The following is a 57671-nucleotide window of genomic DNA, read 5'->3' on the forward strand; positions in this document are numbered from 1 at the left end:
CTTAAAATTTTAGGGAAAATATTTAGTTGTCAAAAAACAAACTTAACAAACGGAGGTGATAGGAGTCGAACCTATACGAGTTCATTGCTCGACAGTTTAGTAGACTGCTGCCATACCATTAGGCAACACCTCCAAACCTTCAAAACTATCAAAAAACTATCAAGGGACTTTTCAAGATGCAGAAGAAAGGAGTTGAACCTTCAAACTTCACTTAAGAAGAACGGTTTTACAGACCGCTTACCTTGCCACGTGGATACTTCTGCGTAATATTTTTTCAAAAACCAAAAGCGGATTACCCTGCTGCTTTTTTGCTACAGGGTAATCCGCTCCAAAAATGTTCTAAAATCTATATATTTAACTGATTTCAGGATTTCAGGAGCGAGAGACCCCGCTCCCGCTAGTTTATAATTTTGTATAATTGTAAAAATAACCTAATGTATTTACTATATTTGCTTCAAAACTAATGCTATCTAATTGATTTATAGTAAGATAGCTATTTCTTTTTTGACTAGTTTGTCTATCTTTTCTATTTTGTTTATCTTTGCCTGCGACTGTTCCTAACATTTCTACTTTAGCTGCTCTAAAGGATTTGGCTTCGGATGTTAGGCTACGCCCATCAACATCAACTGAAAAACACGGCAGATTATTAAGTTGTTCAACTAGTAAACCGTTTATCCTTTCTGCTGCGTGTTGATTTGGTCGCATGACTTTTCTCCTAAAGTTATTTTTGATAAAATATTGTATTGATTTAATTTACTGCTTTTTATTTTTGCTTGTCTGTTTGACTTGCGCCTTTTCTAATAGCACCTGCTGTGCCAAACGAGGGAAAACTTGCAAAATTTTTAGCAGAAAAGTTTAAGTCTTAGAAAACAAAGGATCTTAATTTTTGCAGCAGTTTTAGCTTGTTTATCTTGTAGGCTAAAAATTATATATATAAATCTAGTAGTTTAGAAAATTATCTAGGCTTATAATTTGTTAGTGTTTTGAAAGTTTTGTTTTGGCAAAAATAAATTGCAAAAAACTGCAAAAAGTTGCAAAAACAGGAAAAAGTTTTAGCTATGTTGAGTAACTAATTAGTAGTTTGGTAGCATCTAATTGGGCAGTGTCTAAGCTATTGAGAGCCAAAAATCCATAAAAACTAATAAACTTAAAATTTCATATTTTTAATCGAGGTGTAATTGTGATTAAAAAAGAAGATATTCGTCCGCTTATTCTCTCAAGAAGAGAAATAATTAAATCTATTGGCGCAGTAGCACTTAGCACATTAATTAGTCCTTCATTTAGTCCTTCTTCATTAATTAGTGCAAGTCCTGTTAAAAATGAATTTCGCTTTATTGTTTTGGGTGACTGGGGCTGTGGTAGTGATGAGCAGTTGAGAGTTGCTAAACAAATGTTGCTAGCTCATCAAAATAAACCTATAGACTTTGTGTTAACGGTTGGAGATAACATTTATAGAACTGGTAAGAAAAAACATTATCCTGAATACTTTGAAAAAACTTACGATGGATTGCTTAAGGATGAAGTAAAGTTTTTTGCTACTTTAGGAAATCATGATGTTATTGATGGTCGATATGATCAAATCAATTACCCAATGTTTAATATGGGTGGAAAAGGTTTTTATACATTAAAAAGAGGCCAAGGTTTAGTTGAATTTTTTATGCTGGATGCAACTAGCATAGATAATGAACAACTAGCCTGGTTTGAAAATGCACTTAAAAATAGCAGTGCGTTATGGAAAATAGCTTTATTTCACTTTCCAATTTACTCATCAGGTTCTCATCATGGTTCAGACGAAAAGCTAAGAAAAATACTTGAACCTTTGCTTATAAAATACAATGTTAAGACTGCATTTACTGGACATGAACATATTTATGAACGGGTTAAGCCACAAAATGGAATTCAGCATTTTGTTACTGGTGGTGGAGGAGCAAAACTTTATGGAATAGAGTCAAAAAGTTCTCTTACGGCTGCTAGTTATGTTGGATGGCATTTTATGTTGGTAGAAATTAACGATAAAGGCATATCCTTTCAAACAATTAGCGATATGGGAAATTTAGTTGATAGCGGAATAATAAAATAAAAATTAAAGATTAGTTAGGTGATTTATCTTATTTCGTAAAACAGAAACAAATTTTTTGGCCTCCTCTGGCTTATAATCAGCAGAACGGAAAGCTTCCATAAGTTGCTTATCAGAAAGTTTAGACAGTAGGCTACCTATCCATTTAACAGACCCGACAGGAACATTTTTAGCAATGTTTCCTGCTTTAGTTCGCTCAAAATAATAAGTTGGGTGGAAGATAAAAATAAATAATGGGCGTATGTTAAACGCAAAATCTACGCCTTGTTTATCTACATTTTCAATAAATTTGCTTTTGCTAAAGTCCTTAATATTATTTTTTGAACGACCAAACATTTCAACGCCTGCTTTTCCAAATGACGCACCTAAATCACTTACATAATATTTTAGATGTCCATCACTTTTTAATGCAACATTGTTAACTTGTTTAAGATCCCAATTATTAATCAAAATCATCATCACTTTTAAGCCGTCAAATTCTTTAGTACCAATAAAAGGATTGTCATGCCATTTCCAACGGCCTAAGCGTTTATCTTTTCTAACAAGTTCCATTCTTGCGCCATAAATGGTTTTAGAAATGCGCTTTTTAGGATTTTCTGTAGGATAATTATCAACCTGAATTTTGGGTAAATAATATGTTAGGTCAGTGTAATAGCCTGCTGCCCAAAGCAAGCGGACAGCAACGGTTTCTGGTTGTGCTTCCTCGCCGATTTTTGCTTTCCATTTTATTCCTTTAGCATCTTCAACAGTAAATTTTTCTTGTGTTCCGCTAGTGTCTTTTTTTAGATATTTGAAAGGGCCTACAGGCATATTTTCAATTCCACCTTCGCCCAAATAAAGGTCTAGTGATGAAATATCATTTGGTTCTTTCCATAGAGCATCAATTGTAGGCTTAGTTTTTTTAAGCTCTTCATTATTTGCAAAACTGTAAGTTGGTTGTGCAAGCAAAGTGCTTACCAACATAAATATTAAAAGCATCAAAGAAAGAATTTTTTCTAGAAAATCATTATTAAACATATGTCACCTCTTTTTCCTTGCTGCTAGAAGAATAGGTAGTGCTATAGGTTTTTTCTATTTCTGTTTCTTTGTTTTGTATTTCATAGAGTTGAGCATATAGTTTGTTTTGTGCTAAAAGTTCGTCATGTGTGCCAGACTCGACTATCTCGCCTTGTTTTACAACAAAAATATTATCAGCATGTTTTATGGTAGAAAGACGATGTGCAATAACAATTGTTGTCCTACCTGCCATAAGGCGTTCTAAAGCTTCTAAGACAAGTTGTTCTGATGCTGCATCAAGTCCTGATGTCGGCTCGTCAAGAATCAATATTGGAGCATCTCTTATAATGGCACGAGCTATTGCAATTCTTTGGCGTTGACCAAAAGATAAAGTTACTCCACGCTCACCTATTAGAGTATCAAAGCCTTTTGGCAGTTTTTCTATAAATTCAGTAGCGTTAGCAAGTTTTGCTGCACGACGAATTTCTTCACAATTTGCATCTGCTTTTCCATAAGCAATGTTTTCCCATATAGTTGCACGGAAAAGATAAGGATCTTGAAGTACAAAACTAACTTGTTGACGTAAAGAGTCAATTGTATAGCTACGAACATCTTTTCCATCAACAAGAACTTTCCCACATAACACATCATAAAAACGAGGTATAAGGCTTGTAATTGTAGATTTACCGCTACCCGTAGGCCCAACAAATGCAGCAAATTGCCCAGGTTTGATATTAAAATTTATTCCTTTTAGATTAAGCTGATTTTGATCATAACTAAAATGAACATCATTAAAACTTACTTCACCTTTTAATCTTTCAGCTACAGTTGCATTTGGAAGTTCTGGAACTTGGTTTTCAGTTTTCATTATCTCAAGAATACGTTCAAGCCCAATTTGTGCTTTTGAAGTTGTATCAATCATTTTAGAAAGATCTTTCATAGGCTTGTACATCATCTTTAAGTAAAGTAGAAAAACAATTAAATCGCCTGCTGATAATTGATTGTTAAGAACTAAACGCGCACCATACCAAAGTACAATGGAAGTTCTAAATGCAGTAAGTACATCTACAATAGGCGAAAGTCTTGCTTTAAGGCTACGTGCAAGAAGTGTTAGACGAATGCTTTCTTCTGTTTCTTTTTTTAATCTTTCTACTTCATAGTTTTCTTTAGTAAAAGCTTTAACAATACGAATTGAAGAAAGAACTTCTTGTATTAAAGAAACAATGTCGCCTTCTTTTTTTCTAACATCACGAGTAGCATTTTTGATGCTACGGGTTAGACGATAAACTTGGTAAAAAAGAAGCGGTGTTATTGAAAGAGCAATTAAAGTAAATTGCCAATTAACATAAAACATTACTCCAACCATTCCTAGCATCATAAAAACATTGATTACCATTCCAAGAAAAGCTGTAGAGACAAAACTTTGTATTGCATCAATATCGCTTGTTACTCTGCTAAGAAGATCACCAGTTTTTGCACGGTCAAAATATGAAAGGGAAAGTTTTTGCAAGTGATCATAAACTTTTTGTCTAAGATCTAGCATTACCCATTGACCAGCGTTTATTGTTAAGGATTTTTCAACAAAAGACATAACTCCGCCCAATATTGCTACTAAAAGAGCAGCAACAAGGGCGAAGTTTAAAATATCTAATTTTTCGCTTCCAAAAAAAGCAAAAACATAGTCGTGTATCCAGTTTGGTAGAGGTTTTGAACCTATTACATAATCGATAACAATTTTTATAGGCCAAGGCTCAAGAAGTTGTGCTATGCCTGCAATAATCACCGCAACTAGGGCAACAGATAAAGATTTCCAATGGGGTTTAATTATATGTTTACCTAACAGCGATTTATTCATAGTCTTTCCTTCACTTTCTGCTAAGAAGTTTGGGGCAAGATTACTTTTAACGCCTTAAGAAAAACTTTTTAATATCTGGCCCAAACTCTTTAATAACGACGAAATTTATTACATCAAAAGTAATTCTATTCCTAAATCTCCTAAAAGTTGGATCAAGTCCAACTCTAGTGCTTTCTGGGGTGTTGCGTTCCCATAGATTAGACAATGCAACTGCTGAAAAGTTGCCAAGCGTTCTGGAGTAATTAAATTGCAATTCTCCATTATCTCCATTAGTAACAAAGACTCGGCTTGCAGACAAAAGACGTTTGCCAAAACTTCGATCTTTAGATGGTTGATAATGAGGGTTTTGCTTAAAAATAATTGGATAGACACCTGAAACTAATAAAGCTCTGCTGCTACTGTTACCATAATTAATTGCAAAACGGGAAAATCCATCAACAACTTTGTCTTCTGTGTCTTTACCTGGAAAAGGTTCTTTTGTTTGTTGGCGAATTGTATTTAATGCTGGAAAAACATATCTACCAGGAGCAAGAAAAGCTCTATTTAATCCATAATTAAGTTTTTCCTTCGCGCTAAGTCGCATTTCATATTTTGGAATAAGTTGAGATGGTTTTTGTGGATCTGTTAAATCAGGTGAATTTCCTATGTCAGCTTTAAAATTTGAAGGGGTGATTTCAATTGGAATGCCATAAAACTTTATAGGGTTTTTGACATCTGTTTTGCTATCTTGGGAAAAAGCAACTTGAGAAAAGCAAATACAAATAATGAAAGCAAGAAAGGATTTAAGAAATAAACTTGACTTTTCCATAAGCTTCCTTCCTTTCTATATCTATAAGGCAAAATTAAATGCAAAGATCTGAGAATCTCTCAGTTTGTTGTTTTTAAGAGCAATGACTATGCCAAAGCTTATTGTTTTCTTTATAATTACTTTAATAACTTATCTATAAATAGTTGATAACTAAATGGATATTAGTTTCATTGAAATGTTTTCTACAAACTTACCTAAATATCTAAATTAAGAAGTTGGGAAAATTTTTGGAAAGGTTGGGAAATTTTGCTAAAAGGCATATTATTATTAAATATAATAATAATATACATTATATAAAATTAGAAAATAATGGTAATCATATATTATAATGGAAAGTATTTAATAAAATATAAATAGTCATTTTAGAATTGTTTGTTTGGGATTTGTAAAATGCAATTACAAATGAGTGTCCACTAAGTTTGCAGATCGTCCACAACCAAAATTTTTAATTTACATCTAAAAAGGCAGAAAAATAAAAAAATTAAGCTTTCTTAGGAGAAGAAAAATATGTTGACTTACTTTATTTTTGCATTACCAGCATTGCTTTTAGCAATAATTGCTCAATTTTGGGTAAAAAGAGCTTATTCAAAAGCTTCTGAAATTGAAAGCTATTCAGGTATGACAGGTGCTGAAGTGGCAAAGACAATTTTACATCAAAATGGAATTTATGATGTAAAAGTAGAAGTAACTCATTACAACATAATCAAGGTTATTTACCTATGTATATTCGTAGTGCGTTAGTTCCTGTAGCAAGTTTTGGTACTAATTTTGCTTACTTTATTTTTATTTTTGGGTTGATTTTAGCTAACTTTATTTTTGTTGGTAAAGCGTTGATGATTGCAGGGATTATTCTATTTAGTGCAGCGTTTCTTTTTACCTTAATTACATTGCCAGTTGAGTTTGATGCTTCTAGCAGGGCAGTTGCGGTTTTATCAAAAAACGGATTTTTATCTAATCAAGAATTAGTTCCTGTAAAAAAAGTTTTAACAGCCGCTGCTTTAACCTATGTTGCCGCCGCTGCACAAGCCTTATCTTTACTACTTTGGGCTGTTAGTGAATATAGCAGAACAGACGATTAGAATTATAAAAAAGTAATATCCTTAAAATATGGTGGTTCAAAAATAGCCTAGTGATTAGTTGCTAGGCTATAAGTTTTTTAAACCATTGAGTAAATTTTAATCTATAAGTTGGTCGGAAAAATTTTTCTAAAAATTGCTAATTGCCTATTGACAAAAGGAGTTCGATTTATATAATTAGCACTCAGTTGAATTGAGTGCTAATTATATAAATAAATTTTAGCAATAATTTTCTAATTTAATTCAAATTAATCTTAAGAAAAGGAGTAAGTAAAGTTAATTATGGGAATGACTTTAAGACCCTTACATGATCGTATTTTAGTTAAACGTGTTGAAGAAAAAGAACAAATTCGTGGTGGAATTATTATTCCAGACACAGCAAAAGAAAAACCTCAAGAAGGTGAAGTAATTGCAGTTGGTCAAGGTAAAGTTTTAGACAATGGTACAAAAGTTGAAATGGCAGTAAAAGCAGGTGATCGCGTCCTATTTGGCAAATATTCTGGTTCAGAAGTAAAACTAGACGGCCAAGAATACCTAATTATGCGTGAAGATGAGATCTTAGGCGTAATTGAAGGCGTTAGCAAAACTCAAGGCGCGTAAGAGTGACTCTTAAAAACTACTAAATAAACAATTAATTCTAAAAATTTAAAAAATCTTAAGGAGAAAGTATTATCCATGGCAAAGCAAATCATTCATGGTGAAGACTCAAGACAAGCAATTTTACGTGGCGTTAACAAACTCGCCGATGCAGTTAAAGTTACTTTAGGTCCAAAAGGACGCAATGTTGTAATAGAAAAGAAATTTGGTGCTCCTACAATTACTAAAGACGGTGTCACCGTAGCAAAAGAAATCGACTTAAAAGACCCACTAGAAAATATGGGAGCGCAAATGGTGCGCGAAGTTGCTTCTAAGACTTCCGATGTTGCCGGTGATGGTACTACTACCGCAACCGTACTTGCTCAAGCAATTTTTAGAGAAGGTGTAAAATCTGTTGCTGCTGGTGCTAATCCAATGGCACTTAAGCGCGGAATTGAAAAAGCTGTAGAAGCTGTTGTAAAAGAAATCGAAAAAATGTCTAAACCAGTTAGCGGGGATGCAGTTGCTCAAGTAGGAACAATTTCTGCTAATGGTGATGTTAAAATCGGCAAAATCATTGCTGAAGCAATGGATAAAGTTGGAAAAGATGGTGTTATCACAGTTGAAGAATCAAAATCCTTAGACACAGTTTTAGAAGTTGTTGAAGGTATGCAATTTGATCGTGGTTATCTTTCACCCTACTTTGTAACAGACCCAGACCGCATGGAATCTGTACTTGAAAATGCTTTCTTGCTTTTAAGCGAAAAGAAAATCTCTTCAATGAAAGATTTACTCCCACTTTTAGAACAAGTAGCTCGTCAAGGCCGACCTCTATTAATCGTTGCTGAAGATGTTGAAGGCGAAGCTTTAGCTACTTTAGTAGTCAACAAACTTCGTGGAACTTTACAAGTTTGTGCTGTAAAAGCTCCTGGTTTTGGCGATCGTCGTAAAGCAATGTTAGAAGATATTGCTGTATTAACCGGTGGTAGAGTAATTAGCGAAGACTTAGGTATCAAATTAGAAAACGTTAAGATTGAAGATTTAGGACATGCTAAGAAAGTAACCGTTGACAAAGACAATACAACCATTGTTGAAGGTGCTGGTAAAGCTGCTGATATTCAAGCTCGCGTTAATGTAATTCGCAATCAAATAGAAAACACAACTTCTGATTATGATCGTGAAAAATTACAAGAAAGATTAGCTAAATTAGTTGGTGGTGTAGCAGTAATCAAAGTTGGTGCAGCTACAGAAACCGAACTAAAAGAAAAGAAAGCTCGTGTGGAAGATGCAATGCATGCTACCCGCGCTGCTGTTGAAGAAGGTATTGTCCCAGGCGGTGGTGTCACCTTTATTCGCGCACAAAAAGCTTTAGAAAGCTTTAAATTAGAAGAGCAAGATGAACAAACAGGTGTTAGCATCATTCGTCGAGCATTAGAAGAGCCATTACGTCAAATTGTTAACAATGCTGGCCGTGAAGGTGCTGTTATTATTGAACACATTAAAGCAGAAACAAATGTTGCTATAGGATTTAATGCACAAACAGAAAGATATGAAGATTTAGTTGCTGTTGGTGTTATTGACCCAACTAAAGTTTCCCGTACAGCATTGCAAAATGCTTCTTCTATTGCTGGTTTAATGTTAACCACAGAAGCTTTAGTTTCTGAAATTCCTGAAGAAGAAAAAGCTCCTGCTATGCCAAATCCTGGTGCTGGTATGGGTGGTTTCTAAAAAATTTTTACAGCAAAGTAAAAATTTATTCTCGTCAAAACTTAAAGGCCGTCTGCAAAGGCGGCCTTTAACATTTTTATAACTTAAAATATGATTTTATTTTATATATTTGCCATTTTGCTAATTATTCAGAGTTTAATTTCCTTAAAACAAGGCTTTGATTATTTAAGTTATTTTCAAAAATTTAGTTATAAAAAAGATTTTATACCTCGTGTTGCTATTATTGCTCCTTGTAAAGGCTTGGATGCTTCAATGGCTGAATATTTTAAGTCTTTATTTGAGCAAGATTATCCAAACTATCAAATTACATTTGTTGTAGAAAATTCTTTAGACCCAGCACTTAGAGAGATTAATAAATGGCAAGCTCTTTATCCAAAAATTCAAACAAATTGTGCGATTGCTGGAACAAGTGATAAATGTGGTCAAAAAGTACATAACCTAAAAGTAGCAATTAATTCACTTGATCAAAATGTTGAAGCATTTGCTTTTGTAGATTCAGATGTTTGTTTACCTAAAACTTGGTTAATGGCTTTAATTGCTCCTTTAGCAGATAAAACGGTTGCTGCTACAACGGGTTATCGTTGGTTTGTTCCTACAGATAACAGACTAGCTTCTTTGCTGCGCTCTATTTGGAATGGCTCAATAGCTACTAGTTTGGGGGATCATCAAAATAATTTTGCTTGGGGTGGCTCAATGGCAATTTTGCGCTCAACTTTTTACAAAATTGATGTAGAAAGGTATTGGCAAGGAACTGTTAGTGATGATTACGGTCTGACACAAGCCGTTAAAGCTTCAAAACAAGCAATAAAGTTTGTTCCTAGTTGTTTAGTTCCTTCTTTAGGAGGTTGTAGCTTTTCAGAATTACTAGAATTTACTACCCGCCAAATTATTATTACAAAAGTTTATTCAAAGGCTCTTTGGTTGTTATTATTTATTTCTAATAGTATGTTTAACCTAGTTTTTTTTGTAGGTTTAGTATTAGGAATAATTTTGTTTATAAAAGATTTTAATTTCTGGCCGCTTTTGTTGGTGTTAATTATTTATTTTTTAGGTATTTGGAAAAGTGTTTTAAGAATAAAAGCTATAAAATTAGTTTTAACAGACTATGAAAAAATTATTTCTCAAAAACTATTTAGCTATTATTTTTTCTCTCCATTGGTTGCACTAATTTTTGGTTATAACCTAATAATGTCTCTTGGCAGAAATCAAATAACTTGGCGAGGAATTACCTATAAACTTATTTCAAATAGCGAAACAATAGTGATTCGTTAGGCTGCAATTCTTTAATTGCAGCCTCTTTAATCTAAAAACTTTATTTAAGACTATCAAAAAGAATTTCACCATTAACTATAGTCATAAGGCATTTAGTTTTAAGAATTTCTGGTTCAGAAATGGTCATAATGTCAGCAGATAAAATTGTTAGATCAGCTAGTTTTCCAACTTCAATAGATCCTTTGATTTGTTCTTCAAAAGCCGCTTGTGCGGGCCAAATGGTTAGCATTTTTAATGCTTGTTGGCGTGAAACTTTTTGTTCAAGGTGCCAACCCTCACCACTAAAGCCTTTTTGGTCTTTACGAGCTACAGAAGCATAAAATTCAATCATTGGTTCGCCACGCTCTACAGGTGCATCAGAACCAGCAGCAATTATTACTCCTGTTTTCAACAAATCTTGCCAAGCATATGCTCCAGAGAGTCTTTCTTGCCCTAGTCTTTTAGGAGCAAAATGCAGGTCACTAATTGCATGAGATGGTTGCATAGAAGCAATTATCCCAAGTTTAGAAAATCGATTAAGATCTGATGAGTTAAGCACTTGAGCATGTTCTATTCTCCAACGAGGGTCGGATAATTTTCTGTCTTTTTCTGGCACTGTTGCAAAAGCTTTTTCATAAAGGTCTAAGATTGTTCTATTTGCACGATCTCCTATTGCATGTGTTTGTACTTGAATACCTGACTTTAACGCTTTTACCAACATAGGGAACAGAACTTCTTCTTTATGAATTAAAAAACCGCTAGTATCAAAATCAGAATAAGGGGCAAGTAGTGCTGCACCCCTTGAACCAAGCGCACCATCAAACACAACTTTTATAGTCCGAAAGTTAAATAAGCCGTCAAAGCTTCCAGCCGTCGCGCCTTCTTTCATTAAGCGTTCAGCATCAAAGCTTGGGCCGTGAATAGCTTTATGAATACGTAGCTTTATTTTCCCTTCTTTATAAAGTCGTCTAAATAATTCAACTTCTGCATAAGTTCCACCTGCATCATGAAGCTGACACCAGCCAAGCTCAATACTACGTTTAACACCCACTAAAACAGCCTTTTCTATATATTCCGGTGTTAGGGCTGGGATGTGTTTAATTACTAGGTCATGAGCTTTATCCAAAATCATTCCTGTAGGTTCTTTAGTTTCTTTATCTTTAAGAATTTCTCCCCCAAAAGGGTTAGCTGTATCTTTATTAATACGAGCAATTTTTAATGCCAAACTATTAACCACAGCACCATGTCCGTCGGCACGTTCCAAATAAACTGGATTGTTAGGAGAAATTTTATCTAAATCATACCTGGTAGGAAATACAGCAGGCTGCCAGAATGTCTCAATCCAACCTAAACCTGTAACCCATTCACCTGGTTTAACTTGCTCAACTCTAGCTTTAACTTTTGCTAAAAAATCATTTAAGCTAGTAGTTCCTTCTAAGTTAAGCGTAAGTTCTCTAATTCCAATTTCCCTAAGATGACAATGGGAATCTGTAAAACCTGGAACAACAGTATTTCCTTTCAAATCAATAACTTTTGTTATTTTAGATTCATATTTTGATACTTCAGAATTTTCACCAACAAAAATTATTTTATTACCTTTAATGGCAATGGATTCAGCTTTTGACTGGCGATCATTAACCGTGTAAATATTACCATTTTTAAAAATTATATCGGCAGTTTCAGCCTTTTTAGCTGGTAAAACAGGAGTTGTTAAAAAGAAACAAGTAAAAATTAAAATTAAACTTAGAATTTTCATGATTTTGTACCAATAGAATATAGTTTTTAGATTGTTTTAGATTATCTAAAAATCTATTAAGGTCAAGGTTTAAGAGCTATTTTGTATAAATAGTAAAAGAAAACCATACTTAAAAATAAATGGCAAAAATTAGTAATTCTTAGGGAACCAAACAGGGGGTAAAGCGTGTCTAATAAGTAAAAGAATTTACCTTTTTGTTTCTGATAAATTATCTCAAAATAAGATTTACTTAATATTTTTAGAAAAATAGTTGTCAAAAATGGCATTTTTGATCTGTTAAAATTTGGCAAAATGCCAAAAATGGCGACAAAAAATTACCAAATTTAAGACAAACATTTTGAACCATTAAAAATAACTTGGGTTATATCTTATTGATAAAATGTAAGATACAGGATTAAAAAAAGGCTCTTAGGCTAAAAAATAATAAATTTTAGGTTTGGCATAATAATTGAAGAGAAGCAAAACATACAAACCTAAAAATAAAATAATTCGGGAGATACCATAATGAACAAAAAGCCATTAAAAGTCTTAGTGTTAGAAGATGAAGCTTATCGTCGTGAAATGATAGAACCTCTTTTAGAAGAACAAAAGATCTATTGGGCTAAAGATTCAACAGAAGCCCTTGAAATGCTTGATATAGTTAAATTTGATTTGATTTTACTTGACCATGACCTTGCTAATCATAGTTGTGGATGTGCTGTAGCCACAAGATTAGCTAATAAAAGTTGCTTAAATTATGGTACTAAAATAGTTGTTCATTCAATTAACACAAGTGGAATTAAAAGAATGATGAGACTATTAAAAAATATTCCTATTCGTATACCTGTTTTTAGTTTACCTGAAAGTTTACCAGAAGTTATTTCATCTTTAACTTTGTCTCCTAGTGCATAAATGCTGGGCAATTACCTTAATTGCCCACGGCTAGCTTGCAGAGAAATTCTAGCTAAAGGTTGAATAGATAATTCTGGTGCTAATTCTTGATAAGAAAGTACAGCTAAATTACGAAATTCTAGTTCTGCAATACGTCGAACAAAGCGACGAATTTCTTGGTCAGTTACAATAACAGGTTGTTGGGCAGTAGGGGGTAAATTCCCAATCTCCCGTCGAAATGCTGCCAATATATCTTGGGTAATTGCTGGATCAAGCGCGATATAAGTTCCAGAGGAAGTACGGCGAATTGCTCCACGAATAGCATCTTCAATTTCTGGATCAAGAACATAAACAAACAATATAGGATTCCCACCAGTGTAACGAAAACTAATATAACGCTTTAAGCTAGAGCGCACATATTCAGTTAACATAATGGTATCTTTTTCTACACGTCCCCATTCACTAAGGGATTGAAGGATACTTTTCATATCCCGCACAGAAATTTCTTCTTGAACCAACCGTTGTAATACTTCAGTTAATTGATAAATAGAAATAACTTTAGGCACAGTTTCTTGGACTAGGTTGGGAATTGCTCGACTTAAGACGCTTAAAGTGTTTTGTGTTTCTTGAATTCCAATAAATTCATTAGCATAGCGTTTAAGAAAACCTGTTAAATGTAGCAAAATAACTTCTTGAGGTTCCCAAACAACTAAACCAGCATTTTTAGCTAAATCCCTTTGTTCCATTGGCACCCAAGCAGCCGGCTTACCTGTAGCAGGATTTTTAATGTCAATACCTTTAAGCCCATAAACTCTAATATTTTCTGAACCATCATTGACTAAAATATGACCTGGAACAATTTTTCCTATTTCAACAGGCACTTCTTTTAATCTAAATAAATAGCTATTTTCTGCAACAGGAGCATTTCCTGTTACTTGTACACCAGGAAAAATAACACCTAATTCTTGATAAAGCAGTTGGCGCATTTTAGGAACAAGGTCACTTAAGAATTTACCTTCTTGGTTAAGGTCAATTAATGGTGTAAGGTCTTTGCTAACCTCAACGGAAATAGGAACAGTTAAAGAAATTTGAGGATCACGAGAACCTTTTTGCTTATTTTCGTCTTTGTCCTTTCCTTCGGCTGCTTCACCAACTACAGGAACACCAGTTTTAAGTGTGCTATAGGCAATACCACCAGCAATAAAAGCCATAATAAAAAAGGGAATAGAAGTAGAAGGGTGGACAAAAAAGAATGTTAGACCAAAAATTCCTAAAATTGCTGCTGCAATACTTATTGCTTTAGGTTGGGCAAGGATTTGTTGGCTTATGTCTTTACCTATGTTAGATGTGCTATCTTCTGTTGCTACACGAGTTGTAACAATACCAGCAGACACAGCAATTAGCAATGAAGGGACTTGAGCAACTAATCCATCACCAATAGTTAAAATTGTATAAACTTTAACTGCACGTGACATTTCCATTCCACGCATTAAAACGCCAATAGTTAAACCACCAATGATGTTAATTAGAGTAATGATAATGCCTGCAATAGCATCACCTTTAACAAACTTCATTGCACCATCCATTGAGCCGTGAAGTTGAGATTCACGAGCTAAAGCATTACGACGACGGCGAGCCTCAGTCATATCAAAAGCACCTGCACGTAAATCAGCATCGATACTCATTTGTTTTCCTGGCATTGCATCAAGGGTAAAACGAGCAGCTACTTCAGATACACGCTCCGAACCTTTCGTTATTACCAGAAAGTTAACAATTGTAATAATTAAGAAGACCACGCCACCTACTACAATATTACCCCCTACAACAAACTTACCAAAGGTTTCAATTACTGCTCCTGCATCACCTTGTAACAAAATAAGACGAGTAGCTGCAATAGAAAGACCTAAGCGAAATAATGTGGTTAGAAGTAAAATAGTAGGATAAGAAGCTAATTGTGTAGGTTCAGAGATATAAATAGAAACCATTAAAATAGCAAAAGCTAAAGTTAGATTACAAACCAATAAAAAGCTTAATATAAATGTTGGTACTGGTAAAATCATTAAGGTTAAAATCATTAATACCAGTATAGCCATAACAATATCGCTATATTGAGTAATTACTCCAGCGACATTGCCAGCCATTAATTCAGTTTTAATCTCTTTAAAAGACTTGAGCATATCTTCAAACACGACTTTAGCTCCTTATTTTAAGTAGTTAAATTAATAGGTTGGGTTTGTTGTAGAGCAATTTTAGCGATTTACTTTGGAGATTGCTATCAAAAATTTAGCTAAATAATTTGGCTAAAACAACAAAGCTTAATTTTTAACAAAAAAGGTGGGAAAATAAGGTAGCTTCCAAAACTACCTTATTTTTAGCATTTATAATACAGGTTCTTGACCTTGATCAATTTGGTGTTGTAACTCTTTAATTAGTTCATTCATTCCAATAATGATTGCTCTTGCACGATTAGCAGCAGGGTCATTTTGGTTAGGATCAAGTTCAATTGCGCGTTTTAAGTCATCGCTTGCTGCCTTAAATTCTGCACGTTTTAGAAAGATTTCTGCACGGTTAACATGAGCAGAGATATCTGTATCATTAAGGCGAATAGCTTCATTAAGTTCTATCAACGCTTCATCATGTTTTCCTTCAGCAGTTAATACAGTTCCAAGAGCAGAACGAGCTAAGGCATTATTCTTATTTAATAATACTGCTCCGCGAAAAAGATCTTCAGCCTCAGAACGTCGGCCTTGTTGATACATTAATGCACCAACTGTTAGTATGGCATTAATATCATCATCTTTTATTCCAGAAATTTCTTGTAGTGTAACTTTTCCTTCTACTACGTTGGATAAATAGTTTAACCCTTCACGAATTTTGTCTTCTGTGCTTAGGTCTAAATTTTCCAATATATTTTCTGTCCCTGACATTTATTGCCTCCAGTAGTTTTATAATTTCTTATTTCCCAACAAAATAGGACACTCCTCTTAATTAACTAAAAATTTGTTATTAAGAATTTTTCTAAAAATTAATACTATTAATGGAAAGTACAAATATTATTAATTGCTTATTATTAAATGGAGTTTATTTTGTACGAGAAGCAGATATTTTAAGCTATCAGTACCCTGCAAGCAAGCAAGATTTTTGATAGCTTGCCGTTTTAATTCTTAAATAAACCATAAAATCAATAAATTAAGCTGTATAGTAGAACTCATGTTGCTTTTTTACTATACAGCTTGTTAATTTTCGGGTGTATTATGAGATTACAATTGACTTAAGTAAAAATTTTAGGCTTGTTGGGATAAACCAATAGGAGTGAAATAGTAATTTTGTACTCCAATGGGTAGTAATGAGCCGTTAAGAGTATCAAGAACTCCTCTTTGACGTTGGTTAAATCCTTGTTGTTGAGATAATTTATCAAGGTTATCGCCAAGTTGTTGATATAGTCCTAATACATCAGGAAGTCCACCATTAGCAATTTGTTGCTGTGCATTTTGCAATTTGCTAATAGAGTTTTGGACAACATTTTTAGCATCATCTTTAAGATTACCTAGTTGGTTAAGTTGTTGGAAAGCTGAAGTTAAATTTTGCAAGTTTACATTATAGTTATTTCGTCTTGCAGCATTAGCAGGATCAGCATAAAAGGCTGTTAAGCGTTGTTGTGTTTGTTGAGAATTTTTAGCTACATCTAGATATTGTCTTACACCTGTTGTTCCACTAAAAGTTGCTTGTGGTGCAGTATTAGCAGGAACAGGGAAACCACCGTTGAAAAATACTGTTTGGCTACGACCATCACCTAGAGGGACATTGATAAATTGTAGTTTGTCAGCAGAATTTACTTGGTAATTTATTTTATTGGTATCAATATTATTTAAACCAATAGTTTTTAAGTATTTAGTTACATCTGCACCAAAAACTTGTGCAGGGTTGGCTTGAGCTTGGGAAAGAGGATTTTTGCGAACAGTATCAAAAGCTGGTAGTGGGAATCCTGCTGCTGCGGCTTGATCAGGTGTTGGGCGCATTGCTGGTGCTGGAGTGATAGGAGTTCCTGCTACTGGTACTCGGTTAGTATCATAATTAGAAGCACCAATGGCTAAAATGTTAACACCGGTTTTGACTAAATTCTTTTGATTTTGGTTTAAGTCACAACTGCTATCAAGTGCGCGATAAGCATTTGCTACTTGTGCATAAATTTGACGTGGGCTAGGTGCTGGAGCATTGACATCAGAAAGTGCGTTGTAAGCAGTTTTTAAGTTATTGATTGCAGAATCAATTTTACCTTTTAATTTATCATCTAAATTTCCAGAATTTCTTAATGTTGTTAAATTACTTGCTAAATTAGCTAAATTGACTGAATAATTTTTTCTTGATGTTAAATCGCCTGCATAAAGGTTTTGTACACTTTGAAGTTGTGTATCAGAAAGAGGTTGAGCAGATTTATAAAATGATAAAGTTCCTGCTTTGTCAAATGCCATTCTAGGTAGAGTTGCTACGCTAGTTGCTGGAAAACCTGCTGTATAAAAACTTGTTGCTGTACCACCGCCCTTAAATGAAATTTGAGAACTTTGTAAAACATTAGCAGAATTAACTGTTGCTACTGTTTTATTATCTCTAAATCTATCAGTTGGGAGTGAAATAGTATTTTTTAAGAAAGTGTTAACTTGTGGGTTAAAAACTTCTCTTGGTTTTAGAGAAGGGCTTGGAGGTGGTTGAGTGTTGCTGTTGTTGCTGCTAAGAAGGCTAGTTGCACTTTGTTGTAGTTGCATTCTTAGTAAGGATGCACCAAGAAAACTAGTGTCTTCCCGACGAACTAATTCACCAGTATTTGCAGGTGTTTGGGATGTTTCTAAATTGGTGTTAATACTTTGTTGATTTTGGTTGATTGAATCGATATTGCGTAAGTTAATACTAGAGTTAATACTATTGATAGACATGTTTTCTCCTGTAAAATAATAAAATAATTTTTACGCTATAATGGATTTAGCGTAAGTTTAAGATACCAAAATAAATGAGGATTTCCAGTTGATAAGCACAAACAAATAAATAAGTTAGAACAAAGTTGGAACACTTGTAGAGGAAAGTGATACGAGAAAATAATAAATTAAATAATTAATAAAAAACTTGTTCTTTAATGAAAAACTACTTTATAAATTAAAAAAAAGAAAAATGTAAAAAAAGATAAATTTGTTTAGGGCTTAAATTGTAGGGGCAGCAAAATTTTACCAATTAAATTACTAAAGATTTATAGATTAAAAGATTTATAGATTAAAAGATTTATAAGTTGATTTAATTGATTTATTTATTAATATTTAATTAACTGGTAGGCAACCTGTGTGCCACAGAGCAATAATTTTTCCTGAAATCGACATATCTATTGTATTTTTTATATTTTAGTTAAAACTATCAAAATTCATAAAGTAAAAATAAGATAGCATATTTCAGGCTAAATTATGTAAAAAAATACATGGTAAATATTTATTGCTATGTAAAAAATACCTGGTAGGTCAATGGTTTGTGGTTTTTGATATTTTCTTGTAGGATTTAGCGAAGTTACTTATTTAATAACATTTTAGGAGCAATTTATAATGACAAGGTCTTTAATACTTTTAGCCATACTCTTTATTACTGCTGGAATAATGCACTTTGTAAACCCACAATTTTACTTAAATATGATGCCTCCATATTTACCTTATCATTTAGAGTTGGTTTATATTAGTGGGGTATTTGAAATTTTAGGAGGTGTTGAGTATTAGTTCCTTTTGCACGTAAATTTTCTGGTTATGGTTTAATTGCGCTACTTGTAGCAGTATTTCCTGCCAATATTCAAATGTTAATAAATCATCTGAATGCTGGAGGGTCAACAGGCGCAACAATAGCTTTAATAATTCGGCTTCCAGTGCAAATTTTACTAATTTATTGGGTTTACCGCTGTTGCAAGCTTAGTTTAAAAACAAAACAAGGACAGTAGTTTTTATGTCAACAAACACAGAAAAAACTTTAACCCCAGGGCAAACCTTTCATGGTTTATTGATTCATAGCCAACTTGGAGAAGGAGCAATGGGAACAGCTTATTTAGCTAGTCACCCAATTTTACAAACACCTTTAGTAGTAAAAACTTTTAAGACAACAAACGACTTAAGTATTTTTAGAGAGGCTCATTTAGCAGCACGAGTTTCTTCACCAAATGTTGTTAGTGTTTTAGATGCAGGCTTTGAACAAGGCATTCCTTTTGTAATCCAACGTTATGTTGATGGTATTGATTTATCAGAATTAATTTCTTACTTAAAAAGAACTTCTTGGAAATTACCAGTTAGCATTGTTTGTCAAATTATTATTGATGTTGCTAAAGGTTTGCACAATATTCATCAAGCAGGAGTTATTCATAGAGATGTAAAACCTGCTAATTTGTTTTTATGTGGAAATGGTATTACTACAGTAGGCGATTTTGGAATTGCAATAGATTTATCAAGAGAAGTTGATAGTGCATCTTATTTAGATTATTTAGCTGGAACTCCTACTTTTATGGCACCTGAACAATGGTTGCAAGAGGGTTTAGATCGTCAAACAGATGTTTATGCTTTAGGAGTAACGGCACATGTTTTAGCTACTAACCAAGTTCCTTTTAAGGGACAACATTGGCAAGAACTACATCTAGCTCATACATCATCACTTTATCAATCTCCAAAAGCAGAAACACCAGCAGAAGCCTATCTTTTTGCTGTAATTGAAAAAGCACTACAGAAAAAAATTACAGATAGATACTCTACGGCTGAAGCTATGGCACAGGTCTTAGAAAGAATTACTGAACCAACTCCACAGTTTACTTTGATTAGTCAAGATTTAGCTCAAATTGGAGCAATAACAGTTGAATTAAAACAAGGAGATTTAACTCAAGAATCAACAGATGTCATAGTTAATGCAGCCAATACACAACTAACTATGAAGTTAGGTGTTGCTAATTCTTTACGAATTGCTGGAGGTGACATCATTGAGCAAGACGCGTGTAAACAAGCTCCCGTAAAAATGGGTGAAGTAATTTGGACTAAAGCTGGTAACTTGCGTGTTAAATATATGGCTCATGCCGTTGCAGCAATGGATGGAGCTATTTGTTTGCAAAGAACAACCTTACGTACTTTAATGGGAGCAGAATTAAGAAATCTTAGCTCAGTTGCTTTTCCTGCCTTAGGTACAGGTATAGGAGATGTTCCAATGGATTTAGCTGCTAAATTAATGTTAGAAGCCATTCAAACTTTTGCATCTCTACGACCGCGAAATGTGCGCTTAATTCGGATAGTTTTATTTGGTGAAACAGCATTTAGTCGTTGGCAATATATATTAAATTCTATGTAATTAAGTAGTTTATCTAGTGACCACTTTTGAAAAAAATAGTCCCAAAATCGAACATAAGAGCATTAGTAATTTTATTATATATATGATTCTAAGCTTTTTATTTACAAGAAATACAAATAGCTGAAATACTGGCATAGTAATTGGTAATTGTTAGGTGTTTTGAGTTCTCACTTAGCTTTGGAGGTGGTTAAATGGAAACACTTTGGCAAGATATCCGATATGGCCTAAGAATGCTTGGAAAAAGTCCTAGTTTTACTATTATTGCTATTGCCGCCCTAGCTTTAGGTATAGGTGCTAATACAGCAATTTTTAGTATTATTTATGGCATTATTCTAAAGCCACTTCCTTATCAAGACCCTGATAGCCTGGTTTTTGTGCAATCTCATAATCCTACTAGCGGAATCGCTCCTTTGGCTGTAACTGTCCCGGCTCGCTATGAAGGTTGGCGAGATCGCAACCATGTTTTTGAAAATTTAGCTGGACGTAGAACAAAAAATTTTAATATCACTATTGATAAAGAACCTGAAAGGGTATTAGGTGATCAAATTACTTATAATTACTTTGATACTCTTGGTGTAAAACCCTTAAAGGGTCGTTTCTTTTTTAAGGAAGAAGACAAAGCTGGTAATGCTCAAGTAGTTATTTTAAGAGAAGGTTATTGGCAGGAACGCTTTGGGGGAAATATTGATGTAATTGGTCAAAAAATTACAGTGAATAACAATAGTTATACAATTGTTGGTATTGCCCCTAATGATCATAGAAATAATAATTTTAATATTTTTGTTCCTTTAGCTTTAGAACCAGAAAAAGAAATTCGAGGTTTTCATAACCTTCAAGTAATTGGACGATTAAAATCAGGTGTAAGTATTAGCCAAGCAGAAGCAGAAATAAAAACTATTGCTGAGGCACAGGTACAAGAAGATCCTAATGTTAATAGTGGTTGGACGGTAGTACTTACACCAATGCACGAACTAATTGTTAAAGATGTGCGACCTGCTCTAATGATTTTACTATCAGCAGTTTTCTTAGTTCTAATGATTGCTTGTGCCAATGTAGCAAACTTAATTTTAGTTAGGGTTACTATTAGAGAAAGAGAAGTTGCTATTCGTGCTGCTTTAGGAGCAGGACGCTTAAGGCTAGCTCAGCAGTTTTTTACTGAAAGTTTATTACTTTCAGTAATGGGGGGCGTATTAGGTATTTTGTTAGCAAACTTATTGGTTACTATTTTTATTAAGTGGAATTTAGTTCTTTTACCAAGAGCAAGCGAAATACAAATTAATCTTCCAGTATTATTTTTTACAGTTTTAGTTTCTATTTTAACAGGGGTTATTTTAGGTCTAGTTCCAGTATTGCAAGCTTCAAAAGCTAATTTAGGTGAAGTGATGAAAGAAAATACTCACACTGCAACGGGTTGGCGTGGTAGAAAAATTAGTAATATTTTAATTGTTAGCGAAGTAGCTTTGTCCTTAGTTTTACTTATTGGAGCAGGGCTTTTAATTAGAAGTTTTATGAAAATTCAACAAGTAGACCCTGGTTTTAATCCTAATAATGTTTTAACTACTCAATTTGCTTTACAAGGCAGCGTTTATCAAGATGGCGACAAACAGCTAAATTTTCATAAACAAGTTATAGAAAAAACTACTAGTTTGCCTGGGATTGAGGTTGTTGCTACCTCTACATCAGTTCCTTTATCAGGACAAAACCCTAAGATTCGCTACAGCGTAGAGGGCCAACAAGTAGATTTTAACAATATTCCTTTTGCTGCGAGTGCTGATATAACACCAGATTATTTTAAGGTGATGGGTATTCCTTTAATTAGAGGAAGGTTTTTTACCGATCAAGATAATATCAGTAGCGATAAGGTAGTAATAGTTAATCAAACTATGGCAGAGAAGATTTTTCCTGGTCAAGATCCTATTGGAAAAAGAATTACTCGCGGTGTTCCTGATGAAAACGAGACTCCAGAATGGAGCCAAATTGTTGGTGTAGTTGGGGATGTAAAAATGGCTCAACTAAGTGAAAAATTTGAAAGCCAAATGTATTTTCCTTTTTATCAATACCCAGAAGATTTTGCTTTAAGAAGTACATTCTTTTTAATAACACGTACAAAAGTTGACCCAAATAGCCTTATTAAAGGTGTTAGAGAACAAATACTTAGTGTAGATAAAGATCTACCTGTATTTAACACAAAAGTCTTATCTCAAATGGTTTCAGATTCTTTAACTTATGCAAGGTTTTTGATGACTCTATTAGGTATTTTTGCTTTTTCAGCTTTAATTTTGGCAGCAGTAGGAATTTATGGGGTTATTTCTTATTCGGTAGCACAAAGAACACATGAAATAGGGATTCGACTAGCTTTAGGTGCGCAAACTTTTGATATACTAAAAATGGTATTAAAAGAAGGTTTAGGTTTAACTCTATTAGGCATTGGTGTAGGATTAGGAGTTTCACTAGCACTTAATCACTTAATGTCAAATTTGTTATATGGAGTAACTACAACAGATCCAACAACATATGTAGCTATTATATTAATTTTAGTAACTATTACTTTAGTAGCTATTTATGTACCAGCAAATCGAGCAACTAGAGTTGACCCAATAATTGCATTAAGACGTGAGTAATTGACTAAGTATTTTTATTGTTTTTTGTTTGACGTTGCACGAAAAATATTTTTATTACATTCATTAAGTGCTGCTCGTAGTTGTGAGAGTGCTGGAACGGCAGACTTTAAGCCTTCAATAGAATGTTGTAATGCAATATCAAGACGGGCTTGCTTTAGTTGCCATTCAGTATATTGATCTAGATCATTAAGTTGTTGTTCTAAAGCTAGTTGTAGGGTTTCAATGTAATCTGCTAAAGCTGTGGCTTGTTCTTCTAACTGTAGGCGATTAGGATAATTACTATCTGAAACTCCGGCTGTATCTTTAACTCTAATAGTAGTTTTAAAATTAGCTGGGCCACGTTGTTCAGAGGATAACTTACGAGTATCTCTTACACCCATATCTGCAACATGATCAAAAACATTAATTACTTTTATATAAGAAATTAGCTCTTCTGGTGCTGGACTAGCTTCTAAACCATCTCCATCAAAATGAGCAACTACTAAAGTAATATTATCTTCTCCACCACGATCTTTAGCTAAATTAACCATTTTATTTGAAGCTATTTCTAAACTTAAGCTTTGTCTTAAAATTGTAAGCATTTCTGGGGCAGAAATTTTTTCTGATAATCCATCACTACATAAAAGTAAAATATCTCCTGCTGCTAGATCTACAGCCGTTAAAGCTACTTTTACTTCTTGTTGACCGCCAAGAGATTGCAAAATCATATTTCTTTGTTTGCTAGATTTAGCCTCTTCGCGCGTCATCAACCCTTGTTCAATCATTAACTCTAGCCAACTTTGGTCTGTAGTAATTTGTTTAATTCTGCCGCCACGTAAAATATAAGCGCGAGAATCTCCTATTTCAGCAATATAAGCACGGTTTCCTTCAATTAAAGCAGCAGTTAAAGTTGTAGCCATTCCACGATATTGAATATGACGGCGGCCCGTGTCCCAAATATGCTGGTTAATTTGCTGAATAGCTCGCATTAATCTTTCTGGAGAGCCTACACCAGGAAAATGCAGAAATTCTTCTTTTAAGCCATTAATTGCTAGTTCTGATGCTACTTCACCGGCTGCCGCGCCTCCCATACCATCAGCAACTGCAAGCAATACCCGATTATCAGTAACTTGACGAGTAAGAGTTTCATTAGGTAGAGGAGTAAAACCATCTACTAAATCAGACATAAAAAAATTATCTTCATTATTTTGTCTGACACAACCAACATCAGTTTTTCCATACATTCTTACTTTAATAAGTTTTTTTCCTGGCAAGATAGTTTCTCCTGCTAATTAAATTAGATATGTTTTGATTAGTGTTAAATCTTAACTTTGATGTGCTGTTATAGTCTAGCTGGAAAATAAAGGAAAATCTATCTTAGAGAAAATTTTTGCAACGAATTTGTATTGGATAGGTTGAAGAATAGGTGTAATTAACATCAGGGCTATAAACCCTGATGTTAACTTTGCTTTATTGCTTTTACTGAGCTTGAGTTGATTCTTTATTTTTATCTTTGTCTTCTTTAGGGATATAAACCATTTTGGTAGCAAATTTTTCTTCCCAACGTATACGACCAGTTAATTGCATTACGACAAATAAAGTTAGAATAGACCCTATAGTAATTGACAGTCCAGTAAAACCTTTGAAAAAGAAAGCATAAGAAAATAAAACTAAGTAAACAAATTGTGCTAAAGCTGCTTCACGAATGGCAAATTGTGTTCCTACAACTAAACGTAAATAACTGATAACTAAGAAAATAGAAACTACCGAACTAATAGCAAATGACATATGAATTGACATATGATCAACTAGATAAGCAAGTAATAAGTGGAAAGCAAAAAAACCTGTTGCAATAAAGAAATAGTTCATTGGATGAATTTCAATATTGCGTAAAGTAGTTATAATAAACATTAAAAAGAAAAAGAAAAATAATGATACTGGGGCAAAAAAGCTAATTTGTCCTGCAAGCGGGCCGGGTTGTAATTTTTCAGGCATTGCCATACCAATTCTAAAACCTGACACTAAGCTTTTATATGACCAAGCCATTTCCCATCCTTTAGCATTTTCTAGTTTTTCTGCTGGGGATAAAGTATTTTCAGGAAAATCAATGTCCTTAAAATTAGTAGTCATTTTTAGTGAAAAATCTTTAACCTGGGTTACTTCACTACCAAAATTGTAATACCAATTATTTAAGCCTTGTGAGCGGTAAGCTATTTTTAACGTAGCCATTTGTCCAGCAGGAACTTGAGCAGTTGCGGTTGCTACATTACTTTGATTAGTTAAATTTACTGCTATATCATTTACTGAAAAAACTAAATCAGCATAAATTGCGTTTGAAGAAGGAAAATAAAAGGAAAAAGTTATTTTCTCACCATCAGTGTTATTAAGAAATTTGTAAGTCCCATCAAAGTTGACTTTATATGTACTATACCAAAGCAGTCCTTTTTGACGATGTTCTAGATCAAAATCTACCTTAATGTCAGTGCTTTCTAAAGGTAGAATACTTGTAATTTTTTCATCTACATTTCTTATAACTACTTTTCCATCTTCTACAGTTTTTACTTCTCTGGTAATAGTTTTTTCAAAAAATGCACTAGGAGGGGTTTGATTATGCTCTGATCCCCAAGTAGAAGCCACTTTGTCATTTAATCTATCATCTAGCGAGTAAGTGCGGGAAAAAATTGTTGCTCCTAAAACCATCCAAGCAACAGTAGTAAACAAGTAAATAATTGCAATAGCAATAATTCTCTTAACCATTTGTTTTGCTCCTTAATTTTTATTAGGCAATTTTATTTCTATTATTAGGTAAGGTTATTTAACAACCAGTATATAAGCTAAAAAATTTATTTTTAGTATTATCCCAAAAAATTATTTCACCACCACAACTTTCATAATAAGAAATTTCAATACCAGGATTTTTCAGTGTCATGGAGCAATCCATCGTTTCTATTTGTTGTGGTTTTTGCAAATTTAACCCAAGATACAGCAAATTTGTGTCTGGAATATGATAAACAGTTGATTGATTGCTATTTTGTGAGAGAAAAATAAAAATGCCAGTTTCATTTGCATCAAACTGATTTTCACTATTTCTTACTAATAAAATAGCTTTATCTATCTTACCATCACCATCAAAATCAGCTTTAATTTCTTTTTTATAATGTTTTTTAATTTCTGAGTAAATTTCAGAAGGGTAATCAGTTTTTTTAGGAAAACGCCAACCTAGACTCTTTAATTCTTCTAAGGAAGTTTCTTGGATTAGTGTAACTATTGTTTCTTCTGGACAGTAAGATTTTGTTTTTTCTTCAATTTCTGTGTTTGCAATATTTGCAACAGTTTCAATAATTTGTGGAGTATTTTCTAAAATGGGTTCAGGATTGTTAATAGTTTGAATTGGAGCTAAGTTTGTTTGTTTTATGTCATTTGCTTGCTTAAAGCCATAGCTCAAGCGAAAAATACAAATTAATGACATAGCAAATAAAGCACAATATCCTAAAAACCTAAGTGTGTTTCTCATAAAATTTATTACTTCCTATATGTAGATTAAAGCTTGACTTGTCGAATGGCAGTTTAGGCTTATGAATGGATTAAAATTAGGTGGAAGTTAACTATTTTGTATGTGAGTTTCCACATAAAGAGCGAGCAGAAAACACCATTTCAATAAAGTGATTAATTGCTACCTAAAAGCTTAATAGGCACAAGTATTGCTTAATTAAGGGTAAAAGTTAGTTTTAGATAAATTTTAGCTAACTAAAGGGAGGTAAATTATGAAAGTCTTATTAGCAATAGATGGTTCAAAATATAGTGATGCTGCTGTTGAGGAAGTTACAAATCGAGTTTGGCCGGAAGGTACAGAAATAATGGTGTTAAGCGTAGTTCATATAATTACAGAATGGCCCGATCCTATATTTTATGGCGTTCGTTTGATGGCTTTTGAAGACCATAGAAGAGAAGCACGAAAAGTTGTTAATAAAGCTACAACAAAATTGATGGAAAAATTTGGAAGTGAAAAAATACGCATCATTGGTGAAATTTTAGAAGGCTCTCCTAAAAAATTGGTTGTAAAAGAAGCTACAAATTGGGGTGCTGATTTAATTATTGTAGGCTCTCATGGACGTGGAGCAATAGGAAAAGCTCTGCTTGGTTCTGTATCTTCATATGTAGGTTCAGATCTTAAATGCTCTGTTGAAGTTATACATCTTAAAGAAGAAATGGTTGCAGTAGCCTAAGCTAAAAATTTTATAAATATAAATAATGGCTATAAATTATTTCCTGTAGAAGGCAAGTCATTAAAAATAATCTAAAAAAGCCCGCTAGCCCAGTTTTTTAACGCTGGGCTTTAATTTTGTCTAAAGTAGCAAGTTATAGAGCTATTGACAATGGCTTGGTCTTTGATATAAATGTCTATGTTTATTAGATTTAGTTAAAATAGCTGGCATAATTTAATGAAAATTCTTTCACAAATACTTTATCTTAAATCCTTAGAAACACTTCGACAAATTAAAGATAACCTGTTTAGTTTCTTAGTGTTAGCTCCAATGGTTTTAGCCGTTGTTTATTTACTTGCAGTCCCTTATCTTAATACTTTAGCTATAGGAGCTTATCCAGAGCTATCATTAAATACTTTACAATTACTTACTACAGTAATAATTTTTTTGCTAATACTTTCAAGTATTTCAAAAGTAATAACTGAACTTTATCCTTTACAATCGGCAGATGCTTATTTAGATGGGCTTCCAATCCCAGTTAATGAAAGATTTTTTTCTATATTAATAATAAGGATGGCTAAAAACTTATTGTTATTAGTTATTCTAGGTGTTATTAATTTTTTAATTTCCAAAATTTCTGGTAAACCTTTACAACTTTTAGTAATAACTTTTTTTTTACTAATACCTATAGGGTTACAACTAACAGTTTTACAACTATTTTTGGTAATTTTTACTGCTCATTTTAAGCAACTAAATCTAGTTAGAATTTTAATTTTCTTTACAACTTTGTTTTTAATTCAATATTTTTTTCCTGCAATAGGCTATTGGCTAAATTGTTACTTATTAGGAATAAGAGAACTACTAATTTTACTTTATTATAAATGGATAGGCAGTGAGACGAGTTATCTAATTACTATAAATAGTTTATTATCAATAGTTGTATCTCTACTAATATCAATAATTACTTTTATAGGCTATAGAAAATGGGCAATACAAGATCGGGAAGTAGTTGAGCAACTGCTTTCTAAAAAGCGTCGTTTTAGTGACTTTATTAGCCAAAACTTTATTTTAGCTAAAGCTTTTGGATTAAAGATTAGTGCATATTTATTAAGAGATTTAATTTTAACTTTTCGTTTTTTTTCTGCTGCTGTTTATTTAAGTTTTTCCTTTGCAATAATTTTTCAAATTAGCTTAATTTTACTAGCAAAAAGAACTGATTACCCAGTAGAAATAATTGCTCAGGTGGTGGTTTCACTCTCAAGTTTTGCTTTAGCTGCGCTGGCTCCAGCATTAGTAAAACATCAACTGCCATTTTTATGGCTAGAGCGTTCCTTACCTGTTGCTGGTCAAGATATGTATTGGTCTAAGGTAATTTATGCTGGGCTAGTTTCTTTGCCTCCTACTTTTATTAGCTTTTTAATTTCACTTACATTAAAAAGCTTTGATCTTGAGGCAGGAGCTTTTTTATTTTTCCAATTAATGTTGCTTTGGTTAACTGTGTCTTCTTTAGTTGGAGTTCTTTGCTTTGAAATGGCTGCTCGTCCTGGTTTAGCTATTCCTTTTATAGCTATTGCTAGTTTGGCAATAGCTATTTTAGTAATACAAGTTTGGTGGATTTGGTTTATTCTCTATCCATATGCAATGGATAAATTACAAGTTCGTGCGCGAGAACGTGCTAGAGTGCTAATTATTGGCTTAGAGGGTGATAATGATTAAGCTAGAATCAGTAGTAAAATGCTATGGTGACTTAAAAGCTCTAAATGAAGTAAATTTAACTATTGGAAAAGAAATTTTTGCTTTGCTTGGTGCAAATGGTGCTGGTAAATCTACTATGATTAAACTTATTCTAGGGATGATTGAACCTGATAATGGCCGTGTTTTAGTTGCAGATAAAGAAGTTAAGTATCATTTAGTAGAAACACGTCAAATAATAGGATATTTACCAGAAAATTTAGTTCTTTATGAGAGATTGACTGGACAAGAATTTCTTCGTTTTGTTGCAGGTGTAAAAGGTTTAGGTAGAGAATCAAATAGAGAAATTGAGCAGGCGTTAATTGATTTTGACTTAAAGACAAAAAAAGATTTATTAATTAGACAATATTCTTTTGGGATGAAAAAACGCATTGGTTTAATTGCAGCAATGCTTGGTAATCCACAAATCTTAATGCTAGATGAACCACTTAATGGTTTAGATGTAGAAACAATTACTACTTTACGTAAAAGATTATCAGAATATTATGAAGAAGGGAAAACAATAATTTTTTCCTCTCATATAATGGATTTTGTTGAGCGTATTGCTAATCGAGTAGTAATTTTGTCACGTGGGCAAATAGCTGTAGATGGAACAGTTAGTGAGCTACGCCAAAAAGCTAATCTACTAAATAGTCATTTTGAAGAAGTATTTTTTCATTTTGCAAAAGCTAATAAGTAAAGCAAATAAAAAACTTTAATAAACTGTTAGGATATAATCATATTAACTTAAGCTTGAAAGGAGAGAAACGCTTGTCTAAAGAAGTTGTTGTTTGTCCAAAATGTACCAGAAATAATAGCACTTTACGGGCAAAATGCCTTTACTGTGGGGAAGAATTGCCTGTTACAGAAGATCTTAAAAAGAATTTAGCCGCACAAGCAGCAAAAATTAGAGAACGTGATCCTAATGCTCAGCTAGATCCTCTTTCACAAATGACAAATCAATTCCAACAATCTTTGGCTGGATTTAATGTAGTTTTAGAGCCTATTTTGGTAGAAGAGCGAACCAAAGCTAGTGAAGAAGTTGCTACATTAGGTTTTTATACTGCCACAGAAGCAAAACAACTCCTTGACTTAAATCGTCCTATTGCTATTGCCCGTTATCAAACAGAAGGAGAAGCAAAAATAGCTGAACAACAACTTTTATCCGCAAAACTTCCTGTAGTTGTTGTTAAAGATGATGATTTATCATTTGAAAATCCTAACCGAAAAATAAAAAAATTAGCTGTTGATGTTGTTGATGGTGTAAAACTAACTGCAACTTTAGATGGGTTTGATGAAGAAGTCAATTTTGCTGCTAGTGATGTTGTATTAATTGTGGAGGGGCGGCTACGTTTTTATCAATCTGAAGCAACAGAAGAGAATATTAGTTTTGGTAAAAGAGCTAGAGAAATAACCGAAGCAACAGAATTTGTTTCTGAACAAACTGTAGTAGATATTTATACTAGTTCTGAAAAGAATAATTTTCGTATTCGTGTAGAGTCATTTGATTATTCTGGGCTTGGTAGCAAAATGAAATTAACCACATTAGAAAATTTTCGGATGCTACAAACAATCCTTAAAGATACCTGTAAAAATGCTATTTATGATACAGATTTTAAGTCAGCTTCAAAATTACTAGAAAATGTTTGGCCCTGTATTCAACGCCAACAAAGCTGGGGACTTAAGCGTACAAAAATGTTGGGTGCAGGAAAAATTGCTACTCGTTCTGTACATTTTAAGGACAATGAAATGACTTTTAATCGCTACTCACGCTTACGTTATTATTTAATTTCTAAATCAGTTGGTGAAAAATAATGGCTTATATTTATGGATTAATTCCTGTTTTAGAAGCATTAAAAGCAAATCGTCGTCCAATAGAAGAAATAATCTTAGCTGAAGGTAATCGCCCAGCACGACTTACAGAATTACTTAATTTTGCACGTCAAAAAAAAGTACTTATTAGTCACCATAAGCGTAGTTACCTAGATAATTTAGTTAATGGTGCTAATCATCAAGGAGTAATTGCTATTGCTCGTTCTGCTGCTAGTTTCACAGATTTAGAAGATGTTTTAGCTAATGCAGGAAAAAATCCTTTATTTGTACTTTTAGATAATGTAGAAGATCCGCATAACCTAGGCGCAATTATCCGCACTTCAGAATGTGCTGGGGCCAATGCTGTTATTATTCCTACACATCATTCAGTTGGCTTAACTGAAACAGTTGTAAAATCTTCGGCAGGAGCTACAGAATATTTACCAGTAGTACAAGTAACTAATCTAGTTCATACGATTGACGAATTAAAATCAAAAAATATTTGGGTAGTTGGTTTAGAAGCAAATACTTCGACAAACTATACTGGTTGGGACTTCCAAACACCTACGGCAATAGTCCTGGGTAGTGAAGGGAAAGGCATCAGACGATTAGTTAAAGAACATTGTGATAGTTTAGTTTCTATTCCGCTATTAGGTAAAGTTACATCACTAAATGTTTCTGTTGCTGCGGCTGTTATACTTTATGAAGCTGTTAGGCAACGTCAATCATTAAGATCTTAAGTTTTTATGTTGGAGCAAAACTTCTATGTCAACAAATCTTATAAAAGATAAAACAATCTATCCTGAAAGTGATGGTAAGCCTATGGCAGAAAATACATTGCAGTATGAATATATTGTAATTATTAAAGAAGGTTTAGATTGTTTTTTAACTAATAGTTTTGTGGCTGCTGACCTTTTTTGGTATCCAGTAAAAGGTAAGCCAAAAATTAATCAATCTCCAGATGTTATGGTAGCTCTAGGTCGTCCAAAAGGTCATCGAGGCTCTTATAAAGAATGGGAAGAAGATAACATTGCTCCACAAGTTGTTTTTGAAATTCTTTCCCCAGGAAATACAGTTGCAGAAATGACTAGAAAATTTAATTTTTATAATACTTATGGGGTAGAAGAGTATTATATTTACGATCCACAGAAAAATGAATTAACAATTTCTCAACGAATTGATGGTCAATTAGTAGAAATAGATTTTGTTGGGGGATGGGTTAGTCCATTGTTAGAAATTCGTTTTCAACTTTCTTCTGATCGTCTACAACTTTTTTATCCAAATGGAGATGCTTTTCTTTCATATCAACAACTAAAAATGATAGCAGATAGGGAACGATTAGAAAAAGAAGAAGCATTGGCAGAAAAAGAAGCAGCATTAGCAGAAAAAGAGATGGCATTAGCAGAAAAAGAAACAGCATTAGCAAAAATAGCTCAAGAAAAATCAGAGAAAGAAATTATATTGGCAGAAAGAGAAAGATTAAAAGAAAAACTACGTAAGTTAGGAATAGATCCTGATAATGATTAAGTTATTGTTGTTATATCCGACAAAATAAATCAGATAGTTTTGCTTGATTATGAAATAGTATTGTTTTCTAATTGTAGATATGTTGTAGGTAAAATCCTTACTTTAAGCATATAGCTTAATTTTGGTAAACAATGGAAAAGAGACAAATTACTGTATCAATAACTGCTGAATACTTAAAAGATCTTCTAGGGGATATCTTACGTGTTTCTAGGCAAGCTGATCTAATAGAAGTAAGGCTTGATTACTTAAAAGATCGGAATGTAGAAGTAAATGGGGAAGAAATCTTAAGAACTACTTTTGCTGTTACTGATAAACCTTTAATTTATACTTTTCGCAGTGGTAAAAAAGAAATTACTCCAAACCAATCTATACAAGAAATTAACAGTTTAATTAATAGTAGAAGTGCAGAATTAGCCAAGGATTATTTTGACTTTGAATTATTAAGTGATAATACTGTAGTTATGCAGTTATATAATATCTATCAACGTGTTTTTAATAGCTCTCCGAAAATAATACTTTCTTATCATAATTTTGAAAGCTGCCAATTAGAAAATTTGCTAAATATTTATACTTGTATGACAAAACAGCAAGCAGATGTTATAAAAATTGCTGCTCAAGCTAGTCAAGTAACAGACCAATTAGCTATTTTTTCTTTGCTTAAAAAAGCAAAAGAAGATAACCAACCTTTGATTGCCTTAGCAATGTGTGAAGCAGGTAGAATTAGCCGGGTTTTAGCTCCTAGTAAAGGTAGTTTTACTACATTTACTGCTCTAAAAAAAGGCTCAGAATCCGCACCAGGACAATTTACACTTTCAGAAATGAGTTCACTTTATAGGCCTAAATCTATAAATGAGGAAACAAAAATTTATGCTTTGTTGGGGTGTCCTGTATCGCATTCTGTTTCTCCCCATATTCATAATATGGCATTAAACACACTTGGACAAATGGCTGTCTATCTGCCGATAAATGTTCCTACTAATGAGCTAGATTTATTTATGGAAAAATTTATTTGTCTAAATAGTAAGGAAATGAATTGGCAATTTATGGGTGCTAGTGTAACTGTGCCTCATAAAATAAATATACAGAAATTTTTAGATGAAATTGACCCAATAGCAAAAGAAATTGGGGCTGTTAACACCATTGTAGTTAAAGAAGGTCGGCTTATTGGCTATAACACTGATGTAATAGGGGCTATAGCTCCACTCTTAAAAATTATGAACTTAAATAAAGCTAAAGTAGCTGTTTTAGGTACAGGTGGGGCTGCTCGTGCTGTTGTTGCAGGACTTAAACACCAAGGCGCAGAAATTATAGTTTATGGTCGTAACCAAGAAGTGCTTAAGCATTTTGCTAGTGTTTTTGACATAGAAATAAAACCTTTTTCAGAGTCAGATAAAGTATCTTGTGACTTATTAATTAACACTACACCAATAGGGATGTTTGATTGGCCTTCAGATATAAATATGCCAATAATGGAAGAAGCCTTAAAAAACTGTGCTAGGGTTTATGATTTAGTCTATAATCCAATTGCTACCCCACTTTTGGATACAGCACATAAATTAGGTATACCAATAATAAGCGGTTTAGAAATGTTGATTGCTCAAGCCGCAGAACAATTAAAACTTTGGACACAATTAGAACCACCTGTTGACTTAATGCGAAGTGCTGCTTATAAAGCCTTATCTCAAAAGCAAAATAACTAAGTAATCTATTCATTAGATTTTGTTAGAAGAAAGCTAGAAAATTGTTTTAGCACTATTTCTACAACTTTTCGTAACTGCTCAGAATTTGCACCATTTGCAGCTTGAATAGACATTCCTTGTGAAATAGTGGCTATATAACGGGCAAAGTCCGTAGGCTCTATGTTTTCAGGAAAATCACCCTCTTTTTTTGCACGCTCAAAACGATTGCAAAGAGCCTTTTCCATAGAAAGACGACGGGAAATTAGCTCTTTTTTTATACAATCAGATTCTTCTCCACATACAAGCGCGCTTTGTACAACAAGACATCCTGGAGGATTATCTGGATTCGTATGCGAATCAGCAAACTCATAAAGTAGCTCTTCTATAACTTTATATGTTGTAGGTTGATTAAGTGCATTGTCTATCACAGATTTTCTAGTGTCAAAATACCTATCTAGTGCTTTACGAAACAGTTCTTCTTTATTTCCATATGTTGCATATAAACTGGGGCGATTAATTCCCATTGCCATAGTTAAATCTTGTAAAGATGCTGCTTCATAACCCTTACGCCAAAATACTGCTAATGCGCTATCTAAGGCTTTTTCTATGTCAAACTCTTTTGGCCTTCCTGCTTTCATTTTTTTCTCCCATTTATTTTATACCTATCAGTATAATATTAAAATATAATTTATGTCTATATAAAATCAATATTATCTATTAGATAACTATATTCTTATTAAAATAAATTTTCTAATCTGTAAAAAATATTTTATACCAAAAAGTACAAAATGATATTGACAGGTTATTTTTGTATTGTTATATTCTTTACCGAATAGTACAAAATTATTTAATAACGGATGTTAGAGAGGAAAAAGTATATGGAATTAATTAAAGCGTTAAATTGGCGTTATGCAACAAAAAGAATGACAGGGGAAAAAATCCCACAAGAAAAATTAGATAGAATATTAGAGGCTATAAGGCTATCTGCTTCTTCTACAGGACTACAACCTTACACAGTACTAGTTTTAGAAAATCAAGAGCTACGCAAAAAACTTCAACCTTTTGCTTATAATCAACCACAAATTGTAGAAGCCTCACATTTACTTATATTTGCAGCATGGTCAAATATTACTATAGAGCAAGTAAGAGAATTTATTAGTAATATTGCTGAAACTAGAGGAGTGACTGTAGATAGCCTAAAAGCTTATCAATCTATGATAGAAAATTTGATTTCTAATAAAACAGCAGAAGAAAATTATGCTTGGGCAGCAAAACAAACTTACATTGCTTTAGGGACAGCGTTGGTAGCTGCTGCGGTTGAAGGCATAGATGCTACACCTATGGAAGGTTTTGATCCTCAAGCTTTTGATGATCTATTACAGCTTCAAGAAAAAGGTTTACGAAGTGTTTCTTTATTAACTTTAGGTTATCGTGATGATAAAAATGACTATTTGGCTAATGCAAAAAAAGTTAGAAGACAAAAAGAAAAACTTTTTATTAGCTTATGAGCATTACATCTAAAACGTTTAGAATAAGTAAATTAGCTAAGATAAGTGGATAAGCATAAATAAACTGATATTTTGGCGCAAGAGAAAAATTAGGCTTAACAGCTATATAAACAATAAGTTAAACTATGCTTTTATTATCTCAGAAAACTTATGCTCACCCACTTATAACTAAACATAAAGGAGAAAAACAATGTCAAAGAAATTAGAAGGAAAAGTAGCGTTAGTAACAGGTGGATCTCGTGGAATAGGAGCAGCAATAGTGCGCTCACTTGCTGATGAGGGCGCAAATGTAGCAATTAGTTACACTTCTTCTGCTAGTAAAGCTCAAGATTTAGTTAATGAGATTGAATCTAAAGGAGTTCGTGCAGTTGCTTTTCAAGCTGACCAAGCGGATTCTAAACAAGTAGAGGATTTAGTTAATAAAGTAGCAGAACATTTTGGAGGTCTTGATATTCTTGTAAACAATGCTGGTGTTGCGGTTACAGCTTTAGTTGGCGATTCTTCAAACAATCTAGTAGAACTTGAACGTCAATTTGCAATAAATGTAGGTGGTGTGGTAACGGCTGTTCGTACAGCGGTTAAATACTTAAAAGAAGGTGGACGAATTATTTCTATTGGTTCTGCACTTGCAAATCATTCACCATTTCCAGGAATGTCAGATTATTCAGCCACAAAAGCTGCAATAGCTGGTTATACTCGTGGTTGGGCGCGTGACCTTGGGCCAAAAGCTATTACTGTAAATATTGTCCAGCCTGGCCCAATTGATACAGATATGAACCCAGCAAATTCAGAACATTCAGCAGGACAAAAAGCCTTAATCGCTCTTGGCCGTTATGGTAAAGCTGAAGAAATTGCTGCTACAGTTGCTTTTTTAGCAAGCCCTGGGGCTGCTTTTATTACAGGTACAACTATTAATGTTGATGGTGGTTTTAGTGGTTGATTTTTTGTCATACCCTATTTTCTTTATATTGAAGTAGTTATAAATCAAACTTTTATTTATAACTACTTTTTATTTGTCCAATAATTTTTATAAAAGGAAAGAAAAAGGTAAGACAATTGCTATTATGTATACTATTATATTAGGTAGTAATCATAGCTGATATTACTACCTAATATATATCTTCCAAATAAAATAATTAGCTATTTTTTACCTAAGAATAGCTAAACACATACCGCAACTACCAGATATAAGTAAAAATACAAAAATAGCTACAAAAATCCACACATTTTTGTAAGGTTTTTTTTGTGGTAAAGGTATTGGTTGGCCTGGTACAAAAGGCCCTTGTCCTGGTTGCATAGGCATAGGAGGCGCGTAAGGGTTATTTGCCATTCCCATTTGTTGACCCATTTGCGTTGGTTGATTAAAACCCATTGGCGGTCTTATTGGTTGATTAGGTGTCATTTGAGGAGGAAAAGCTGTAGGTTGTTGTCCTGGCATCCCACCTTGAAGATTAGGATTTGGGAAAGGTGTAGGATTAGTTGGGCCTGTAGGTATATTAGGATTTGGAAAAGGATTAGGTGTATTAGGTGTAGAAAATGGCCTAGGCGTATTACCCATTGCTGGATTTTGGCTTGGAAAAGTATTTGGAGGAGTGTTTTGTATTGGTTGATAAGGATTTGTTCCAGCAGGTGGAAGATTTGATGGGTTGGGTGTTGAAGGTGGAGGGTTAATAAATGTGCCTTGTGGCCCACTAGGATATTGACCTTGTTGTGGCATAGGATAAGAACTTTGTGGGCTTGTAGGCATTGCTATATTAGGCGATGTTTTACCCTTAAAATTAGTAAGATCTCTTAAGGTTTGCTCAAATTGTTCAACAAACTTTTGTATGGTTGGGGTTCTATTATTACGGTTTCGAGCTAAAGCATTCATAATAGCCCCCTCAACATTAGGTGGAATAAATATTTGAGGGTTAGCTACACTAGGAGGTAAGGGATTTTCTGTAAGTCGTTTTACCATTATTGATTGTGCATTATCTCCAGAAAAAGGTAATTTTCCAGTTAATAATTGATAGGTAATAATAGCAAAACTATAGATATCTGAACGTGGGTCTAATTTTTCTCCTGCTAATTGTTCAGGCGACATATAAAGCGGAGTGCCTATAACCATACCTGTTTGAGTTAAATCATTGTGTTTATCATCTATAGCTAATTTAGCAATACCAAAATCTAGGACTTTTACCCAATCTTTATCATCTTTTTTAGCTATCATAATGTTGTCGGGTTTTAAGTCTCGATGAACCATATTTTTGCTATGTGCTGCTGCTAAAGCTTGACCAGCTTGTTTAACAAGTTCACAAACTCGTTCTACAGGTAAAATTCTTTCTCGCTTTAGTAAATTAGATAAAGTTTCTCCCTCTACATATTCCATTGCTAGGAAATACATTCCGCTAGCAGTTTCACCAAAATCATAGACCATTACTGCATGAGGATCATTAAGTAAAGCAGACATTTGAGCTTCACGGTTAAAACGCTCAATAGCATCTCCATTTTGTGCCATATCTTCAGGTATAACTTTAATAGCACAAATGCGATTCATCTTTATTTGTTCAGCTTTATAAACTGCACCCATTCCACCTTGTCCAAGCTTGGAAATAATCTTATAGCGACCTTCTAAAACAGTTCCAATTAATGAATCAAATAGTTGGGTTTTTTCCTCAGGTAATGCTTCTAGCTTGACTCCATCTTGTGGACAGATATTATCTTGATTTTCATACCTTAAATGGCAACGGGGACAAATTTTCATAAGTTTTTCTCAATAAATTTATAAAGCTTACTGCTCAAGATTAAACAGTTTAATATTGAAAAGTCAACTTTAACAGATGTATTAGCCATTTTTTTTAAGACTAGAATGGTTTTATTTGTTACTTAAGGAAAGAAAAATGTTTTCTAATGCTAACTGTCGATTAACATTACGTATTAAATCGCGTTCTAATGCCATTAAACTACTAGATAAACTTATAAACATTTTTTTAGGTGTTTTAATTGCTAAATCTGATAAAACACTTAGGATATCAAAATTAATTATTGATGAATTATTAGAAATTTGTAAGTGAAGCAGATCCTGTAATAACGCTAGTAAAACAACTAAATATAAATCAAATTCTGTCCGCTCTTTACGGCCAAAATTTTCTGCTAGTTTTAGTAAAGTTACTGTTTTATCCTTGATAGCTAAAGTTATAAGTAGCTCTAAACATTCTTGGCGACGTGTTAAATATTCAGAAATATCTATACTTAATGCCCGGCCAATACTACCTTGAGCTAGTTTAATTAGTAATTTTTGCTCTAGTTCTGGTCTAGGGTAATTAACATTTAAGTAATTACTTAAAGCTTCTTCTGATAAAGGAGCAAATTGTAGTTTAATTGTTCTAGAACGAATGGTTGGAAGTAGTGAATCTAAACTGCTAGTAAGCAGAATAATAATAGAAGTGCTAGGAGGTTCTTCTAGAGTTTTAAGTAATGCGTTGGCGGCTTGTTCTCTTAAACGTTCAGCCATTTCAATTATATAAACTCGATATTTTCCTTCAAAAGGGCGATAGTAAACTTCACCAATAATATTTCTAATTTGATCAACTTTAATAAATTGTCCATCAGGAGTAATTATTTTAGTATCGGGGAATTGATTTGCAGTTATACGCTGACAAAAACTACAACTATCACAACTATTAAAATCTTTATCTAAATAATTACAATTTAATGATTTAGCAAACTCTACTGCAAACTGCTGTTTTCCTACACCTGATTGACCAGCAAAAATTAATGCTCCAGGTATACGTTGTAACCGCATTGCTTTTTGTAACCATTCTTTAATTGATGTATTACCAACTAAGCTATTTAATGACATGATTAGTAATAGGGTAGAGTAGATTAATTTTAGGTAATATTACTTGACAAACTTCTCGGAAAACAGCTTTTTCTTTATCAATTGTATTGATTATAAAAAAACGTTCGGGAAATTCTTTTGCTAAACTTAAATAGCCTTCTCTAACCCTTTGATGAAACTCTTTTTTTTCATTTTCTAAACGGTCTTTGCTACGTTCTGAGCTAGGAGAAAGCATTCTTTCATTTGCTAAAGGGACAGGTAAATCAAAAAGTATAGTGATATCTGGAATAAGTGAATTTGTGGCAATTTTATTTAATTCTTTTATTAATGGCTGTGATAACTTACGCCCAAAACCTTGATAGGCTAGGGTTGCATCTGTATAGCGATCAGAAAGAACTATTTGGTTTTTATCTAATGCTGGTTTTAATGTTTCACTGACATGTTGAGCGCGGTCGGCGGCGTAAAGCAGTAATTCTGTTGTGGCGGATAATTGATGATTTTTATTATCTAATAAAATTTGGCGAATTTGACTACCGATTTTTGTTCCTCCAGGTTCACAAGTTACTAGGTGTGGTATAGAGTTGGCTGCTAGCAGTGCAGCCAACATTTTTATTTGTGTGGTTTTGCCACAACCATCAATACCTTCAAAAGTAATAAATAATCCTGGCATACTTAATTTATATTACTTAGCTGCTCCACTAGGAGTAGCACTATTAGAAGTAGCTGCTTGAGCTTCTTCCTTTGTGCCTTCTTCATCAATAGGAAGCTTTGAAATAACTCCTTTAGGAAGTGCAACTGTTGAAATTGCATGCTTAAAAATTAGTTGTTCCTGACTACCCCCATCCATAATGACAGAATATTTATCAAAACCTCGGATTCTGCCAGTTAGTTTAATCCCACTAAGTAAGTAAATAGTTACCTGTAAGCGATCGCGCCTTGCTTGATTAAGAAAAGCATCTTGCAAATTTTGTAAGTTTGTTTTTTCCATTGCTGTTCCCCTTAGGTTATTTTAATTTTGTTTGGGAAAATTCTTATATGACTAAAAACTACCAATAAAAAAGTTGGTTAAGCCGTTTTTTAGACATACTGCGAAAACTATCATAATATTTGGCAGATAAGCAACTAGTATCAGAATAAGATAGTTAACCCACTCTAGGTTTTATCAGCAAAAAATATTGCTTTAATCCTTAAAAATATAGAAAAACTAAAAAATTATATTTAAGGAAAAAGCATTTGGACTTTTAAGGAATTGTGATGAACACAAAAACTTTTTTATGCTAAAATAACGAAAATCGCTAACTCGTATTTATATCTAAAAATTACTTTAACCACATAGATAAAAATGAGGGAAATATGAGACGCTTTCTTATAGCTCTTTCTTTAGTTATACTACTACCTTTAATTGCTAATGCTTATACTTTAGTCTTAAAAGATGGTCGTCGTATTGAAGTTAAAGAAAAATACCGTATTGTTAATGATGTAGTTATCTTTGTTCTACCAGAAGGAAATCGCTTCTCTATTTCTTTAGATAAAATCAATATTTCTGCAACAGAACTAGCAAATGGGGTTGAATCAGGATCATTTATAAAAAGTTCTACTGAGCCTGAAAAAATAACAGACAAAGAAGCTACTAATAAAACTACTATAGTAGATGAAGATCCAATCCTAGCTTCTCGTCCAACTGCACGTAAAATTACTAATAGCGATTTTGAAAAATACCGTGTGCGCCGTGAAGAAATGGTAAAGGATGCTGCTAATCGAGCTAGTACAAAACCAGAAGCAACTGCACCTGTACCTGATCCAGCAGCCGAAAGAGATGCTGCCTTTCTAGCAGAACGTCGGGAAAAAGAGAAAAATAGAGAAACTTATTGGCGTGGTCGCTCAAAAACCTTATTAACTGAACTAAGAGTGCAAGAAGAACAAATTGCAGCTTTAGAAGGGGAAGTGGAAAATAGTCGGCGAATTCAAACACCACCAAATGTTTCTGTCTACAATGCACCTGCTCCTTATATTTATCCTGGCCCAGGTGTTAGAATTGGCGGAATTCCAATAGGAATTGGGGGGAATGTCAATTCTGGTAGCAGTGTAGTTGTTATTAATCAAGGTCAAAATAATAATGGTCGATCTGTACAAGATCGCTTGATGGAACTTAGACTAAGACGACAAGAAACCATAATTCGCTATCAAGAAATGTGTGAAGAAGCTCGGCGTGATGGTGCTTTGCCAGGGTGGTTACGCTAATTGTCTTAAGTTTCAATATTTAGAATTATTAGCATTTTATTTTTCTTATAAAACTAAAGTAAATCTACTAGCATATAAAACTTGTCCCATAAAATTCTTTAACTCTTAATTATAAAAATACTATTGGAGAAACAACATGCGTATATTTGTAGCTTGTATATTGCTTTTTTGTATTAGTGTATTTGCTAACGCTCAACAACCTAAACAATTAACTAATGATGATTTTGTAACTGTAACTGCTAAAACTACTGATACTAATAGCACAGAAGAAGCAAAATTCTCTTTAATTACACTAGAGCGAAGCGGTTGTTTGGGCCCCTGTCCAGTCTATAAACTAACTGTTTATGGCAATGGAAAAGTGCTTTATAAGGGTGAAAAGAATGTCAAAATAGTTGGCGAACGAACTGCAAATTTAGAAAAAGAACAACTTGCACAGTTAGTAAAAGAGTTTGAAAAAGTAGGCTATTTTAACCTTAATGACAGCTATGAGGGTGGGCCAACAGATGGATCTTCAGCTACAACTTCAATTGCTATTGGAAATAGAAAGAAAACCATTAAACATTATCATCCATCTCCAGATTCTCCAAATGTCTTAAAAGAGTTGGAAAATAAAATTGATGCTATTGTTAATTCTAGTCGTTGGATACAAGAATAATTTTTTATGACAGATCCTATTAGGACAAAAGGTGTTAAACATCAAAGAAAAATAGTAGGTTTTCATACTGACGAAGAAAATCACTGGGTAGCTGAACTAGATTGTGGACATAACCAACATGTTAGGCATAATCCACCATTAAGTTATCGTCCTTGGGTATTAACAGAGCTAGGAAGAAAGGAGAAATTAGGAGAAATATTAAACTGCCTAAAATGCCAAGATTCTTCAAATGATTTTTCTAGTCAAAATTGATAGATATAAAAATAAATTTTAACATTTGCAACATCAATAATTTATGAGTCCAATAACTCATTTTTTAATAGGTTGGTTAGTTGCTACTCCAAAAAAACTTACCTACCGAGAACGCAATATAGTTGCTTTTGCTGGAGTAATTCCAGATTTAGACGGCCTTGGAATAATTGCTGAAGTTTTAACTCAAAATAGTTCTTACCCTTTGCTTTGGTGGTCAGACTACCATCATATTTTAGGGCATAATATCGGCTTTGCCGCGCTAGTAGCTCTACTAGCTTTAATTTTTTCTAAACAACGCTTTTTAGTGGCTTTTCTTACCTTTATTAGCTTTCATTTACATTTATTAGGCGATTTAATTGGCTCACGTGGGCCAGATGGTTATCAATGGCCGATTCCTTATTTATTACCATTTTCTAACACTTGGCAACTTACCTGGTCAGGACAATGGGAACTTAATGCCTGGCCCAATTTTTTAGTTACAATAATTGCTTTACTTTAACTTTTTGGCTAGCGCGTGAGCGAGGTTATTCTCCAGTAGGAATATTTTCTTACTCAGCAGACAAAAAATTTATTGATACTTTAAGAAATCGTTTTCCATTAAATTAAAAATCAACGACCTAGGAGAAAAATAAATATTAATGATAGAAAAACAAATAGCTCAATATGGTTCTTGGCCTTCGCCTATTAGTTCAGATCTTGTTGTTAAAGGTACTGTTAGACTAAAAACACCTGTTTATGATTCTGGAAAAATTTATTGGACAGAAATGCGCCCTAGTGAAGCAGGTCGTAGCGTTATTGTTCAACATTTAGCCGACAATACAACTCAAGATGTTATTCTAGCCCCATTTAATGCTAGAACTAGAGTTCATGAATATGGAGGAGGTGAAAGCTTAATTGTTAATGAAAAAGTATATTTTATTAATTTTTCTGATCAAAAACTCTATTTAGTTGATATAAATAAAGATAAAACTCCTCAAAGTATATCTACAAAAGATAATTGCTATTATTCAGACTTTGCGCTTGATAAAACGCGAAATAGATTAATCTGTATTCAAGAAGATCATACAAGTAGCGATCAAGAAGCCATTAACAGCTTAGTTGCTATTAATTTAACAGGTGACAGCCTGGTTGAAACTATTGCAAGTGGTAATGATTTTTATAGCTCACCCCGTCTTAGCCCTGATGGTACAAAACTAGCATGGCTTACCTGGCAACATCCCAACATGCCTTGGGATGGGACAGAACTTTGGATAGGCGAAATTGACGAACAAGGCAAAATTACCAATCTAGCAAAAGTTGCTGGCGGGAAAACCGAATCTATTTTTCAACCTGAATGGTCAGCTAGTAATACACTGTGTTTTGTGTCTGATAGAAGTAATTGGTGGAATCTTTATTGCTGGAAAAACGGTCAAATAGAAGCCTTATGTGAAAAACAAACTGAATTTGGACTTCCTCAATGGGTTTTTGGAATGAGAACTTATGGTTTTGCGGCAAATAATACGATTATTTGTAGCTATACTGAAAAAGGGATCTGGTATTTAGCTAGCCTCAACATAGAAACAAAAGAATTGAAAAATTTTAATATTCCTTACACAGAAATTTCTGATCTACATGTTGCTGATGGAAAAGCTTTTTTTGTTGGCGGCTCTCCAACTAAATTAAGAGAAATTGTAATGTTGGATTTATTTAGTAATGAAATAAAGATTTTACGTAAAACCAGCGATCTTGTCTTTAGAAGATGAATATTTATCAATTCCAAAAGCAATTGAATTTCCAACAGAGCAAGGTTTAACAGCGCATGCTTTTATTACCCCAAAAAACGCTAAGTATCAAGCCTTAGCAGAAGAAAAACCACCATTGCTAGTAAAAAGTCATAGGCCCAACCGCAGCAACTTCATCTGTTTTAAGCTTGACAATTCAATACTGGACTAGTCGAGGTTTTGCAGTTTTAGATGTTAATTATGGTGGAAGTACAGGCTATGGCCGAGATTATCGCAGTCGGCTTAATAGGAGTTGGGGAATTGTTGATGTTGATGATTGCGTTAATGCTGCTAAATATTTAGTAGAACAAGGGCTGGCTGATGCTAAAAAACTGGCTATTGATGGTGGTAGTGCAGGTGGTTACACTACTTTAAGCTTAGTAACTTTTCAAGATGTCTTTTCTGCTGGTGCTAGTTATTATGGAGTTAGCGATCTAAAAGCCTTAGCAGAAGATACTCATAAATTTGAATCTCGCTATTTGGACAATTTAGTTGGAGCTTATCCACAAGAAAAAGAGCTATATCATCAGCGATCACCAATTAATTTTGTTGAACAACTTTCTTGTCCAGTGATTTTGCTTCAAGGTTTAGAAGATAAAGTAGTACCTCCTAATCAAGCAGAAAAAATGTTAGAGGCTTTAAGAGAAAAGAAAATTCCAGTTGCTTATGTAGCTTTTGAAGGTGAACAACATGGTTTTCGTCAAGCAGCAAACATCAAACGAGCCTTAGAAGCAGAATATTATTTTTATGCCCAAGTTTTTAAATTTGCTGTTGTTGATGATATCGCTCCAGTAACAATAGAAAATGTAGAAAAACTTTAGGTTAATGTATTTCTTTTGAAAGAAAATTGGAGGTTAATATGAGTGTAGTAATAGATGATGAAATATTACAAACAACTAGAATGACTAAAAAAGAGTTGTTGCAAGAAATAGCTATAATGTTGTTTGAGAAAGAGAAATTGACTTTGGGACAAGCTAGCAAATTGGCAGGAATTAACCAATTTAATTTTCAGCATTTGTTAGCTAGCCGTAACATCTCTATACATTATGGAGTAGAAGATTTTGAACAAGATTTAGCAACATTAGAAGGATTAAGAAAATAATGTTGGTAGTTAGCAACAGTTCACCAATAATGAATTTAGCTGCTATAGGACAGTTAAGATTACTTGAACAACTTTATTCAAAATAATAATCGCTCAAGCTGTTTATAAAGAGGTAGCATTAGAAGGGGCAGGATTGCCTGGAGCAGATGAAGTAGATAAATTTACATGGATAGAAACGCAGGTGGTTAAGGACACAGCTAAAGTATTATTGCTAAAATCAGAACTAGATTTAGGAGAATCTGAAACAATAGCTTTGTCTATAGAATTAAAATCAGATTTACTGTTGATGGATGAAAGATTAGGAAGGGCAAAAGCCTTTAGTTTGGGTTTAAATTGTGTTGGAATTTTGGGAATATTGATAGAAGCTAAAAAGCAAAACTTTGTTACAGAAGTTAAGCCATTAATGGATGATTTAATAAACAAAGCAGGTTTTTGGATAGATAAAAAACTCTATACAAGAGTTTTACAAGCAGCTAAAGAGTAAGTTTGATCTTTGTATTAACTTATTGATTTATAATAGTATTAGTGCTAATTGTGGTTAGCCACAGATAGCACTAATAGGAACTCCGCAAGCTTGGACAGAATATTTCCACTTAGTCCATTGTAGCAGCGCACGTATTAGAAAAACTTACCTTAATAGATACTTGCTTTATGAAAAACATAGCTAAGTATCTACAAAAAATTTTCACAACAACAAATAAAAGAATACTGATTTTGTCAGTGTTTTTTTTAGTTTTAGCAATTGCTTTAACAGCAGAGTTTTTTCAAATAAAAAGACAAACTCAACAAGCATTAGTTAAAGCTAAAAATACTTTGTTTGAGCAAAATATTGTCAAACATCGTCAAGAATTTTGTAAACCTATTAGTCAAAATGTTAGCTTACTACAAAATACTAATAAAACTCACACCATTGCTTATTACCGAGATAATTATTTTGTTGCTACTAGTGCGGGTTTAATAAAATATTCTGCTAATGGTCAAAAGCTTCGTTCTTACAATAACTTAACAGAATTATCTGAAGCTGTTTCACTTGCTACTTGGGCAGATAAACTTTATATAGGCACTCGTTCACAAGGTTTATTAGCTTTTGATGGACAAGAATTTAAGAAATATTCGTGGCCTGAGCTAAAAACAAGTGCTATTTCAGCTTTACTTAATGACAACGGACGTTTGTTGATAGGCACTTTTAATGCTGGGCTTTTAGAGTTTGATGGCGACAAGTTTTCAACGATAAAAATTGGTAAACAAACAGTAAAATCCATTACCTCCTTAACAAAAGAGCAGCAACAGCTTTATATTGGTACTTTTAACAGTGGTTTATGGATAGAAAATGCTACTAAATCACAACATTTTACTACTGCTGAAGGGCTAGCTTCTAATCGTGTTGTTGGAGTTGTTCAAGTTGATGATAAGTTAATAGTTGCTACTGATTTTGGTTTATCTATAGCTAATTTAGCTGATTTATCAAATAACGGACAAGTTTTTCAAACTGCTATTACTTTGCCCACTTTATCAGGAATTACTAGCAATGATCAGCAATTGACGCTAGTTCAAGATAATGGTCAGCTTTGGCAAGTATCATTAGAAAATCTAGTCACCAAAAACTTAAAACCAGTAAATAAAATAGATACAGCTAATGCTCATATTGTAAAACTTGGTGATCAAACTTGGTTAGCTAGCGACAACGGACTTTGGCAGTTAAATAAAAATAAGCTTGTTGCTTTTGGTCAAGCTAATGTTAATAGTCTTGCTAGCAATTTAGTTTCTGCTTTAGCCGTTGACCATGTAGGACGCTTATGGATTGGTTATTTTTGTAATGGCATAGATGTTTTCTCTTCATCAGGCAGTAAAATTACTCATTTAGAAAATGAAAACTTAAGAGAAATAAATCATATTGCTGTTAGAGAAAAAAAAGTTGTTGTAGCAACTTCACAAGGATTATTTAGTTTTGATCAAAATTTTCGTAGCAGTCGCCTAAGCAAACAAAATGGACTTGTAAACCACAATGTTACTTGTAGTTATCAAACTTCTGATTCTGAAAATCTGCTGCTAGCCACTGCTAAAGGTTTAGCAATTGGTAAATCAGATAAATTTTCTTTGCTTACAACTGTTCAAGGTCTTCCAAGTAATAGCACTTATAGCATTTCAACTTTAGACAAAAATATTTATGTAGCTACTTTAACTGGGCTAGCAAAAATTTCTAATGACAAAGTAATTCGCACTTACAAAGACGCTAATTCCAACTTAAAGAGTAATTGGATTACAAGCCTACAAATAGCAAACAAACAACTTTTTATTGGTACTTATGGCGGCGGAGTTTATCAGCTAATGCCTAATGGGGAACTCCGTAGCTTTGTTCCTGAAATTGGACGTTTAGCCGTCAATCTTAATGCGATGTTTAGCGACAATGAACGCCTTTATGTAGGCACTCTTAACGGCTTATGGATTTATCAGCTAAACAATCAACGTTGGCATCAAGTAAAAATACATTTAAATAATGTCTTAAGCATTACAGGAAGTAATGACAATATTTATGTTGGAACTACTAACGGTATTGCAAAAATAACAAAAAATTTCTTTCAACAAATAGAAAACTAGAGGACAAGTTTATGAGTCGTAGAACTCTATATTTAGCACTTGTTATTACATTGATTTTAATTGGTTATTGGCCGATGTCTAGAATTTCGGCTCAGTCAGGCGTGTTGCTGCCTACAAATATAACTAATCAACCAGATGTTCTTTCTTTATCTGTGATGAATGTTGATATTTTGATAGATAACCAATATGCAAGAGTTAAAGTATTACAGATTTTTGATAATCATTATGGAACAGTTTTAGAAGGCAAATATACATTTGGGTTGCCCACCACAGGAACAATTTCTGATTTTGCTATTTGGGAAAATAATGTGCGTATTCCTGGGGTAATTATGGAAAAACGCCGAGCAGAAGCCGTTTATGGCGATCTTACAAATGCAAAAGTTGACCCAGGTTTGTTACAGCAAGATGATGAGCATGGCGGTAGTTCTGCTTTTTCTGTAAAAGTTTTTCCTATTCCTGCTTATGGAAGTAAAAGACTAGAGTTAGAGTATACAGAAAACTTAGAAGTGGAAGAATTAACTAGCCGCTTCTCTTTTCCTCTTAAGCCTGAATTTGGTTATAGCCAAGAAGTAGATGAGCTAAACATCCATGTGACTATCTTAAGTAACACTCCAATTACAGAAATTGCTTCGGAAAACTATAAAATGCAGGTGCTAAAGTCTACTGCAAATGAATTTGAAGCGGTTTACAAAGCAAAAAACGTTGAGTTAGAAGAAGATTTAGAATTAAGTTACAAGCTAAATGTTGCAAAAAATCAGCTTAATGCTATTGCTTATCGTGCGCCAGAACATATTTCTGCTTATGACCTTAGAGATCCTGCTTTAGCAAAACCAAATCCCGACGGATATTTTCAAACTTTAGCAGTCTTTAATGAAGAAGCACAAAAATCATCAAGTAATGTGTTAATTTTGCTAGATACTTCTTTGTCAATGTATGGTGATAAATTGGTGCAAGCTGTTTCTGCATTGGAGCTATTTCTAAATAGCTTAACTCCGCAGTCACAATTTAATTTAGTTCTTTTTAATGAAACTGTAACACCTTTATCTAACAACCCTTTACCAGCAACAAAAGAAAATATTGCCAAAGCCATGTCATTTGTTACAGAGTCTTGGCTTTATGGTGGTACAGATTTACATCAAGCTTTATCAACATCACTTAAATTAATAAATGCTTTCCCCACAGGAAATAAGAACATTATTTTAATTTCTGATGCTAACTCAACTATAGGCCAGCTACAAAAATCAAAAATAGTTGAAGAATTTAATAAAACTAATAGTAAATTGCAAGCCAGACTTTTTGCTTTAGGTTTAGGTAGCGATGCAGCTAACAACCTGTTAGAACAATTAGTTAAAGACTGCAATGGTTATGCTCTGTCAATGCGTGAAACAGAAGACATCAATTTTCCAGTAAAAAGCATTATTGATAAAACACAGAAATCAAATATTTCTAATTTAAGTTTTGAAGAAAGCGACAAGAATTTTTATCAAGTTTATGCCACTAGCGATAAAAACACTTTTGATCAAAGCAGTTATAGCTATGTTGGACGTTATCGCAAGCCTCAAGCGCAAGCAACTGTTAGCGTTAAAGCTTTTTTAGGCAATCGTCCAATAAATTTATTTAGTAATTTATTATTGCCAGAGTTTGACGATACACATGCACAATTACCAAGAATTTGGGCCCGTGCTAGAGTTGATGCACTACTTAGAGAAATGGATCTTTATGGGGAGAGAGAAGACTATATTGCTGAGATTATTAGACTTGCCCAAAAATATAAATTTGTTACTCCCTACACTTCTTTTATTGCTGCACCTAGGGCGTTACTTCGTCCTCGTTTAATTCAGCCAGGCGATCCAGTAATTCGAGTTAAAACAGATGAATCTATCAAAGCGGTTTTTGCTGTCTTGCCATTTGGCGAAACTCTCCCGCTAAAATATTTAGCAGAAGAAAATGTTTGGGAAGGACGCTTTTTTGCTCCTGCTGATATGCCTGATGGATCTTATAAGTGCCGATTGTTGCTAACAGATAAACACGGACAAGGATTTCAAGAAGAAAAAAGCTTTGTTATTGATAGCCACGCGCCAAAACTAGAAGTAAAACTTGCTAAAACTACTTTGCAAGCTGGCGATGAGCTAATCATTAAAGCCAATGCAGACAAAGACACAATTAGATTAATTGCTAAACTTTCATCTTTAACATCAATCAATTTACGTTGGTCAAATAAAGAGCAAATTAATATAGGTAAATTACAGATTCCAAATGATTTACCGGCTGGAAATTATACTCTAAGCGTAATTGCTGAAGATGGAGCTTATAACCAATCTAGCCAAGACATTAACCTAGTTATATTACCTAGATAGTAAAGAGAAAATTATGAGCGGAAATAAAAAAAGATTATTGCTAATGATGGGCTTAATAATAGTTATAACTATTCCAGTAACCAAAATGGTTAGCCAAAATACAGCAGAAAATAAAGAGCAAACAAATAATAATAAAGTTGTTAAAGATGAAGTTATTCAAGCTATAGAGTCAGCTATTTATAATCAAGCGGATTTTTTTGCTACTACAGCACTTGTTCCTTATCCTACGGCAACAGCACGTAACCAACTTTTAGCAGTAGCTAAACGCTATCCAAAAGAGCCAAGCGTTTATAAACAACTTTCTCAACTAGAAATAGAATTAGGGAATAAAGATGCAGCAGAAAAAGCATTATTAAACTATGTGTCTTTATCTGAAAATAGCCAAACTACCTTAACTGAACTAGCCAATTTTTATCAAGAACAAGCTGAATTTGTCAATCAAGCAGACACTCTAAATAAAATGCTAGATTTAGCACCAGATGAAGAACGACCTGATATTTTAGATGAACTTGTTGCTTTGGCTGATAAGCATAAAATAGATAAATATCTAGGAGCTAAATTTTATAAAGAAGTAGCTAGTCGTCATCCTGATAATTTAGAAATTTTGGAGAAATATTTAGATAAATTAGTCACAGATAAAGAATATAAAACTGTTCTAAAAATAGTTGATTCTTATAGACAAAATATTGCTGATAAAGATCAATATTTTCTTAAAAAACAAGTTGATATTTTGTTAGAAACAGATGATTGGCAAGCTGCTAAAGAGCTTTATATCAAAAATTTTGACCCATTTTGGCCTGATAATATTAAACAATCTTTTTACTATGAAGTGCTGTCTGATAATGACCAGTTGCGGGCATATGGACAAGAGCTTCGTGCTAAATTCCAAAAAGATCCTTCTAGTTTTGATTTTGCAATAAGGCTAATTGATTATTGTAATTACAACTCTGAGCAAGACCTAAGTTCATATATTTTTTATAAATTAGAAGAGTCACGTAGCCAAAACAACATCACTTGGACAAGTAAAGAGCTAACTATTTTAGCTCGTCTTGCATTAAAAAAAGGAGAAGCCGAACGAGCATCACGCTATGTTTATACACTTTATAATCAAGGGGAGTTAAAACCTGGTAGTGAGCTAAGAGGACAACTTCTTTATCAATTATTTGAAATAGTTATGGATTCTCAAAACCAAAGATTACCTGTAACTACAGGCAATCTAAAGTTTTATCAAGAGGTTGCTAATGCTGATAGAAATCCTGGAGTCATTGGAGGCATTCTTTCTTTAATTTTTTCTGATAGCAAGCCTCAAGAAAAGTTTGCTGAAGCCGAAACAAATGCTATTCACCATTTTAATCAGGCGGCTGCTTATAGAATCTTTTTAACTTATAAAAAAGAATTTCCTACCTCTCCACAACTAGCACAAATGTATTTAGATATTATTCGTTTTTATACTGAAAAAGGCAACACAGATATAGCTGATAAAACTTTACAAGACTTTGAAAATCGTTACAAAAAAGCAGAAAAATTTCCTGAAGTAGCAATGAAACTAGCGGATGTTTATATTCTAAATAAAGATAGGGAAAAAGAATTAGCCGTATACCAACAAATCTTAGATTATTTAGGAAAAAATGCTAGAACAGGAAGATTATTGAAAACTGTAAAACACAAAGAAGTTAATCAAAATAGCTACAACGAAGACGATGAGGAAAAACAGACGACTATTGAACCTCCAATGTCTGAGCCAACAAAGGTTGCGCCAACTACCGAATTTGTAGAACTTAATCCAGGGCTAAAAATTACACAACCAAAGTCTGATAATGCAGAATATTATTACTATGAAGAAGCACAAAGTTTTGAAGATTATTTAGTAGAGCCACAAAAAATTGACTATAGCACAGTGCTAAACCGCTATATTTTTGCTTTAGATAAAGAAAATCGTACTAAAGAAATTATTGAGTTATTTAATAGAGAGATTAAAAAATATCCTAAAGAGTCAGGTCTTTATGAACAGTTACTGCAATGGTTGGGACAAACAAACTTAGTTGAAGACCAATTAGCCGTTTACCAAAAAGCTATAAAGCAATTTCCTACAACACTTTGGCATGACCGGCTAGCACGTTGGTTGATTAGTAAAGAACGTTATCAAGAATTTGCTAGTTATTCTCAAGATTTGGTAAGCAAGTTTGATGATAAAGAAATAGAAGACTACTTAAATAAGTTTGTAACTGATTATAGGCAATATAGCAAGTTTTATGATGGCCTCTATTTTTCACTTTATCAAAAAGCACATAATCGTTTTCCCCAAAATCATCAGTTTGTAAGAGGTTTACTAGATTACTATGTTGTTCATAAACAATGGGATAACTGGCAAGCCTTAATTGGGCGATATTATTTTATTTGGCCTGAAGTTAGAAATGAATATTTGAGTTATTTATCAAAAAATGATCAGCTAAGAAAATATTTAGCTGATGCTCAAAATAAATTAGTTAACAGCACAGATATCAATAATTTATTGCCTTATAAGCTTTTTCGTGCTGATGCAGCAATCTGGCTATGTAATTATGAAGAAGCCATTGACGCTTATAGAGAGCTAAACCGCCTTTACCCAGGTAATCAAGATTTTGCTCAACAACTAGTAGGCTTAACACGCTCATTTGGTCAAGTGCAAAGGAAGTTTTTAACTGAAGCCACAAATGTACAAATTAAGCAAGTTAGTCTTAGACCCGGACTATCAGGAGATCGAGTTATTGCTGGCGAACTTTATGCAGAAACTAATGATTATCAAAAAGCTAAAATAGAATGGTCAAAGCTTTTAGAATTAGGTAAAGATAAACAAACTTATTTAGATACAGCAACAATATTTTGGGATTATTTTCAATATGATGACGCGCTAAAAGTAATAGAAGCATTACGTAAACAAAAACAAGATAATACATTACTTGCTTTTGAAATGGGTGCAATCCTTGAGGCTAAACATCAATCTAACAGCGCAGTTGCAGAGTATATTAAAGGAATTGCTAAAGATAATGAGCAATATAGTAAATGCCGTAAGCGGTTAGCAACACTTTATGGACGTGAAAAACTAACAGCAGAAATAGAAAAAACTTTTTCTCAAGAATTAGCTAGAACTAAAAATTCAGATGAACTTGTTTTAGGTTATGTGGAAGTTTTAGAACTTGCAGAAAAAAAAGATTTAGCTAGCAATTTACTAAAAAAAGCTATTTATCAAACAAAATCAATGGGATTTCTTAAAAAAGCACGAAGCTTTTTTAGAGAGATGGAAGACCAAGACAGCGAAATTGCAACCATAAAGCAATGCCTTAAATATAGCCGTTCATACAAAGAAGATATTTCTTGCCGATTACAATTAATTTCACTTCACCGAGAGCGAGAAGAAAAACAGCAAGTTATTAAAAACTTACAATTTTTAATTGCAAAATACCCTTTTAATTATGGTGTGATTGATGAAGTTGTTAGCAATTATTGGCATTTAGGCTTAACTAAACAAGCTATTAATACATTAAATCAAGCTATAAAAAAGAGTCGCGGACAATTTCGCTACCAACTTACTCAGCGTTTAGCTCAACGTGAGTTAGAGCTTAATAACACAAAAACAGCACAAAATCTTTTAGAAAAACTTTTTGAAGAAGATAAACTTGATAGCCAAGTTTTAGAGACTTTAACAAATCTTTATATAAGAACAGAAAATAAAAAAGCTTTAGAAAAAGCTTTAGCAGAAGGGTTAAAAGCTGTTGAGTCTCAAGATATGCACATCAGAGATTTAAGGCTTGAAATAGCTTATTTTCGTCAACGAATGATTGATAAGTTTACCCAAATTAAAGATTACAATGCAGCAATTAAACAGCACATTGAAATCATTAACCGTAACCCAGAAGATTATTACAAACTAGATCTTGCTATTGAATACACTGAAAAATATGGTGGAGGAGATGAACTAGCTGCTTATTATAAAAAAGTTTTTGAGCAAGCTTATAAAAATTATCGCTGGGCGGTTGTGTTAGCTAGAATTTCCAAATCTAAAGGTGATTTAGAAACTGCTATAAAATATTATCAAGCTGCAATTGATAACCAACCAACCAAAGCAGAGCTTTATAGCTCTTTAGCTGAAATTTACAAGGAAAAAGAGGATTTAACACTTGCAATTAGCACAGTTAATAAGTCTATAGAGCTTTCTAATTATGAAGTTGTTTATGTTAAACAAGCTATTGAATTACTAGATTTAGCAGGCCGCGAGAGTGAATCTTTAGCATTAAAGAGCAAAATACCTATAGAAAAAAATAAAGAAAATATTCAAAACAACCAAAATAAAGTAGCATCAGGATTTGATCAAGCAGAACAATTAAGAAATACCAATGAGAAAGAAGCTATCAACCTTTATAGAAAAGCTTTTGAAGCATTATTAGCAGATCCTTATAAGGCTTCTGAGATCAACAGTTATAAGTTGCAAAATTATATAGAAGTAGTTCATAAGGAAGATTCTTTATCTAAAATTTTACAAAGCTTCTTACAGTTGAGAGATAAATTAATAAAAGAAATACAAAAAGAAAATAGTTATGATGCAGCCAAAGCACGAAGTTTATTAGAAATCATAGACGGCGTTTTACCAAGTTCTATTGCAAACATAGCAGAAAATTCTGCTACAGGAGATGAATTAAATGAGCTATATAAAACTTTGACAAGTTTGATAAGTGCTGAAGTAGTTAAAGCTAATAGTAACAGTAGTTTACAACTGGTAGAAAATATTATTTTGTCCACTAAGTTTTTAGATTTGCAAGAATATATTTTGTTAACGCAGTTAAGAACAGGGTATAACAAAGGTGTCAATTATCAAGATAGGTTTGGAAAAATAATTAATTTTTATGAACTAAGTGGAAATTATCAAAAAGCACTTAAACTTTTAGAAAAAGAAACAGAGCTTCCTAAAGCATTTGATTTAATATATTTACAACAAATAGTGAAGTTTAGCTCATTACTTGAAGATACAAAAACAGAGCTAAAAGCTTTGCATCGTTATTTTCAAGAAAATAAGTCTAACCCAGACGCAGAAAATGACCCTTTGGTAGAGCGTTACTTAACGCTTCTTTACCAAGGTGATAAAAATGATCAACAAAAGCTAGTTGATTTAACAAAAACACACTCTGTTTATCAAAAACAGTTAATTAATTTTTTAATAGCTAAGAATGAAAAAACATTAGTTCATCAAGCTATAAAAGCTACAAAGTCTGATAAGCTTTGGCAAGATAGCTATAACGCAGAAATAAGCCTTCAACTAGAAGATTATAATGAGCAAAATAAACAGTATTTTGACCATAGTTTAAATTTTCAAAAAGTAGGGAATTTAATCAAAATTAAGGCTAATGAAAAAAATCAATTAGTTGGTGATAAGTGGTTTGAAATGGCTAATAAATATGGTCAATGGCTCTATAAAACATCTATAAAAACAATTACAGCAGATAGACTTTTACCGGCAAATATAGAAAGGCGACCACAAGACGCGCTAGAACAACAAAAATTAGGTCATTGGTATTTAGCTCAAAAAAATACAGAAAAAGCTCTTTCTTATTTACTTAATGCTCAAGAAATGGGTGCTAATTCTGCTGAAATTTTAGCTGATATTGGATCAGCTTATTTTCTAAAAGGTGATAAAGAAAAAGCATTAAATTATTGGTTAAAAATCTTAAATAAAGATGAAACAAATGTTAATCAACTATGGCTTAGTACATTAAAAAAACATGGACTAGTAGAAAAAGCACGAGAAGAATTAAAAAATAAGTTAATAGAAAATAAAGATGAAAAAACACCTGAAGAAATTAAATCTTATCTTTATTTACTTGCAAATTCATTTAAGGAAGAAGGTGGAAAACTTAATAGTAACCAAGCTAAAGCACAAGCAGATTTTCTTGTAAATCTATCTAAATTAGAAACTTCCACAACACCAGAAATTATAATTAGAGAACAACTAGTTGCTATTGAATATCTTGCACCATTTTATGAATTGATGATTGAAAATAGCAGCAGGATTTCTAAGATAGATGTTGATTATGAGTATTTCAACAGAGCTAAGCTTGCAAAAGATTTAAGTTTGTTAGAGGAAGAACTAGATCACAATAAAATTTTCCAATCTAAAGAGCCTAATGCAACACAATATCAGTGGCAAAAAGAGTATTTGCATTTGCTACTTTCACAAAATAAAAATGACGCAGCACTTAAACTTACTCAAGAAATAGAAAAGTCTTTAGCTAATAAATATTTGCGTCCAGAGTGGTTAAGAGTAGCTGAAATTCAATTGATGCTACGTAAAGGACAAATCCAGCAAGCTTGGGAAAAATTGCTTCACTATACAAAAATAGAAGTTCAAAAAGACATTAAAACTATAGATGTTCCTAGTCAAACACGCTTGCAACAAGCTCTAAAACTACTAGCTGATAGAGATTTAGAAAAAGATAAACTATTAAAAGCATATTACTCACGTTGTTTAGCTTTAGAACAGTACACTTTGCCTAATTTAATAGGTTTAGCAGATGTTGTTTACCGTAGTGGAGATATAGATTTAGGGAATAAATTACTACAACTAACACTAAATTTTGTAGATTCTTACAAACAAGCAAAAGCAGCAAAAGAGCTTCTAAATCTTGAAATTATTAAAACTTATAGAGTTAGTGAAAAATATATTATTACACCTCCTGTTGTTTATGGAGATGAGACTGGATTTTCAAGTTTTAATGTTGGCGAAGCAATAGCAGAAATAGCTACTAAATATGGTCAATATAATTTAGCTATAGAACAGCGTAAACAACTTAAAATCTATGCTGGTGAAATTAATTCCATAGAATTAGCTCGTTTATTTGCAGCAAATAATCAAGTTAAAGAAGCTATGATTGAGCTAGTAAACTTTATTTCTGATAGAAAAGTCTCGCGCAAAAATCGTTTGTTAGCTGTGTCGCTAATTCCTACGATTGCAAAAACCAATCGTGAACTTTGGGCAGTGACAGAAAAAGTTATTGATAAAGAATTTAAGCTAGCTATTGAAGCAACGCGTTTGGCAAGTGTAGGCGAATTTTCTGCGGCAATTAAATTAATAAATGGACAATTTAACACTGTTGAAATGAAATTCTTTCAAGCAATTTTAGAAAGAAAGAATAACAATTTCAAAACAGCTTTAGCATTAATTAATCAAATTCCTTATGACTGCAAACCTTATGACTTTTTGCACGAAACTTCAGCGTTAAGGCAAAGAATTTATCTTTATTCAATAACTAATGCTCCAGAAGCAGTATTGGAATTAGCTAAAAAAGATAGCCAATTACAACAGTATTTTAGCAATTACTACTCAACAGAAAATCTTCTAGGAATGGGAAAAAATAGTTCTAGCGGCAATTTGCAACTCTTAAAAGCTATTGAGAGAAATCAAGAGTATAAAACAACCCTAGATTTATTAGCTTTGTCGGCTAATGCTGCTGAAA

The 57671-nt window shown here is 33.1% G+C and carries 39 protein-coding genes, 2 tRNA genes and 5 pseudogenes (1 of these 46 only partly in view); 28 read left to right on the top strand and 18 right to left on the bottom strand.

Going from position 1 to position 57671, the window contains the following annotated elements; translation table 11 throughout:
* Positions 1–50: 50 nt before the first annotated feature.
* The 3 genes from IPK14_13515 to IPK14_13525 form a co-directional block, all read right to left on the bottom strand.
* Positions 51–133 (bottom strand) — tRNA-Ser (locus tag IPK14_13515).
* Between the two features lie 44 nt (positions 134–177).
* Positions 178–263, bottom strand: a tRNA-Tyr gene (locus tag IPK14_13520).
* A gap of 139 nt (positions 264–402) precedes the next feature.
* Positions 403–705 carry a hypothetical protein gene (locus IPK14_13525; protein ID MBK7994356.1) on the bottom strand — a complete coding sequence of 101 codons (303 nt, stop codon included), beginning with the start codon at positions 703–705 and terminating at the stop codon, positions 403–405.
* Between the two features lie 475 nt (positions 706–1180).
* Between IPK14_13525 and IPK14_13530 the strand changes: the two genes are divergently transcribed.
* Entirely contained in the window at positions 1181–2080 is a 900-nt protein-coding gene (locus tag IPK14_13530; GenBank protein MBK7994357.1) for a metallophosphoesterase, read from the top strand.
* A gap of 3 nt (positions 2081–2083) precedes the next feature.
* Here IPK14_13530 and IPK14_13535 read toward each other — a convergent pair whose 3' ends face one another.
* Genes IPK14_13535 through IPK14_13545 form a run of 3 tightly spaced genes read right to left on the bottom strand, consistent with a single transcriptional unit; the run spans position 2084 to position 5736 of the window.
* A complete protein-coding gene (locus IPK14_13535) occupies positions 2084–3094 on the bottom strand; it encodes a hypothetical protein (protein MBK7994358.1) in 1011 nt (336 codons plus the stop codon).
* The gene (locus tag IPK14_13540; protein MBK7994359.1) at positions 3087–4928 is read right to left on the bottom strand and encodes an ABC transporter ATP-binding protein; all 1842 of its coding nucleotides are present in this window, start codon (positions 4926–4928) and stop codon (positions 3087–3089) included. The genes IPK14_13535 and IPK14_13540 overlap by 8 nt, the downstream gene beginning before the upstream one ends.
* Before the next feature lie 46 nt (positions 4929–4974).
* On the bottom strand, positions 4975–5736 hold the full coding sequence (locus IPK14_13545) for a hypothetical protein (protein ID MBK7994360.1): 762 nt from the start codon (positions 5734–5736) through the stop codon (positions 4975–4977).
* Positions 5737–6243: 507 nt separating this feature from the next.
* Between IPK14_13545 and IPK14_13550 the strand changes: the two are divergent.
* The 4 genes and pseudogenes from IPK14_13550 (at position 6244) to IPK14_13565 (ending at position 10388) form a co-directional block, all read left to right on the top strand.
* A pseudogene (locus IPK14_13550) lies at positions 6244–6815 on the top strand (zinc metallopeptidase).
* 285 nt (positions 6816–7100) lie between these two features.
* A complete protein-coding gene (groES, locus tag IPK14_13555) occupies positions 7101–7412 on the top strand; it encodes a co-chaperone GroES (protein MBK7994361.1) in 312 nt (103 codons plus the stop codon).
* A gap of 75 nt (positions 7413–7487) precedes the next feature.
* Positions 7488–9116, top strand: coding sequence for a chaperonin GroEL (groL, locus tag IPK14_13560; GenBank protein ID MBK7994362.1), 1629 nt, complete (start codon positions 7488–7490; stop codon positions 9114–9116).
* Positions 9117–9206: 90 nt separating this feature from the next.
* Positions 9207–10388 (top strand): glycosyltransferase family 2 protein, encoded by a 1182-nt coding sequence (locus IPK14_13565; protein MBK7994363.1) that lies wholly within the window; start codon positions 9207–9209, stop codon positions 10386–10388.
* Between the two features lie 40 nt (positions 10389–10428).
* On the opposite strand, the gene IPK14_13570 is transcribed toward IPK14_13565, so the two are convergent.
* The gene (locus IPK14_13570; GenBank protein ID MBK7994364.1) at positions 10429–12123 is read right to left on the bottom strand and encodes an amidohydrolase; all 1695 of its coding nucleotides are present in this window, start codon (positions 12121–12123) and stop codon (positions 10429–10431) included.
* Between the two features lie 504 nt (positions 12124–12627).
* On the opposite strand from IPK14_13570, the gene IPK14_13575 reads away from it, so the two are divergent.
* On the top strand, positions 12628–13014 hold the full coding sequence (locus tag IPK14_13575) for a response regulator (protein MBK7994365.1): 387 nt from the start codon (positions 12628–12630) through the stop codon (positions 13012–13014).
* Positions 13015–13025: 11 nt separating this feature from the next.
* On the opposite strand, the gene sctV is transcribed toward IPK14_13575, so the two are convergent.
* The 3 genes from sctV to IPK14_13590 form a co-directional block, all read right to left on the bottom strand.
* The gene (gene sctV / locus IPK14_13580) at positions 13026–15134 is read right to left on the bottom strand and encodes a type III secretion system export apparatus subunit SctV (protein ID MBK7994366.1); all 2109 of its coding nucleotides are present in this window, start codon (positions 15132–15134) and stop codon (positions 13026–13028) included.
* Between the two features lie 237 nt (positions 15135–15371).
* On the bottom strand, positions 15372–15920 hold the full coding sequence (locus tag IPK14_13585; protein MBK7994367.1) for a hypothetical protein: 549 nt from the start codon (positions 15918–15920) through the stop codon (positions 15372–15374).
* 357 nt (positions 15921–16277) lie between these two features.
* Positions 16278–17924, bottom strand: coding sequence for a hypothetical protein (locus IPK14_13590; GenBank protein MBK7994368.1), 1647 nt, complete (start codon positions 17922–17924; stop codon positions 16278–16280).
* Positions 17925–18575: 651 nt separating this feature from the next.
* Here IPK14_13590 and IPK14_13595 point away from each other — a divergent pair.
* The 3 genes and pseudogenes from IPK14_13595 (at position 18576) to IPK14_13605 (ending at position 22961) form a co-directional block, all read left to right on the top strand.
* Positions 18576–18958: pseudogene (locus IPK14_13595) on the top strand (DoxX family protein).
* 5 nt (positions 18959–18963) lie between these two features.
* Positions 18964–20340 carry a serine/threonine-protein kinase gene (locus tag IPK14_13600; protein ID MBK7994369.1) on the top strand — a complete coding sequence of 459 codons (1377 nt, stop codon included), beginning with the start codon at positions 18964–18966 and terminating at the stop codon, positions 20338–20340.
* 191 nt (positions 20341–20531) lie between these two features.
* On the top strand, positions 20532–22961 hold the full coding sequence (locus tag IPK14_13605; GenBank protein ID MBK7994370.1) for an ABC transporter permease: 2430 nt from the start codon (positions 20532–20534) through the stop codon (positions 22959–22961).
* Positions 22962–22975: 14 nt separating this feature from the next.
* On the opposite strand, the gene IPK14_13610 is transcribed toward IPK14_13605, so the two are convergent.
* From IPK14_13610 to IPK14_13620, 3 genes are all read right to left on the bottom strand, one after another.
* On the bottom strand, positions 22976–24214 hold the full coding sequence (locus tag IPK14_13610; protein MBK7994371.1) for a Stp1/IreP family PP2C-type Ser/Thr phosphatase: 1239 nt from the start codon (positions 24212–24214) through the stop codon (positions 22976–22978).
* Positions 24215–24419: 205 nt separating this feature from the next.
* Positions 24420–25697 carry an inner membrane CreD family protein gene (locus tag IPK14_13615; GenBank protein ID MBK7994372.1) on the bottom strand — a complete coding sequence of 426 codons (1278 nt, stop codon included), beginning with the start codon at positions 25695–25697 and terminating at the stop codon, positions 24420–24422.
* Positions 25698–25755: 58 nt separating this feature from the next.
* Positions 25756–26454 carry a hypothetical protein gene (locus tag IPK14_13620; protein MBK7994373.1) on the bottom strand — a complete coding sequence of 233 codons (699 nt, stop codon included), beginning with the start codon at positions 26452–26454 and terminating at the stop codon, positions 25756–25758.
* Positions 26455–26704: 250 nt separating this feature from the next.
* Between IPK14_13620 and IPK14_13625 the strand changes: the two genes are divergently transcribed.
* The 7 genes from IPK14_13625 to aroE all read left to right on the top strand — a co-directional run bounded on the left by IPK14_13625 (position 26705) and on the right by aroE (position 33915).
* Positions 26705–27166 carry a universal stress protein gene (locus IPK14_13625; GenBank protein ID MBK7994374.1) on the top strand — a complete coding sequence of 154 codons (462 nt, stop codon included), beginning with the start codon at positions 26705–26707 and terminating at the stop codon, positions 27164–27166.
* Between the two features lie 216 nt (positions 27167–27382).
* A complete protein-coding gene (locus IPK14_13630) occupies positions 27383–28861 on the top strand; it encodes a hypothetical protein (protein ID MBK7994375.1) in 1479 nt (492 codons plus the stop codon).
* Positions 28854–29576: an ABC transporter ATP-binding protein gene (locus IPK14_13635; protein ID MBK7994376.1), complete on the top strand. Its 723-nt coding sequence runs from the start codon at positions 28854–28856 to the stop codon at positions 29574–29576. The genes IPK14_13630 and IPK14_13635 overlap by 8 nt, the downstream gene beginning before the upstream one ends.
* A gap of 71 nt (positions 29577–29647) precedes the next feature.
* Complete coding sequence (locus IPK14_13640) at positions 29648–30691, top strand: hypothetical protein (GenBank protein ID MBK7994377.1); 1044 nt, start codon at positions 29648–29650, stop codon at positions 30689–30691.
* Entirely contained in the window at positions 30691–31428 is a 738-nt protein-coding gene (gene rlmB, locus IPK14_13645) for a 23S rRNA (guanosine(2251)-2'-O)-methyltransferase RlmB (protein MBK7994378.1), read from the top strand. Before IPK14_13640 ends, rlmB begins: the two co-directional genes overlap by 1 nt.
* Positions 31429–31453: 25 nt before the next feature.
* Positions 31454–32215: a Uma2 family endonuclease gene (locus IPK14_13650; protein MBK7994379.1), complete on the top strand. Its 762-nt coding sequence runs from the start codon at positions 31454–31456 to the stop codon at positions 32213–32215.
* Between the two features lie 131 nt (positions 32216–32346).
* On the top strand, positions 32347–33915 hold the full coding sequence (aroE, locus tag IPK14_13655) for a shikimate dehydrogenase (GenBank protein MBK7994380.1): 1569 nt from the start codon (positions 32347–32349) through the stop codon (positions 33913–33915).
* Positions 33916–33920: 5 nt separating this feature from the next.
* On the opposite strand, the gene IPK14_13660 is transcribed toward aroE, so the two are convergent.
* Complete coding sequence (locus IPK14_13660; GenBank protein ID MBK7994381.1) at positions 33921–34532, bottom strand: TetR/AcrR family transcriptional regulator; 612 nt, start codon at positions 34530–34532, stop codon at positions 33921–33923.
* Between the two features lie 240 nt (positions 34533–34772).
* On the opposite strand from IPK14_13660, the gene IPK14_13665 reads away from it, so the two are divergent.
* Positions 34773–35402, top strand: coding sequence for an NAD(P)H-dependent oxidoreductase (locus IPK14_13665; GenBank protein MBK7994382.1), 630 nt, complete (start codon positions 34773–34775; stop codon positions 35400–35402).
* A 190-nt stretch (positions 35403–35592) separates the two neighbouring features.
* The gene (locus IPK14_13670) at positions 35593–36342 is read left to right on the top strand and encodes a 3-oxoacyl-ACP reductase FabG (protein MBK7994383.1); all 750 of its coding nucleotides are present in this window, start codon (positions 35593–35595) and stop codon (positions 36340–36342) included.
* A 207-nt stretch (positions 36343–36549) separates the two neighbouring features.
* Here IPK14_13670 and IPK14_13675 read toward each other — a convergent pair whose 3' ends face one another.
* The 4 genes from IPK14_13675 to hfq form a co-directional block, all read right to left on the bottom strand.
* On the bottom strand, positions 36550–38145 hold the full coding sequence (locus tag IPK14_13675) for a protein kinase (GenBank protein ID MBK7994384.1): 1596 nt from the start codon (positions 38143–38145) through the stop codon (positions 36550–36552).
* Between the two features lie 111 nt (positions 38146–38256).
* Positions 38257–39243 carry a DNA polymerase III subunit delta' gene (holB, locus tag IPK14_13680; protein ID MBK7994385.1) on the bottom strand — a complete coding sequence of 329 codons (987 nt, stop codon included), beginning with the start codon at positions 39241–39243 and terminating at the stop codon, positions 38257–38259.
* Positions 39230–39892: a dTMP kinase gene (locus tag IPK14_13685; GenBank protein ID MBK7994386.1), complete on the bottom strand. Its 663-nt coding sequence runs from the start codon at positions 39890–39892 to the stop codon at positions 39230–39232. Before IPK14_13685 ends, holB begins: the two co-directional genes overlap by 14 nt.
* 12 nt (positions 39893–39904) lie before the next feature.
* Positions 39905–40210 carry an RNA chaperone Hfq gene (hfq, locus tag IPK14_13690; protein MBK7994387.1) on the bottom strand — a complete coding sequence of 102 codons (306 nt, stop codon included), beginning with the start codon at positions 40208–40210 and terminating at the stop codon, positions 39905–39907.
* Positions 40211–40575: 365 nt separating this feature from the next.
* Here hfq and IPK14_13695 point away from each other — a divergent pair, with 365 nt between their 5' ends.
* The 10 genes and pseudogenes from IPK14_13695 to IPK14_13740 all read left to right on the top strand — a co-directional run.
* Positions 40576–41463 (top strand): hypothetical protein, encoded by an 888-nt coding sequence (locus tag IPK14_13695; protein MBK7994388.1) that lies wholly within the window; start codon positions 40576–40578, stop codon positions 41461–41463.
* Between the two features lie 136 nt (positions 41464–41599).
* Complete coding sequence (locus IPK14_13700) at positions 41600–42118, top strand: hypothetical protein (GenBank protein ID MBK7994389.1); 519 nt, start codon at positions 41600–41602, stop codon at positions 42116–42118.
* Positions 42119–42124: 6 nt separating this feature from the next.
* A complete protein-coding gene (locus IPK14_13705; protein ID MBK7994390.1) occupies positions 42125–42370 on the top strand; it encodes a DUF3565 domain-containing protein in 246 nt (81 codons plus the stop codon).
* A gap of 43 nt (positions 42371–42413) precedes the next feature.
* Positions 42414–42976: pseudogene (locus tag IPK14_13710) on the top strand (metal-dependent hydrolase).
* A gap of 32 nt (positions 42977–43008) precedes the next feature.
* Positions 43009–44951, top strand: a pseudogene (locus IPK14_13715) (S9 family peptidase).
* A 38-nt stretch (positions 44952–44989) separates the two neighbouring features.
* Positions 44990–45232, top strand: coding sequence for a UPF0175 family protein (locus IPK14_13720; GenBank protein MBK7994391.1), 243 nt, complete (start codon positions 44990–44992; stop codon positions 45230–45232).
* A pseudogene (locus IPK14_13725) lies at positions 45232–45716 on the top strand (DUF3368 domain-containing protein). Before IPK14_13720 ends, IPK14_13725 begins: the two are co-directional and overlap by 1 nt.
* A gap of 230 nt (positions 45717–45946) precedes the next feature.
* On the top strand, positions 45947–47830 hold the full coding sequence (locus tag IPK14_13730) for a hypothetical protein (GenBank protein ID MBK7994392.1): 1884 nt from the start codon (positions 45947–45949) through the stop codon (positions 47828–47830).
* A gap of 11 nt (positions 47831–47841) precedes the next feature.
* Entirely contained in the window at positions 47842–50187 is a 2346-nt protein-coding gene (locus tag IPK14_13735) for a VWA domain-containing protein (protein MBK7994393.1), read from the top strand.
* Between the two features lie 13 nt (positions 50188–50200).
* A protein-coding gene (locus IPK14_13740) for a tetratricopeptide repeat protein (protein ID MBK7994394.1) crosses the window boundary here: on the top strand, positions 50201–57671 show its 5' portion. Its footprint extends 167 nt past the window's final position; only the first 7471 of its 7638 coding nucleotides appear in the window; the start codon lies at positions 50201–50203; its stop codon lies beyond the right edge, outside the window.

Source organism: Blastocatellia bacterium, assembly GCA_016713405.1.
GTDB lineage: Bacteria > Acidobacteriota > Blastocatellia > Chloracidobacteriales > JADJPF01 > JADJPF01.

Coding starts and splice junctions, on each gene's coding strand:
- IPK14_13525 (MBK7994356.1), bottom strand. CDS start 705: ATGCGACCAAATCAACACGCAGCAGAAAGGATAAACGGTTTACTAGTT.
- IPK14_13535 (MBK7994358.1), bottom strand. CDS start 3,094: ATGTTTAATAATGATTTTCTAGAAAAAATTCTTTCTTTGATGCTTTTA.
- IPK14_13540 (MBK7994359.1), bottom strand. CDS start 4,928: ATGAATAAATCGCTGTTAGGTAAACATATAATTAAACCCCATTGGAAA.
- IPK14_13545 (MBK7994360.1), bottom strand. CDS start 5,736: ATGGAAAAGTCAAGTTTATTTCTTAAATCCTTTCTTGCTTTCATTATT.
- groES (MBK7994361.1), top strand. CDS start 7,101: ATGACTTTAAGACCCTTACATGATCGTATTTTAGTTAAACGTGTTGAA.
- groL (MBK7994362.1), top strand. CDS start 7,488: ATGGCAAAGCAAATCATTCATGGTGAAGACTCAAGACAAGCAATTTTA.
- IPK14_13565 (MBK7994363.1), top strand. CDS start 9,207: ATGATTTTATTTTATATATTTGCCATTTTGCTAATTATTCAGAGTTTA.
- IPK14_13570 (MBK7994364.1), bottom strand. CDS start 12,123: ATGAAAATTCTAAGTTTAATTTTAATTTTTACTTGTTTCTTTTTAACA.
- IPK14_13575 (MBK7994365.1), top strand. CDS start 12,628: ATGAACAAAAAGCCATTAAAAGTCTTAGTGTTAGAAGATGAAGCTTAT.
- sctV (MBK7994366.1), bottom strand. CDS start 15,134: ATGGCTGGCAATGTCGCTGGAGTAATTACTCAATATAGCGATATTGTT.
- IPK14_13585 (MBK7994367.1), bottom strand. CDS start 15,920: ATGTCAGGGACAGAAAATATATTGGAAAATTTAGACCTAAGCACAGAA.
- IPK14_13590 (MBK7994368.1), bottom strand. CDS start 17,924: ATGTCTATCAATAGTATTAACTCTAGTATTAACTTACGCAATATCGAT.
- IPK14_13600 (MBK7994369.1), top strand. CDS start 18,964: ATGTCAACAAACACAGAAAAAACTTTAACCCCAGGGCAAACCTTTCAT.
- IPK14_13605 (MBK7994370.1), top strand. CDS start 20,532: ATGGAAACACTTTGGCAAGATATCCGATATGGCCTAAGAATGCTTGGA.
- IPK14_13615 (MBK7994372.1), bottom strand. CDS start 25,697: ATGGTTAAGAGAATTATTGCTATTGCAATTATTTACTTGTTTACTACT.
- IPK14_13620 (MBK7994373.1), bottom strand. CDS start 26,454: ATGAGAAACACACTTAGGTTTTTAGGATATTGTGCTTTATTTGCTATG.
- IPK14_13625 (MBK7994374.1), top strand. CDS start 26,705: ATGAAAGTCTTATTAGCAATAGATGGTTCAAAATATAGTGATGCTGCT.
- IPK14_13630 (MBK7994375.1), top strand. CDS start 27,383: ATGAAAATTCTTTCACAAATACTTTATCTTAAATCCTTAGAAACACTT.
- IPK14_13635 (MBK7994376.1), top strand. CDS start 28,854: ATGATTAAGCTAGAATCAGTAGTAAAATGCTATGGTGACTTAAAAGCT.
- rlmB (MBK7994378.1), top strand. CDS start 30,691: ATGGCTTATATTTATGGATTAATTCCTGTTTTAGAAGCATTAAAAGCA.
- IPK14_13650 (MBK7994379.1), top strand. CDS start 31,454: ATGTCAACAAATCTTATAAAAGATAAAACAATCTATCCTGAAAGTGAT.
- aroE (MBK7994380.1), top strand. CDS start 32,347: ATGGAAAAGAGACAAATTACTGTATCAATAACTGCTGAATACTTAAAA.
- IPK14_13660 (MBK7994381.1), bottom strand. CDS start 34,532: ATGAAAGCAGGAAGGCCAAAAGAGTTTGACATAGAAAAAGCCTTAGAT.
- IPK14_13665 (MBK7994382.1), top strand. CDS start 34,773: ATGGAATTAATTAAAGCGTTAAATTGGCGTTATGCAACAAAAAGAATG.
- IPK14_13670 (MBK7994383.1), top strand. CDS start 35,593: ATGTCAAAGAAATTAGAAGGAAAAGTAGCGTTAGTAACAGGTGGATCT.
- IPK14_13675 (MBK7994384.1), bottom strand. CDS start 38,145: ATGAAAATTTGTCCCCGTTGCCATTTAAGGTATGAAAATCAAGATAAT.
- holB (MBK7994385.1), bottom strand. CDS start 39,243: ATGTCATTAAATAGCTTAGTTGGTAATACATCAATTAAAGAATGGTTA.
- IPK14_13685 (MBK7994386.1), bottom strand. CDS start 39,892: ATGCCAGGATTATTTATTACTTTTGAAGGTATTGATGGTTGTGGCAAA.
- hfq (MBK7994387.1), bottom strand. CDS start 40,210: ATGGAAAAAACAAACTTACAAAATTTGCAAGATGCTTTTCTTAATCAA.
- IPK14_13695 (MBK7994388.1), top strand. CDS start 40,576: ATGAGACGCTTTCTTATAGCTCTTTCTTTAGTTATACTACTACCTTTA.
- IPK14_13700 (MBK7994389.1), top strand. CDS start 41,600: ATGCGTATATTTGTAGCTTGTATATTGCTTTTTTGTATTAGTGTATTT.
- IPK14_13705 (MBK7994390.1), top strand. CDS start 42,125: ATGACAGATCCTATTAGGACAAAAGGTGTTAAACATCAAAGAAAAATA.
- IPK14_13720 (MBK7994391.1), top strand. CDS start 44,990: ATGAGTGTAGTAATAGATGATGAAATATTACAAACAACTAGAATGACT.
- IPK14_13735 (MBK7994393.1), top strand. CDS start 47,842: ATGAGTCGTAGAACTCTATATTTAGCACTTGTTATTACATTGATTTTA.